44 protein-coding genes are annotated in these 55,479 nt (G+C 47.7%); 19 read left to right on the forward strand and 25 right to left on the reverse strand.

All coding sequences use genetic code 11. From position 1 onward, the window contains the following. The 9 genes from FTO70_RS14145 to cfbD all read right to left on the reverse strand — a co-directional run. Positions 1 to 1,316: Ig-like domain-containing protein (locus FTO70_RS14145; protein WP_255336446.1), on the reverse strand; the 1,316-nt coding region annotated here is incomplete at its 3' end. 493 nt (positions 1,317 to 1,809) lie between these two features. Then, the gene (locus tag FTO70_RS14150) at positions 1,810 to 2,271 is read right to left on the reverse strand and encodes an SRPBCC family protein (protein WP_369694375.1); all 462 of its coding nucleotides are present in this window, start codon (positions 2,269 to 2,271) and stop codon (positions 1,810 to 1,812) included. Positions 2,272 to 2,457: 186 nt separating this feature from the next. After that, positions 2,458 to 3,132 carry a PHP domain-containing protein gene (locus FTO70_RS14155; RefSeq protein WP_255336406.1) on the reverse strand — a complete coding sequence of 225 codons (675 nt, stop codon included), beginning with the start codon at positions 3,130 to 3,132 and terminating at the stop codon, positions 2,458 to 2,460. A gap of 995 nt (positions 3,133 to 4,127) precedes the next feature. Next, positions 4,128 to 5,369, reverse strand: coding sequence for a GTPase HflX (gene hflX / locus FTO70_RS14160; RefSeq protein ID WP_255336448.1), 1,242 nt, complete (start codon positions 5,367 to 5,369; stop codon positions 4,128 to 4,130). A gap of 50 nt (positions 5,370 to 5,419) precedes the next feature. Next, a complete protein-coding gene (locus FTO70_RS14165) occupies positions 5,420 to 5,815 on the reverse strand; it encodes a DUF2209 domain-containing protein (RefSeq protein ID WP_255336407.1) in 396 nt (131 codons plus the stop codon). Between the two features lie 228 nt (positions 5,816 to 6,043). Next, a complete protein-coding gene (gene endA / locus FTO70_RS14170; protein ID WP_255336408.1) occupies positions 6,044 to 7,096 on the reverse strand; it encodes a tRNA-intron lyase in 1,053 nt (350 codons plus the stop codon). A gap of 137 nt (positions 7,097 to 7,233) precedes the next feature. Then, entirely contained in the window at positions 7,234 to 8,799 is a 1,566-nt protein-coding gene (gene cfbB / locus FTO70_RS14175) for a Ni-sirohydrochlorin a,c-diamide synthase (protein WP_255336409.1), read from the reverse strand. Between the two features lie 112 nt (positions 8,800 to 8,911). Further along, positions 8,912 to 9,709 (reverse strand): Ni-sirohydrochlorin a,c-diamide reductive cyclase ATP-dependent reductase subunit, encoded by a 798-nt coding sequence (cfbC, locus tag FTO70_RS14180; protein WP_255336410.1) that lies wholly within the window; start codon positions 9,707 to 9,709, stop codon positions 8,912 to 8,914. 53 nt (positions 9,710 to 9,762) lie between these two features. Beyond that, the gene (cfbD, locus tag FTO70_RS14185) at positions 9,763 to 10,875 is read right to left on the reverse strand and encodes a Ni-sirohydrochlorin a,c-diamide reductive cyclase catalytic subunit (protein WP_255336411.1); all 1,113 of its coding nucleotides are present in this window, start codon (positions 10,873 to 10,875) and stop codon (positions 9,763 to 9,765) included. A 193-nt stretch (positions 10,876 to 11,068) separates the two neighbouring features. Here cfbD and FTO70_RS14190 point away from each other — a divergent pair, with 193 nt between their 5' ends. Then, the gene (locus FTO70_RS14190; protein WP_255336412.1) at positions 11,069 to 11,305 is read left to right on the forward strand and encodes a hypothetical protein; all 237 of its coding nucleotides are present in this window, start codon (positions 11,069 to 11,071) and stop codon (positions 11,303 to 11,305) included. A gap of 6 nt (positions 11,306 to 11,311) precedes the next feature. Here the strand turns inward: FTO70_RS14190 and cfbE are convergent, their stop codons facing one another. The 3 genes from cfbE to FTO70_RS14205 form a co-directional block, all read right to left on the reverse strand. Next, positions 11,312 to 12,754 carry a coenzyme F430 synthase gene (gene cfbE / locus FTO70_RS14195; RefSeq protein WP_255336413.1) on the reverse strand — a complete coding sequence of 481 codons (1,443 nt, stop codon included), beginning with the start codon at positions 12,752 to 12,754 and terminating at the stop codon, positions 11,312 to 11,314. Positions 12,755 to 12,817: 63 nt separating this feature from the next. Next, positions 12,818 to 13,210: a sirohydrochlorin nickelochelatase gene (gene cfbA / locus FTO70_RS14200; protein WP_255336414.1), complete on the reverse strand. Its 393-nt coding sequence runs from the start codon at positions 13,208 to 13,210 to the stop codon at positions 12,818 to 12,820. Between the two features lie 366 nt (positions 13,211 to 13,576). Then, positions 13,577 to 14,518, reverse strand: a complete 942-nt coding sequence (locus FTO70_RS14205; protein ID WP_255336415.1) for a transglutaminase-like domain-containing protein — start codon at positions 14,516 to 14,518, stop codon at positions 13,577 to 13,579. A 58-nt stretch (positions 14,519 to 14,576) separates the two neighbouring features. Here FTO70_RS14205 and FTO70_RS14210 point away from each other — a divergent pair, with 58 nt between their 5' ends. After that, positions 14,577 to 14,813 carry a hypothetical protein gene (locus FTO70_RS14210; protein WP_255336416.1) on the forward strand — a complete coding sequence of 79 codons (237 nt, stop codon included), beginning with the start codon at positions 14,577 to 14,579 and terminating at the stop codon, positions 14,811 to 14,813. 88 nt (positions 14,814 to 14,901) lie between these two features. After that, on the forward strand, positions 14,902 to 15,501 hold the full coding sequence (locus FTO70_RS14215; protein WP_255336417.1) for a class I SAM-dependent methyltransferase: 600 nt from the start codon (positions 14,902 to 14,904) through the stop codon (positions 15,499 to 15,501). A 44-nt stretch (positions 15,502 to 15,545) separates the two neighbouring features. Here the strand turns inward: FTO70_RS14215 and FTO70_RS14220 are convergent, their stop codons facing one another. Then, a complete protein-coding gene (locus FTO70_RS14220; RefSeq protein ID WP_255336418.1) occupies positions 15,546 to 16,481 on the reverse strand; it encodes a nucleoside recognition domain-containing protein in 936 nt (311 codons plus the stop codon). A 178-nt stretch (positions 16,482 to 16,659) separates the two neighbouring features. Between FTO70_RS14220 and FTO70_RS14225 the strand changes: the two genes are divergently transcribed. From FTO70_RS14225 to FTO70_RS14255, 7 genes are all read left to right on the forward strand, one after another. Beyond that, positions 16,660 to 18,312 (forward strand): AarF/ABC1/UbiB kinase family protein, encoded by a 1,653-nt coding sequence (locus FTO70_RS14225; RefSeq protein WP_255336419.1) that lies wholly within the window; start codon positions 16,660 to 16,662, stop codon positions 18,310 to 18,312. Positions 18,313 to 18,544: 232 nt separating this feature from the next. Beyond that, the gene (locus FTO70_RS14230; protein ID WP_255336420.1) at positions 18,545 to 18,748 is read left to right on the forward strand and encodes a heavy-metal-associated domain-containing protein; all 204 of its coding nucleotides are present in this window, start codon (positions 18,545 to 18,547) and stop codon (positions 18,746 to 18,748) included. Positions 18,749 to 19,068: 320 nt separating this feature from the next. Beyond that, positions 19,069 to 19,260 carry a heavy-metal-associated domain-containing protein gene (locus tag FTO70_RS14235; RefSeq protein WP_369694376.1) on the forward strand — a complete coding sequence of 64 codons (192 nt, stop codon included), beginning with the start codon at positions 19,069 to 19,071 and terminating at the stop codon, positions 19,258 to 19,260. A gap of 331 nt (positions 19,261 to 19,591) precedes the next feature. After that, complete coding sequence (locus tag FTO70_RS14240) at positions 19,592 to 19,831, forward strand: heavy-metal-associated domain-containing protein (protein ID WP_255336421.1); 240 nt, start codon at positions 19,592 to 19,594, stop codon at positions 19,829 to 19,831. An 89-nt stretch (positions 19,832 to 19,920) separates the two neighbouring features. Continuing rightward, entirely contained in the window at positions 19,921 to 22,830 is a 2,910-nt protein-coding gene (locus FTO70_RS14245) for a heavy metal translocating P-type ATPase (protein ID WP_255336422.1), read from the forward strand. Positions 22,831 to 22,925: 95 nt separating this feature from the next. Continuing rightward, positions 22,926 to 23,186, forward strand: a complete 261-nt coding sequence (locus FTO70_RS14250) for a hypothetical protein (protein WP_255336423.1) — start codon at positions 22,926 to 22,928, stop codon at positions 23,184 to 23,186. A gap of 69 nt (positions 23,187 to 23,255) precedes the next feature. Further along, on the forward strand, positions 23,256 to 23,582 hold the full coding sequence (locus FTO70_RS14255; RefSeq protein WP_255336424.1) for a phasin family protein: 327 nt from the start codon (positions 23,256 to 23,258) through the stop codon (positions 23,580 to 23,582). Between the two features lie 111 nt (positions 23,583 to 23,693). Here FTO70_RS14255 and FTO70_RS14260 read toward each other — a convergent pair whose 3' ends face one another. Next, positions 23,694 to 23,957, reverse strand: coding sequence for a hypothetical protein (locus tag FTO70_RS14260; protein ID WP_255336425.1), 264 nt, complete (start codon positions 23,955 to 23,957; stop codon positions 23,694 to 23,696). Between the two features lie 11 nt (positions 23,958 to 23,968). Further along, positions 23,969 to 25,174, reverse strand: a complete 1,206-nt coding sequence (locus tag FTO70_RS14265) for a chromosome segregation ATPase (protein WP_255336426.1) — start codon at positions 25,172 to 25,174, stop codon at positions 23,969 to 23,971. A 258-nt stretch (positions 25,175 to 25,432) separates the two neighbouring features. Between FTO70_RS14265 and FTO70_RS14270 the strand changes: the two genes are divergently transcribed. The 4 genes from FTO70_RS14270 (at position 25,433) to FTO70_RS14285 (ending at position 30,282) form a co-directional block, all read left to right on the forward strand. Then, entirely contained in the window at positions 25,433 to 26,596 is a 1,164-nt protein-coding gene (locus tag FTO70_RS14270; protein ID WP_255336427.1) for a winged helix-turn-helix transcriptional regulator, read from the forward strand. 395 nt (positions 26,597 to 26,991) lie between these two features. Next, on the forward strand, positions 26,992 to 27,483 hold the full coding sequence (locus FTO70_RS14275) for an amino acid-binding protein (protein WP_255336428.1): 492 nt from the start codon (positions 26,992 to 26,994) through the stop codon (positions 27,481 to 27,483). A 25-nt stretch (positions 27,484 to 27,508) separates the two neighbouring features. After that, the gene (locus tag FTO70_RS14280; protein WP_255336429.1) at positions 27,509 to 28,507 is read left to right on the forward strand and encodes a homoserine dehydrogenase; all 999 of its coding nucleotides are present in this window, start codon (positions 27,509 to 27,511) and stop codon (positions 28,505 to 28,507) included. Positions 28,508 to 28,578: 71 nt separating this feature from the next. Next, positions 28,579 to 30,282: an ATP-dependent DNA ligase gene (locus tag FTO70_RS14285; RefSeq protein ID WP_255336430.1), complete on the forward strand. Its 1,704-nt coding sequence runs from the start codon at positions 28,579 to 28,581 to the stop codon at positions 30,280 to 30,282. 58 nt (positions 30,283 to 30,340) lie between these two features. Here the strand turns inward: FTO70_RS14285 and engB are convergent, their stop codons facing one another. From engB to FTO70_RS14305, 4 genes are all read right to left on the reverse strand, one after another. Further along, on the reverse strand, positions 30,341 to 30,970 hold the full coding sequence (gene engB / locus FTO70_RS14290; protein WP_255336431.1) for a GTP-binding protein EngB: 630 nt from the start codon (positions 30,968 to 30,970) through the stop codon (positions 30,341 to 30,343). Between the two features lie 11 nt (positions 30,971 to 30,981). After that, entirely contained in the window at positions 30,982 to 31,956 is a 975-nt protein-coding gene (locus FTO70_RS14295) for a DHHA1 domain-containing protein (protein WP_255336432.1), read from the reverse strand. A gap of 479 nt (positions 31,957 to 32,435) precedes the next feature. Beyond that, positions 32,436 to 34,037 carry a BatD family protein gene (locus FTO70_RS14300; RefSeq protein WP_255336433.1) on the reverse strand — a complete coding sequence of 534 codons (1,602 nt, stop codon included), beginning with the start codon at positions 34,035 to 34,037 and terminating at the stop codon, positions 32,436 to 32,438. A 2-nt stretch (positions 34,038 to 34,039) separates the two neighbouring features. Beyond that, positions 34,040 to 34,261: a hypothetical protein gene (locus tag FTO70_RS14305; RefSeq protein ID WP_255336434.1), complete on the reverse strand. Its 222-nt coding sequence runs from the start codon at positions 34,259 to 34,261 to the stop codon at positions 34,040 to 34,042. 436 nt (positions 34,262 to 34,697) lie between these two features. On the opposite strand from FTO70_RS14305, the gene FTO70_RS14310 reads away from it, so the two are divergent. The 3 genes from FTO70_RS14310 (at position 34,698) to FTO70_RS14320 (ending at position 36,106) form a co-directional block, all read left to right on the forward strand. Further along, complete coding sequence (locus FTO70_RS14310; protein ID WP_255336435.1) at positions 34,698 to 35,447, forward strand: Nif3-like dinuclear metal center hexameric protein; 750 nt, start codon at positions 34,698 to 34,700, stop codon at positions 35,445 to 35,447. Positions 35,448 to 35,648: 201 nt separating this feature from the next. Next, positions 35,649 to 35,798 carry a hypothetical protein gene (locus tag FTO70_RS14315; RefSeq protein ID WP_255336436.1) on the forward strand — a complete coding sequence of 50 codons (150 nt, stop codon included), beginning with the start codon at positions 35,649 to 35,651 and terminating at the stop codon, positions 35,796 to 35,798. 176 nt (positions 35,799 to 35,974) lie between these two features. Further along, the gene (locus tag FTO70_RS14320; protein WP_255336437.1) at positions 35,975 to 36,106 is read left to right on the forward strand and encodes a hypothetical protein; all 132 of its coding nucleotides are present in this window, start codon (positions 35,975 to 35,977) and stop codon (positions 36,104 to 36,106) included. A 218-nt stretch (positions 36,107 to 36,324) separates the two neighbouring features. On the opposite strand, the gene FTO70_RS14325 is transcribed toward FTO70_RS14320, so the two are convergent. Then, complete coding sequence (locus FTO70_RS14325; protein ID WP_255336438.1) at positions 36,325 to 37,113, reverse strand: HD domain-containing protein; 789 nt, start codon at positions 37,111 to 37,113, stop codon at positions 36,325 to 36,327. 524 nt (positions 37,114 to 37,637) lie between these two features. On the opposite strand from FTO70_RS14325, the gene FTO70_RS14330 reads away from it, so the two are divergent. Further along, the gene (locus tag FTO70_RS14330; RefSeq protein WP_255336439.1) at positions 37,638 to 40,955 is read left to right on the forward strand and encodes a tetratricopeptide repeat protein; all 3,318 of its coding nucleotides are present in this window, start codon (positions 37,638 to 37,640) and stop codon (positions 40,953 to 40,955) included. A gap of 886 nt (positions 40,956 to 41,841) precedes the next feature. Here the strand turns inward: FTO70_RS14330 and FTO70_RS14335 are convergent. Next, entirely contained in the window at positions 41,842 to 42,012 is a 171-nt protein-coding gene (locus tag FTO70_RS14335; protein ID WP_255336440.1) for a hypothetical protein, read from the reverse strand. Between the two features lie 526 nt (positions 42,013 to 42,538). Between FTO70_RS14335 and thiI the strand changes: the two genes are divergently transcribed. After that, on the forward strand, positions 42,539 to 43,750 hold the full coding sequence (thiI, locus tag FTO70_RS14340) for a tRNA uracil 4-sulfurtransferase ThiI (protein ID WP_255336450.1): 1,212 nt from the start codon (positions 42,539 to 42,541) through the stop codon (positions 43,748 to 43,750). An 831-nt stretch (positions 43,751 to 44,581) separates the two neighbouring features. Here thiI and FTO70_RS14345 read toward each other — a convergent pair. The 4 genes from FTO70_RS14345 to FTO70_RS14360 all read right to left on the reverse strand — a co-directional run bounded on the left by FTO70_RS14345 (position 44,582) and on the right by FTO70_RS14360 (position 54,738). Continuing rightward, complete coding sequence (locus FTO70_RS14345; RefSeq protein WP_255336441.1) at positions 44,582 to 45,007, reverse strand: response regulator; 426 nt, start codon at positions 45,005 to 45,007, stop codon at positions 44,582 to 44,584. Between the two features lie 138 nt (positions 45,008 to 45,145). Continuing rightward, the gene (locus FTO70_RS14350) at positions 45,146 to 48,412 is read right to left on the reverse strand and encodes a PAS domain S-box protein (protein WP_255336443.1); all 3,267 of its coding nucleotides are present in this window, start codon (positions 48,410 to 48,412) and stop codon (positions 45,146 to 45,148) included. Positions 48,413 to 48,496: 84 nt separating this feature from the next. Then, positions 48,497 to 48,898: a response regulator gene (locus tag FTO70_RS14355; RefSeq protein WP_255336444.1), complete on the reverse strand. Its 402-nt coding sequence runs from the start codon at positions 48,896 to 48,898 to the stop codon at positions 48,497 to 48,499. A gap of 137 nt (positions 48,899 to 49,035) precedes the next feature. After that, positions 49,036 to 54,738 (reverse strand): PAS domain-containing protein, encoded by a 5,703-nt coding sequence (locus FTO70_RS14360; RefSeq protein ID WP_255336445.1) that lies wholly within the window; start codon positions 54,736 to 54,738, stop codon positions 49,036 to 49,038. Between the last annotated feature and the right edge of the window lie 741 nt (positions 54,739 to 55,479).

Consider the following 55,479-nt stretch of genomic DNA (forward strand, 5'->3'; position numbering starts at 1 on the left):
CCCTCCACCAGAGGCAAGTTAGTTGCAGAATAAGAATTCTCCTCATCGTTTACTGCCGCAGAGACACCATTAACAATTACTGAAGCAATGCCTGCCCCTTCTTCAACAAAAGTCCCGTTGATCAGGACGGCACTGGCCGGAGAGGGAACGGGGTCGATGGCAACTTCCGGTGCAATTGTATCCACGAGGAAGTCCAGAGTCCTTTCGCTGGTATTTCCTTCAGAGTCCATTGCATAAACCGTGATACTGTGCATTCCATCATCAAGATGCGGTAATGTAACGGTCAGGTTGTATGTGTTAGTTTGATTGGTTCCGTTATTCCCGTCAAGTACATACCAAGCCAGAGCCGCCGGGTTAAAAGATGCCGGGTTAAAAGTTGCATTCAGCAGAGGAGTGCTGTCATTTGTGATAGCCTGCGGAGAATGTATCTTCACCGGACAAAACCACAGAATAGTGTTATGAAGAATTGTCGGGTAATCTCCAGTCCACTGATAATTATCACCAGGGTATGAATTGACCCCGACTACCGATTCTTTTGTGGCAATAAATTCCTCACCGTCGTCCCATTCAGCTACAAGTTCGGCTCCCGTGGTAAGTACAACGCTGTCCCGGTAATAATCAGACATGGAATTCACACCTTTCATAATGGGGTGAGACGCATCATACGGGCCAAGAGATGCAGTTGAATAGTGATTGCTGTTATCCCCGTCCTGTACAAATGGGCTGTATCCTTCTGATATTATCCTTCCCTGAAGATTCCAGCTAGGTCCGTACCAGGAGAATACCTGAATGATCACGTATCCGCCGCTATCAACATAGTCAGCCAGCACATCACCGAGTGCTACTTTGTCGTTGTACTGGTAATTGCTCCATACTATTGCAACATCATACTGCTGGAGCTCGGCAAGAGTCGGAGTTCCGTAGGCAGTATTGAAGGAGTTCACATTCCCTATATCAGGGAAACCTGTCAGAATAGATGTAAGCGAATTAGCACCGTCTGCCCCTAAAAGTAATACATCCAGCTGTGAACCGGAGCTGCCGACAGAATCTATTTCCAGAGTCCGGGACCCAGGAGCTAACATTTCTGCAAACAAACCCGGATTATTTTCCGGCACCGAATTTACAGTACCGGCACCATAAGCCGTTGCCGTGGTAGCTACGCTCTGGAATTCATCATCAATTTCATCATCAGATACATTCATGCTTATAGCTGATACTGTATATGAAAATAAGGAGATTAACAAAAGTAATGTACAGCAAGTAGTTAGAGATTCATATCCTATTTTTTTAAAACTACTGATAGGGTTTTTACCCATGTTTTTCACCACCTACAGAGATTCTCATTTTTATCCCAACTTACATAAAAGTTTTTCTCAGTTTTCATGGGTTTGTTTATTTCATTGGGTTTTTGAGGAAAATAAGCCGGATAATTTGGGGATCAATTTTAACAGAGGACAGATTTTAATAAATTTTAAAACAGATATTAGAATGAATATAATATAATAGTAATAATATAACATTGGTATATAAAACTTATCAATATAATTAATGGACATTGAAAAATAAAGATATCATAGATATAAAAGATGAGATCATTTTAAGTTCTATGGAGTTGTATAGTATGAGCCCGGAGGATAGCGGAATTAATAGTAAATTTTGAAAAAATTTGAAAAAATGAAAAAACCCAGGGAAACTATTTATTGCAAACAACCGGGTTAAGGGTATAAAAATGAATAGTAAGTAAGAAGGGGATGTGAAAAGAGTTTAATTTTCGAATCCCTTTTATGCATTCAAAAAAGTCGAAAACCATTAAAATTTTTCTGCCTTTTTCTTAAGGGCACTGTTCATGTCCCCGAAACTTCGCATCGTGCCTTTCTCGATGGACCATGAAGCCGTGATAAAGGGGATGGAAATCCCGGAAAAGCTCTCTTTCTGGATAAAACGGATCCTCCTGCCGGAAATCTCTTCGAGGAGGAAACTGTGCTCTCCGTCAAGCAGCCCGGGGAAAAAGAAACTGCCCTTCCAGGTAAGCTCTTTTCTTGGCTCCAGGCGAGTAATCCTTGGGTTGAGGGTTACGCCCTTTTTTTCCCATTCGGGTTTCATGTAAACCTTCAGTTTACTTCCGACTTTTGCCTCTCCGCTGATCTCCTGGATGTAAGGGTTCCACTTCGGATATGCCGCAAAATCCATAAGGATTTCCCAGATTCGTTCGGCTGGAGCGAAGATTTCGATTTCGGTACTGATTTCCTTTTTAAACTGAACGATTGCAATCCCTCTTCCGCTTTTTCCTGCTTATCCTGCGCATTCGGCTTTCCTCTGCGCTTTCAGCTTTTTCCTGAGCTCTCAGCTATCTTATTGAAGGCAAACTTCTTAACCCTGTTTATTTTGACCGGCCGAAGGGGAGTTTAAGGAACAACCAGTCATCAAAAACAATTTCCCTGAAAGACCTTTTCCTGTTCAGGTTTTTCCCAGGAGTTTTTTTCTTATTTTACGCCGCACGCTCCCGGCCATTTGCCTGAGGATAACAGGGGTCGGAGTGTTTTTCCCTGCCGGGGAAACCTGTCCTTCCCGGATTGCCTGCAGCACGGCTTCCACCGTGTTTTCCGGGGCAGCAATTTCGGTGTACGCCTGCCCCACCATTTCCGGGATATGGGAGTCGCTTCCCGCAACCCCCGGGAGTCCGAGCCTCTTTGCCTCAAGGGCAGCTTTCCGGTTTGCGCCGCTGAAGAGGCAGCGGGAGTTGAAGACCTCCACAGCATCGATGTCAAGCCCCTCAAAACTTCCGATCCCGTGGGAACTGCTCTTGAAAGGGTGGGGGACAATCACCGTGCCTCCCAGGGTCCGGGCCCGCCGGATTGTCTCTTCGGGGCTCAGCCAGGGCTCGATGTCCTCTTCTATGCCCAGGACCAGAATGTGCCCTTTCGAACAGCTGACCTCTGTCCCGGGGATGACCGTAACCTCAATGCCGAGGTCCATGGCCCTTTCCGCGCAGGCAAGCCCTCCCTCAACGGTGTCGTGGTCACAGACCGCAAATCCGGCAAGCCCACGCTTCCGGGCAACATCAAGTATGGCGTCCAGGTCCGAATTGCTGTCCCTTGAATAACAGGAATGGACGTGAAGATCGAATTTCATTCAAGGCTAAAGATGCCGGATGAATTTATATAAATTTTGAAACGGACCCTGAAATGGGAATAAAGCACCTGAAAAAAAGAAAACATCCAGAAAGAGGGAGCAAAAAGAAAGAACGGAAATCAAAAAAAGAACGCAAATTTGAAAGTTCATCGGATAAATAGGTAGAAAAAATAGGTAGCGAACGGCTGGGATATGGGGATCTTGGGGATAGTTAATGGGGGTATTGGCTCCAAAAAGAAAAATCCGTCCGCATTTCTATTTAAGTCAGGATATAATAAATACCTTTCGCCAACTTACGAACAAGTTAAGTTTTCTGAGGGAATAGAGGATCCTTGTAGCGTTTTTTGAGAGGTGTTTCAAATCTTCTGGGACACAGCTGGTCCTATAGCGATAACTCAGGCTGCGTCATTTTAAACCAGGTCATATTAAACCAGGGACCTGAAGCAGGTTTAAGCTTAAAAGGCCGGAAAAGCTTCAGAAGCTGAGAACACAGGCGACAAACCGGATGATAGGCAGCCAAAGGCAGTGAAACAGCCCAAAAGCGGCAATAGAAGTAACAATGTAAGCAAAAAACAACAATAGGAGAATTCAAGGCAATTAAGATCTGGCAATTAAGATCTGGCAGTTAAACATTGACAGTTAAAATCTAACCCCCCGGAGAAAGTAAACGGGGGCAAACATGGTTGGAGAAATTGCGAACGGGTCAACAGAGAAAAAATTGGTGTAGGGGTAGTTTAGGATATTAGGAGGGTCTGATGTCATTCAGTAGACACCCGTTCGCAAATAAACAAACGACTTTGAGATATAAATGCCTTTCGTAGATATACGAACAATGTTCCGGGTATACAAAAAATTTCCCGAGAATAAAAATATTGAAAAAAGTAGGAGGAATATTCAGTTGGTTTTTATAAAATTAGAAAAACTTTATATTCTTCCGTCGGGAGAGAAAGTTCCAGGAGTGCCGTTCAGGAAACTTCTGAAGCCGGGAATACCACTCAGTCCCCAAGGGCCTGTTCCAGGGCTCGAGCCCTGTTAATAACCTCTGCTCTGGCTTCGTAGTCAACTAAAATCCTCTCTCCGTACTCCACCCCGTGCACGATCCCCTCTTCATACAGCCAGGAAAGAACCGACATCCCTTTTTCCGAATTGGGGAGGGAAAGGGAACAGGTCTCCCAGGGGGGCAGGTGTCCGATGATCCCGGCTTTCAGTTCAGCAATGCCTGCCCCGTCTTTTGCGGAAACCTGGATGGGATTTGGGGCCAGGTAGCCGATCTCTTCCAGGCGTGTCTCCAGCTCTTCGGGACTCAACAGGTCGGTCTTGTTAAGCACGGTTATTACCGGGACCCCCTGGATCTTATCCCAGAGGGTATCGTGGCAGGTGGTAAGCTTCTGCAGGATGGTTTCCGGATCTTCGCTTACGTCCACCACCAGTAGGATGAGGTCCGAGAGGAAAATCCCGTCCAGGGTAGACTTGAAGGCGTCGACCATCCAGTGGGGGAGTTCCTCGATAAAGCCCACGGTGTCGGTCAGAAGGGCTTTTCGCCCGCCAAGGTCAAGGGCCCGGGTCATGGGGACCAGGGTAGTAAAAAGCATGTTCCTGGCCTCGGTACTTTCGTCTACGAGGGTGTTGAAAAGGGTGCTTTTCCCAGCATTAGTGTACCCTGCAAGGGAAATGAGGGAAAAGCCCTGCCTGTGCCGGAAAGCCCTCAGGGCCTCGTCGTCCTTTTCCGCAGACGCAAGCTCGGTTTCAATCCTGGAGATCCTCTTTTTCAGGTCCTGCTCGTAGGAGTCCTCATAGTCCCCAAGCCCCATGAACCCTGCCCTTTCTTCCTTTTTCAGGAGAGAAACTACAGCCCTGGCCCTGGGGAGTTCGTACCTGAGCCTTGCCAGTTCAACCTGGAGCTTGGAACGGTAGGTTACGGCCCTTTTTGCAAAGATCTCAAGGATGAGCTGGAACCTGTCGATCACCTGGCAGCGGCAGAGTTCCGAGATATTGTAGAGCTGGGTGGTGGAAAGTTTGTTATAAAAAATTACCTTTTCTGCGCCCGTCCTTTCCACAAGTTCAGCCAGCTCCTCGATCTTTCCTCTCCCTAGCTGGTACTTCGAGTCCGGGAACCTTGTCTGGGTAAGTTCACCCACTGGACGGTAGCCTGCAGCTTTTGCAAGCTCATAAAGTTCCAGAAACAGGTTTTCACTGCGCTCGGGGTCTGAACGGGGAGCCGTTCTCTTAACAAGAATCACCCTGCTCTCGTGGCCGGGTTCTGGTTCTGTTTTTATTGCGGGAATTGTCAGGCCTCTATTTCAAGTTCTTTAATTAGTAAGTTGCGGGCGCTTAAAGATATGTGATGCACAAGTTCAATCGCCCTTCTTTCGGCAATGGACTCCTGGTACTTGAAGGGCCGGGAAAACATGCTTTCGGGCACCCACTTGGGTTCGTTGTACATGTCCCCTTTTTCCGTTACAACCATGCCCTCGAAGGACAGCTGGTCAGCCGTGTCCTCGATCAGTTGCACGACATCCAGCAGTTTGGGAGGATAATCAAGCCAGCGGGGCAGGATCTTTACCTGCTTGACCTTCTCGACATGGTCTGCGGAAACCGTAAGGGCTGCAGCCGCACAGACCATATAGTATCCGCCTTTGATCCTGTGCCTGCCCGAAATGTCCGCTGCAATGATGTCCCACATGTTCTACGCTGCCTCCCGGACTGTGGGCCCGGTTTCATGAATCCTTAAGGGATTTGATATGTGAAATTTTATGTACTCTTTTAGGAAGTATCAGTTCAAGGATACCAGTTCAAGGATACCAGTTCAAGGATACCAGTTCAAGGATACCAGTTCAAGGATACCAGTTTAGGGAATACCAGTTTAGGGAAGTATCGATTTACATATGATAAACAAGGGCAGGAGCCCGGTTTACATTTTGACCCTGCCAATATCCAGGTATTCGATTTTTCCTTCTGTCTCAACTGCAAAGAGCATCCTTTTTCGCACGCTGTTTGCAAGCCTCACGGCCCCGGAAAGGACCGGGAGCCTGAACTCGAAGTCCGAAGGGGTGACGTTCACAAGGTACTCGGAGTGGGGGATTTTTTCCACGGACTCGACCTTCCGGTAGACCCTGAAATGGGTCCCGAACTTAAAGCCGGTCTTCACAACGTGCCCGGAGTCCCTTAGGTCCTTATATGCGAGGTATTTCTGGAAAAACGAGCTCTGGAGTCCCGAGGCTTCCTCTACGAATTCCTCAAAGGACATCTCTTTTCCTTTCCTGTCCCTGACCTTTATGACCCCCTCCGAGAGGAGGTAGAGAGACTCCACAAGAGAGAGCTGCAACCTTTCGGAGTCAAGCATTTTCCCGTAAAAGCCCCTTGAGTAGAGTGTTTCGGAACCCGGGGCTTCCCAGGCAATGACCCTGTCTTCCAGGAAAGTCGCTTCGGTTTTGACGGCAGGGTGCGGCTCAGGCATTCCTCCCTTCGGGGCTATTGTTTTGACCTCGTAGAAAGTGATGTCGCTTTCCTCGTCCACAACAGCAAGGACAAGCTCCTTGTGCACGTTTTCTGCCGCAGCCACAGACTCCTGAATGAGCCTTACCGGGAGAGGGTGCCTTTCGGACTGGACGCGGACAAAAATTCTTGCCGCACTTTTCCCGGGGTGGCTGCCCCTGGGGTAGACCCTGAAGTCTTCGGCCGAAGGCTGGACATAGTAGCCCCGCTCTTTCAGGTCCTTGTAAACGATGTATTTCAGTTCGAAATTCGGCTGCCTCAGGGAAGCCTGTTCGAAAAAGGCCCTGAAATCCAGAGGTTTGCCGTCCATTTCGAGCTCAAGCTTTTCCCTGGACAGGAGATAAGCAGCTTCCACAAGCGCAAGTTCGAGCCCTTCGCCTTTTTGCCTCCCGAAATAACCGGTCTTGTACAGTTCGGCTACCGCTTCCTTCCCGGCAAGGACCCGGTCCCCTTTAAGTTTTGCTTTCAATAGGTTCACCTGAAAAGAAAATAAAATGAAAATAAGCTCGTTCGAAGTAATCTGGAAGTTTACCTGGATTAATCTAATCCGGAGTTTATCCGGAATTAATCTAATCCGGAGTTTATCCGGAATTAATGTAATATCGTTTATAGTTTTGCCCTGGCCCTGCTCTCCCGGAATTTCCGGGCAGCATCCACAAGGGAACCTGCAAGCTCCCTGTATGCAGCCCCATGGAGGTGGGCATAGGATCCCAGGGTATTGCTGACGGTAAGCCCGTCCAGGTTGCCCTTTATCCCGGTGCCCCTGGAAAGCGTTATGGAAAACTCCGCATCTTCAGGGATTTCCCGGATTTCGGAGTGATGGAACTCATGCCCCTTGAAGGTATTGCCTTCCTTCCCTATTACGCAGTCCCGGGCAAGGGTCCCGATGTTGTAGCTGACGACCCGGGTCTGCCCCATGATTGTGTGGCCCGGAAGCGCCCCGACCATAAGGTGGGTGGACTCGGGCATGGCGGCATCGTGATATGTGCCTTTTCCAGGGACTCCGGTGCTTATCTTTTCTGTCAGGTACATAAGGCCCCCGCACTCGGCGTAGATGGGCATTCCCGCAGCAGAAGCTTCTTTGATGTCCTGGCGCATGGACTCGTTGGCTTCCAGTTCGGCTGCAAAGAGTTCGGGGTATCCGCCTCCGATATAGAGCCCGTCCACTTCCGGGAGCCGGGTATCCGAAACAGGGCTGAAGTAGACGATTTCCGCTCCTGCCAGTTCCAGCAGGTCGATGTTGTCATGGTAGTAAAAGTTGAAAGCCTCGTCCAGAGCAACCCCGATCCTGGGCTTATCGGTTCCCATCCCGGCACCTGCACTGGCAGCGGAACATGTATTGGAATCAGAACCGGTATTGGAATCGGAACCGGCATTTGCAGCCGGAGAAAAGATGCTGTATCCCGGGGTCTTCAGCGGCTTTGCGCTCTCTGCAATTCCAAGGAATCGGTCCACATCAATCCCGGTGTTGATGATATTTTCAATCCCCTTAAGCCGGGCCTCAAAGCCCCCGTCCCCGAGCCTCCGTCTGCCTTCCAGAGCCGGCATGAGCCCCAGGTGGCGCATGGAGATCTGCATGGAGGGGTCCCGCGGTATGATTCCTATCACAGGGACGCCGGTATAATGTTCAATTGCTTCTTTTGCTTTTTCGGCGTGGCGTCGGCCTCCGATATTGTTTAAGATGACACCCGCAATCTCGACGTCAGGGTCGAAATTTTTGTACCCTCCGACAAGGGCCGCACTTGAACGGGTGATGCTCCGGGCGTTGATTACCAGGACCACGGGGCAGTTCAGGATTTTTGCGATCTGGGCGGTGCTCCCAAGGTCGCTTAAGCTCTCGAAACCTTCGTAAAGCCCCCTGACCCCTTCGATAACCGCAATGTCAGCCCCTCCCTCTGCCTCGCAGGCGTGGGCGTAGACTTCCAGGATCCCTGCTTCGTCCATCAGGTAACCGTCCAGGTTCCGGCAGAACCTGCCCGTGATTTCCGTGTGATAGCTGGGGTCGATATAGTCCAGGGCGACCTTAAAGGGCTGGACCTTATAGCCCCTGGAAGCAAGGGCTGCCATCAGGCCCATGGAAATGGTGGTTTTCCCGGAAGAAGAACGGTCTGCGGAAATCAGGACCCTCGGGATACTCCCTGCTCCTTTTCCGGATTTTTCGTGCTGAGACATGCTTTCAACGCCCTTGAGTTTACTTTGCCGAATTGTTTACTTTGCCAGGATAGTTCCTGTTTATGGCTTACTTTTTTACGGCTTACTTTTTTACAGCCTGCTTTTTTACGGCTTACCTTGTCAGTTCCCTGAGCCTCTCATCGCTCAGGTGGTCTGCCATGGCCTTCTTTTCGTTTCCCATAATCGCTTTTGCAAGCTTGCGGTAGACTTCGGCAATGTCGGAGTCAGGGGCTTTTTCCATTACGGAATAGCCGTCCCGCTCGCAGTCCTGGACGACCTGCCGCTTGGGGATGAAAGCCATAAGCTGGCTCCCGATTTCTTCGGCAAACTTCTGGACCAGTTCCTCTTCCCTGCTTGCGTTTCGGGAGTTGCAGATTACCCCGCTGAGCGGCATCCCTATCTTGGAAAGCCCTTTACATATGTTGTTTGCGGCGTAAAGGGGCATGTATTCTCCCGAGGTCAGGACATAAGCCTCATTTACGTACCCTTTCCTGACAGGGGCCACGAACCCTCCGCAGACAATATCGCCCGGCACGTCGTAAATGATCAGGTCCTGCTCTCTTAAGAGGTCCGCAGAAATGCTTTTTAATTTCTGGATTGCAACGATTATCCCGCGCCCGGCACAGCCGATCCCGGGTTCGGGACCTCCGGCTTCCACACATTTGACCCCGGCGTAACCTTCGAAAACCACGTCTTCTTCTTTTACTTCCACGCCCTCGCGGAGGAGGTCGAGAATGGTGGGAATCCGCCTGCCCCCGAGCAGGGTAATTGACGAGTCGCTTTTGGGGTCGCAGCCGATGATCATGACCTTATGCCCTGCTTCCGCACAGGCCGCTGCCATGTTAGAGGCGGTGCTGGACTTGCCTATGCCGCCTTTTCCGTAGATTGCAATGATCTTTTGTTTTTTCACAGGATCTTCCTCCCTTTCCTCAAGCTTATCCTTCTGGCCCGGCTTTTTCCGGCTCAGGCTTCCTTTAAAACTTCCCTTAATGTGGCCCCGAACTCGGATTCCACGATTCCGCTTACCCCCAGGGTCTTCGGGTGGAGGTCGATTTCAACCACAACGTATTCATGCCCCATTTCTTTCATGGGCAGGACCTGCCTCGGCCCGTTAGTAACGGAAATCAGTTCCATGTGCTTTATGTGTTCCATGGGAATTGCATGCGGGACGCCCGTGATTACCGCAAAATCATAGTCGCTGTATTTTTCCTGGATCAGCTGGCTTACCTTTTCCCCTGCTATCGGGTATTCGTCCATGCCCCCGATAATTTCTTGCACCTCTACACCGTGGGCTTTGAAGTCCCTCATGATATTTTCGGCATGCTGCCTGACTCTCGGGAGTCCAACGTTTTCGTCAATGTTTGCCATGTTGACAAGGTTTCCCTGTTTCCCGAGGGCAGCTGCGGCCTCATTGACCGCAAGGGTGATATCGGCAAACATGTAACCGGTCTCTTTCTTGGCGTTCATGATGGTCAGGCCCTTTTTGCCTTCCTTGAGGAGTTCAAGAACCCGCCTTGCGACCTTGTACTTGACGTCTCCCCTTGAAGGGGCAAGGTACTCCTTGCTTGCAGCCCCGAACCTTTTCTCGACTTCCGTTGCTTTTGCGAGGAGGTATTCCTGGCGCTCAAACTCCTTGTGGTCGATGATCCCGGCATCGAGAGCAGATTCCAGTGCAAAGAGCACGCCTTTGGTATTGTTATGGTAGCCTGCATGCACCTCGACTTCGATTACCGGGATGTCGGGGTTTGCTTCAAGCACGGCTTCGTGCATCTCTTCTCCTATGATCATACTGGCGCAGGTCCCGACCACGCCCAGGATTTTGGGGTTGAAGAGCTCGATTGACTTGTTGATAAGCTCCACAAGCCTGTCATGCCCTCCGAATACGAAACCGCTCTCGTCAAGGCCGGTTGTTACAACATGGATCCCGTCTTCCTCGAGCAGCCTTGCGTGCTTGAAAGAACAGCCCGGAGGCCCGTGCAGAATAGCGACATCGACGTTTAAGTCCCGGAGGGTATAAAGGGCCGCAACGATGGAACTCGGGCGGGGATGAATGATTGAGATCTCTTTTCCAGTCATGACAAATCCTCTTTTTCGGGTTATGGGGATGTGATAATGAATTTCCCTCTGGTGATTTTTTTTCTTCCGGTGAATTTCCCTATGAAGAATTTTTCCCCGGTGAATTTTTCCTCGGTGAATTTCCCTGAGGAACTCCCGGTCTCCCTTATGGATATGGGTCCCGGGCTGGGCGGGAAGAGGGAATTATAAGGGGTTGAATGTTAGGCTGAAAGCTGAACAGGTAATTTCAGATATTAATTCAGATATTAATTCAGATATTAATTCAGATATTAATTCAGATATTAATTTCAGACAGACAATTATAAACAATCAATGGAAACGAATACAGATTAGAAGACCCTGTATAAAATGGTATCATAAATATGCCGGCATAAATGTGCTGAGTAAACCGGAAGACCTTCCCGGGCTCAGACCTCAGGGCCTGAGTTAAGGGCTTTTAGCGGAAGCACTTCACAGAGGAGAGTATTATATCTTCGGGCCCTGCAAGCTCTGATGCCATCGAGAGCCCTTCCGGAAGGCTGGCAGCATACGAGGCGTTTTTAGCTTTTACTGCCTGCATCCGCTCTCCCACCAGGAAGATGTGCCTGCACTTCATGCCGTATTTTTCCACAAACCCCTGCACGTCCTCCGGGGGCAGCCCCTCACATACCTGGGCGGCTTCTTCCCCGAGCACCAGGAAAATCCCCCCCCTCTTTTCGTCCTTTTTTTTCAGGAGGGCATACTCCAGGGCTTTTTCGGCTGAGCGGATGTCCATGCCGGAATTGGAGTTGTCGATAAGGGGAATCCCTGCAAGTTCCTTTTCCTGCATCCTGCCGGCAAGCCCCCTGAACCCTTCGAGCCCCGCAACAACCGACTCAATCCCGGCCCCCAGCTCAAGAGCCGCAGCCGAAGCTGCAACAAAGGCAGTCCTGTAAGCCGAAATGCTGTACCCGGGGCGTAAGGAAGCGGAGAATATTTCCTGCCCCCTTCGAAGGAAACGCAGGCGGGCGCCTGAGGCTGCGGAAGGTCCGGGTGATGCAGAGGATTCCGTTTCGTTTTCCGTTTCCAGCACGAAGTCGGCGGGCTCAGGCTCTTTTCCGGCAGGGCTCGAAAGGAAGGGGTCCCTGAAGGTCAGGACGTTTGCAGGGCTCTCTTTTGCAGCCTCAAGAGCTTTTTTTGCACCGGCGTTGAGGAGAAGAGTGCTCCCGGTTTTTGCGTTCCTGACGAGCTGGAGCTTTGCCTCGCTTGCGAGGGAAGTGCTGTTTGCAATCCCGTAGTCCGGGGCAAGGGTGGTGAGAATTCCAAGGTCAGCGGTCCCCGTGCCCCCTATGGAGATTTCGAAGATGAAAAAGTCCGGCATGCAGCCTGCGGCAAAAGCCATGTCAACAGCGGAAAGGATGCTTCCGGGAGTGATGCTCAGGCCCCTCCGTATAAGGGAAGAGGCGCCTTCGTCCAAGGCCTCAAGCCCCCGGGAGGTGTGGAGCACAACCGCGTATTTGCGGGAGAGCATATCCGCAAGAAGGGATGCCGTACTGGTCTTGGCCTTTACCCCTGTTACCTCGACCGTCCTTATGCCGGCAAGCCTGGGGTCTCCTTTGAGGATTTCCCCGACAATTCCGTGGTGGGAAAGGATCTTTTTCCCCAGGGCCCGGGCCTCTGCCAGCATGGGAGAAGCCGGATCCAGGTGCACAGGGGCCACAATGAGGTCGAAGCCCCCGGCCGGCAGGGGGGTTTTTGAGCAGTGGACACCGTGCTTTTCCTCAAGCTCAAGGAGCATTTCCGGCGCCACGGTCCCGTAGACGTCCACCCCGAAAACCTCATTCCCGAGGCCTGAAAGCTTTTTTGCAATAGGGATTCCGCCGTGGGTCAGGTCGAGCACGGCGATTTTTTTCCGGTACATTTCCGGCACATTTTATGGCACCGGTCCGTAAAGGAAACCGGACCAGGGTATTTTTCAGGAAAATTAAAGGGCTTCCTCGACCCTCTTGAACACAAGGTCTGCGATAAGTTCGTCGGCCCCTAAGGGTTTTGCATAGCAGATGGGCACGTCCTTCCCGTCAATGGAAAGGCTTCCACACCCGTTTTCGTCAAGGTTGAGGATTTCGGGGATGTCCTTTGTGATGTGCACCCCTGAGGCCAGGAAGACCGGCACGGCTGCAACCTTTGTAACTCCTGTCCCTGCAAAGCCTGCAATAGCCTCTTCCAGGGAGGGCTCGCTGTTTTCCATAAATCCGGCCCTTACGACAACATCAGCGTGCTTCTGTGCAATGTAGTCAGCGATCTGTGTAACAACTTCCTTGTTGTAAGGCAGCTTGCTCCCGTGCCCGATGGCCAGGATCCCGAGTTTTTCCGTCATTTTTGAAACCTCATTTTGATTTTAAGATTAACACAATTGTTTAGAATTGTAACATCCTGAGAGTTTAACATACTAAGGATTGATGTAATATAACCTTTTTGAGAAAAGGAGAAGCAGAAGCAAAAAATTTGCAGGGAGATGCTGATAAATAAGAAAGGACTGCCGGAAAAATTAAGAAAAAACCGGAAAAAACCGGACCAGAGCAAAAACAAGAACAGATCAAGGGAAAAAGCAAGGGAAAAGAGCAAGGGAAAAGAGCAAGGGAAAAGCAAGAATAAAGCGAGGGAAAAAAGCAAGGGGGAAAAAGAAGGAGAAAAGGCCAGCCCTGAGACTGAAAAAAGCCCCGAAGACTTTTTTGACCCGGCTTCAGAACTCGATAAGCCCTCCCGGATAATACATGACCCGGGCTCCTTCCAGATAAGCTCCACCGGGGTGCATAAACCCGTTCGACCCGCTCCAGTCCAGGTTTAGCCAGTACTGTTTTTCCCCGTCTGCCAGCTCCCGCTCCGAGTACCAGATGCTTTCCGCGCCGGTATAACGCCCGTACACATAGTACAAAATTTTGTTTGCAGTTTCCTGGTCGTCCCCTATGTATATCTCAGGGTAAGCGTGCCCGTAAGTATCGGTCCTCACGACAACGATCCGGGTATTAAAGCCCATATTTTTCATAAGCGCAGACATGGCTATGGAGTAGTCGTCGCAGTCCCCTTCGTACCCGTCCCTTATGGTCTGGGACGCGCTGAAGAAAAACTCCGCATTTTTGTCATAGCGGTACTCCCAGTTCCGGTTCACGTAATCGAAAACCTTACAGACGTCTTCGGTGTTGTACCCCGAGTCTTTCCCGGTTATTCTGTAAATCTCCCCTGAGATCCCGGAGTCATTGAAATTGATCGCCCGCCTGAAATTAAGGGAAAGCACCCTGTAGTCTTTGGGGTAGACCGAATTTGAAACATTTTCGGAATACTTAGGAATCTCAGGGATTCCGGAGACCTGCCCTCCGTCAGCAGCAAGCTCCCCGCTCTCTTCACCCGAGCCGGAAGCTGAACTTGTATCTGCATTTGCATCTGAACCCGCTTCTGAACCGGGACCTTCATCCGAACCCGCGCCATCGGGCAGGAACTGCTCTACCCGTTCTTCCATAACTTTTTCAATATCGGAAACGGACATTTTGCCCCCGTCTACTGAATCGGCAGGGTCGCCTATACAACCTGCGGCAAAGAGTGGGAAGAGGCAGATAAAACAGATCAATAAAATATTAACAGGGTTTGTGCGGGACATGGAAGGGCGGAAAATGTGAGGACGGGACATGAGATGGAGACTCCTGAATACTCTGATATAAAACTTATAATCAGGAAATATTTGGCTTTTGTCCTCCGGCCCAAAAGGCAAATTCAGAAAAATTCAGCAGATCCAGGTACAAAAAAGCGTCGAGCCACCTGATAGCAAGATCCCGGTAAGGAAAAGGCCAGAGGAGATCCGGGCATCAGACGTGACCATCAGACCTGGTCTTCGGGTCTTGCTCTCGAGTGGTGTAACCGTATCCGTGAAATTCACCCTTTCGATGTTTTACCTCGGGAGGGGGGTCGGTTCGTTTTTCCGGTAAAAATCCTGCTGAAGCTTTTTCCTGACATTCATGATTTACTGAAGTTTCCCAAAAAAACTAATCATCAGGTAAAACATAAAATTAAGTAATGTCAGTAGCCTCAAAGTACGACGGGATCGCATACGTCTACGATTTGATGGATTGGCCCATGGAATTTCTCTTTTATAGCAGGTGGAGAAAAGAAGCGCTTTTAGGTCTCAAGGGAAGAGTCCTGGAAGTAGGGGTTGGGACCGGAAAAAACCTGGAATACTACCCTCAGGGCTGTTTGGTAACAGGGATCGATAACAGCGAAAGGATGCTTGAAAAAGCCCGGAAAAGGGCTGAAGGCATGAATAACGTTACCCTGCTCCTGATGGACGCCGAGCATCTGGAATTCCCGGACAACACTTTTGATTATGTGGTCACAACCTTTGTGCTCTGCTCGGTCCCTGACCCTGTAAAGGCCCTTAAGGAAATGAGGAGAGTCTTAAAGCCGGAAGGAGAAATGGTCAACCTGGAACATATGCGCAGCAGCAACCGCCTGCTTTCCTGGTACGAAGACCTTATCAATCCGCTAATAATTGCCGTAACCGGAATCCATGTTAACCGGAAAACCGTGGAAAACATCGAAATAGCGGGGTTCAGGGTCAAGGAAGTAAAGAACCTTCTTATTAAGGACGTTTTCAGGAAGGTCCGGTCAAAGCCGTGATTTCCTTTTCTTTTCTTTTCCTGCATATCTAAACGGTTCTCGTTTTATTTGACCAGGAAAATGACCCCTGTAATCCCCACCATGACAAACATCCTGAGGGCCTGGGAAATCAGCATGGTTCTCATGCCGAGCCTGGGTCCGAAGATCCCCACGTAATGAGGCACATAAATCCTTAAAGTCCCCAAACTGGTTATGATATTGCCCACGAGCAGGACAAGTATGACTTCAAGGCCGCTTAAAACTCCCTGCTCCATAAGGTTTGAGGCAAGGGTATAGGCTGCAAGGTGGCTTGCAAAAAGGGCTGCAATGACCGGAAGTCCCTCCACTGGTACGGGCAGGTATTCGGATACTGGCTGCAGGTATGTGCCAAGTAGATCAAACACTTCCAGGTCTGTCAGGATGAATACCAGGAGTGTTACCGGGACCATCACGCTGAAAATCCTGTAGATCGTTTTCTTAGCAGGCCCCAGACTTTCCCTAACGGCTTCTTTTAATCCGGGAGCCTCTTTTTTCTCAGTGTATTCGAAAGGGACCTCCTGTGCCTCAAGCAGGAAATGCCCTGCAATGAGCACGATCAGCGTCTTTAAAAGGCCCACGAGAGTTATCAGTCCCACATAGATGATCCCGGTTGTCCCGAGCAGGGGCACAAGCACCGGAAGCAAAGTCCTCCAGTGCATTACAATGGCAGGAAATGAGTTCAATACCGAAGCGATGACCATTTCATTTTCCTTTATCATCCCTCTGTCGTACATGCTTTTAAGCGAAGCATTGGCTGAAGATGTGGATGCAAAAGCCGTAAGGAAAGAAACTCCACATTCTTTTTTAAGATGCCCGAAGTTTGTGATTGGCCGCACCAGGAAGTCGAATTTATCGAACCAGCCGAGGCTTACAAGGATTTCGGCAAGGGCAACCCCAAGGATTATGAAAGGTCCTGTTCTGAGAAGATACTCAATTGAGTTAATTATAGGCGTGAGTAACATTAAATTTTATAAAAATATGAATCTTTAAAAACCTGTCGAAAATAAATTATAAAATTTTTTCTTCAATCAAATTTCGATCGAATCCGACAGGATTAATCCTGCTTAATGAACCTGAACCTTAAATCAAAATCTGTTTCCGAAGATACCATATTAAACGATAACAACTAATTATTTCAGGATGCTGGGGAAAACAAATCGTTACCTCGAAGTTATGCGGGTCCTTTTAAAACACAACCTGCTTCCCGAACTGTACAGGGACCTTCGTACCGATTACATTTCAAACCCCGAATGTACCTGTGCTTATGACCAGGAGAACCTGGAGACTGCAAAAAAGCTCAGGCAGGCGTTTGAGGAACTCGGGCCTACTTTTGTCAAGATGGGACAGACCATGAGCAAGCGGCCTGACCTGGTGCCCCAGCCTTATGTTATTGAGATGTCAAACCTTCAGGACAAGGTGCGTCCCCTGCCTTTCGAGGAGATGACGGATTCCCTGGACCTGGCCTGTATCTGCGAGTATGAGCCGTCGGGTTTAAGAAATAAGAAGAAAAGCCAGGAAGAGATTCTGGCTTCCAGGAAGAGGAAGGCTGAAGCCTTCTTTGAGATTTTTGACAGTTTCAATCCCGAGCCGATTGCAAGCGGTTCCATTGCCCAGGTCTACCGGGGAGTGCTTGACGGAAAACCGGTGGCAGTAAAGATCCTGCGCCCGAACCTTATCGACAGCATCAACACGGACCTTTCCATCCTGGACGACCTGAAGCCTATCGTGAAAAAGGTAGTCGGGCTCGGGAATAAATTTGATATTGACGCCTTTTTGCTCGAAATCCGGGAGATGCTGACCCGGGAGGTGGACCTCAGGATCGAGGCCGTGAACATGCGGCGCTTTGAGGACAACTTCAAGAGTGTTAAAAACGTAGCTGTGCCCAAAGTCTATTCTGACTACTGTTCTGCCAATGTGCTTACCATGGAATTCGTCGAAGGTGTCCAGGTCAAGGATGTTGTTGACATGCCTGTTCCCCAGAGCAAGAAGTCAGAATATACGCGGACAATCACAAAAAGTTACCTTAAGCAGGTCTATATTGACGGTTTTTACCATGCCGACCCCCACGGGGGGAACATGCTTGTCCGGGAGGACGACACTGTCACTTTCATTGATTTCGGGGCAGTGGGCAGCATTGATGACGAACTCAAGAGGAACATGCTGGAGTTCTACTACGCCATCAACAACCGGGACGTGGAGGGGGCAACCCAGGGCTTTCTCAAGATCGGGAGTGCAAAGGCCGGGGAGGTGGATATCCGCAGGCTCAGGAAAGATATGGACAGCCTTATCGCAAACCAGAACTATGGGCTTGAAGGCAGGCAGAGCGACAATTACGCAAAACTAGGCCTGAAATACGACATCAAGCTCCCCGGGGAGTTCTCCACCCTGCAGAGGGCGATCCTGCTTATCGAGGGGGTCTGCCTGGAACTGGATCCCCGGTATAACATTAAAACCATTGCAATCCCTGTCCTCACGGAGGCTTACAAGAAGCTGGGAGCCTCAAAGGGAGCTGGCCTCCATATCGAGTTCAACACCGAGGCTGTGGACGAAAAAGCCGAACTCAGGGCTGCAATCCGGCAGGTCGCCGATAAAATGGGGGAAATGGGGGACCGGCTTGTGGAAAATGAAGAGAAGAAAAAAAGCCGCGTTTTCTCAAAGGAGCTTTATCTTGCGGTCCTGCTTGTTGTCTCTACCTATATACTGCTTTCCGGAGGCACGTTTGCCTGGGTGGGGCTTGCCGGGTTTGCAGGAGCGCTTCTCATCGGCCTGATTGCAGTTCACAGGGCTGATTGAAGCAGCTTTCTGATTAATACTGATAATAGGGCTACCCGGGTATCCGGCAAAAACTCTAATAAAAAGGAATAATAAATAAATTAAATAGCAATTTGCAAAATTAAATTCATATTTAAATAGCAATTTGCAGAATTAAATTCATATAATTAATTTATAGAATATCTTAATTAATTTACTGAGTATCTTTGCAGAAAAAACATTAGAACCATCAAGCAGGAGGGGGAAAGTTCCTGTGCGGGAAACCATAAAAATTGAAGGTATCGCGTGTGAACACTGCGTCATGAGGGTTGGAAGAGCTATTGCTTCTGTGAAGGGAGTAAGGGAAGTGGATGTGAGCCTGGAAAATAAAGAAGCTGTGGTGGACTTCGAAGCAGAGAAAACAAATCTGGAAGAAATCAAGTCCGCGGTCCGGGAAGCCGGATATGAACCCATATGATTCCGTATGATTCTGAGTGCTTAAATGTTGTACTGCCAATGATTAATTGTACAGCCAATGATTAATTGTACAGCCAATGATTAAAAATTTTTACTATGAGGTGCAAATAAAGTAAATGTAATTTACCGGTTAAAACCTTCATTAGAAATGAGCATATTATAAAATTTTCATTATATATTGTGTATAATATTTCGGGATAAATTATCTGGATATTTTACGGAGTATCTACAAAATCAACGTAATATATTGACATAAACATAATATATTGACATAATACAGAGGGTCAATACGAGGAGGCAGAGAGCATAACCCAGGAAACAATAAAAATCGAAGGCATGTCCTGCAAACATTGTGTCATGGCAGTTAAAAAGGCAATCGAAGCCGTTGACGGTGTGCAGAAGGCTGAAGTGGACCTTGAGAAGAAGCAGGCTGTTGTGGAGTATGACGAAAATAAGGCAAAGCTGGAGGATCTCAGGGCTGCTGTTCGGGGAGCGGGGTACGAACCTGTATGATACTTTATGGGACTAACCTGGTTTGAAGGTTTAATCGTGTCTTATAGATTTAATTCGACTGTATAGAGTTAACCTGGCAGTACGGGGTAACTGCTTGCATAAGGTTTACCTGACCCGGGAGGTTAACCCTGCCGGATAAGGTTAACCATAATATTTGGGAATATCCTGAGTTATTGAGGCGGTTTGCAGGGGCAGAATGCCTTTTTACGCTTTTGTTTTTTTCTTTCTCAGGGTATTTTTCTTTCAATACTCGATTTATATAAAGATTCACCGGACAGAACCATTATATACCAAAAAATGTAGAATTTTATAATATAGGCAGCCCGCCTATATGCGTTCAAGCGTTGATGCTTTGGGGGTGGAACGAATCAGGAAGACTACACTTGTCGTGGATGACATGGTATGCAGGCACTGCAAGGACATGGTCACCAGGCTTGTTACCTCGATCAACGGGGTTTCTCGCGTTAACGTAAACGTTCCGGACAGGACAGTAAATGTGACTTATGACAGTGAGAAGACAGATGCATACGTCATAAAAATGACCCTGCTCGAAGCCGGCTACAAACTATAAATCTGGCAAGAGAAGTTTGTCGAATCAAAGTTTTTCCAGGCATTTAAACCGGATGGAAAGTTCAAGTTCCAAAACAGGCGGAATTTATAATGGAAATGTCAATCCAGGTTTATGGCATGACCTGCGGTCACTGCCAGAAAAGAGTAGCGGATGCCATTTCGTCCCTGCAGGGCGTGGAATCTGTTGAAGTCAGCCTTGAGGCTGAACAGGCCGCTGTTAGCTTTGACCCTGAAAAAGTAAGCCTTGAAGACATAAAGGAGGCTGTCCGGAAAGCAGGGTACTCAACCGAAAAAGAAGAAACCGGTGCTGAGGCTCCTGAAGTTTTGGAAACGATTGAAGAGGAAGCAACAGTCAAAGTTCCGGAAGTTTCCGGGGAGAAATTGGAGGCGGAAATAACGGAAAAAGTCCTGGAAACTGGGGCTGAGGTGAGGACTGTTGGTGAGGCAGGTGGCGGCGTTGAGGTGGATGCTGGCGTTAAGGCTGGAGCTGGCGCTGAGGCCGGGATAAAGGAAGCTCCAAAAGCCGCAAGGAAGGAAATCACCCTGAGGGTTTCGGGGATGACCTGTGCGGCCTGTGCGGGAAACATTGAGCGGGTATTAAAAAAGAAAGAAGGCGTGGACTCCGTTGCTGTCAGCCTGGAGCTGGAAAAGGCGAAAGTGAGCTTTGAGCCTTCAAGGGTCTCTCCAAAAGACATCGAAGAAGCTATCGAATCTATCGGGTACGGGGTGGAAAAAGACTCCGTAACTCTTAACCTCCAGGGTATGAGCTGTGCCTCCTGTGCGGCAAATATCGAGAGGGTCTTAAACAAAACCGAAGGAGTAATCTCGGCCTCCGTAAATTTCCCTCTCGGGAAAGCCGTCGTCGAGTTCGATTCTTCCCGGGTTTCGGTCCGGGAAATGATCGCGGCAATCGAGGGAATCGGGTATGGGGCTTCCGTACACGCAGAGACTGTGGAGTATGAGGACAGGGAACGGCAGTTCAGGGAAGCGGAGATCCGGAAGCAGAAAAACAACCTGATAATTGCCCTGGCGCTGGGAATTCCCATATTTTTCGGGAACATGAGGATGATGTTTCCCTTTTTCTCCTTCGTGCCCGCTTTCCTTTCAAATCCGGTCCTGCTTTTTATCCTGGCAACCCTTGTCCTCCTCTTTCCCGGAAGGCAGTTTTTTGTCGGGACCTACAAAGGCTTCACGCACGGCGTAACCGACATGAACCTGCTGATCGCTGCCGGGACGGGGTCTGCCTACCTGATAAGTGTGGCTGCGACTTTCCTTGACCTGGGGCCCGGGTACGACAGCACCTACTACGATACGGTTTCTTTCCTGATCATTTTCATTGTCCTTGGCAGGTACCTCGAGGCCAGGGCGAGGGGCAGGACCTCGGAAGCCATCCGGAAACTGATGGGGCTTCGGGCAAAGACCTCCCGGATCCTGGTGGACGGGGAGGAAAAGGAAGTCCCTGTGGAAGAGGTCGTAGTCGGAGACATTGTGGTGGTCCGCCCCGGGGAAAAGATCCCTGTGGACGGGGTCGTTGTTGAAGGCAACTCGGCGGTGGATGAGTCAATGCTGACCGGGGAGAGCATTCCTGTGGAAAAAAGCCAGGGAGACACGGTCATAGGGGCAACCCTTAACAAAACAGGAGCTTTCAGGTTCCGGGCCGAAAAGGTCGGAGCCGACACCGCCCTTGCCCAGATCATCAAGCTCGTGGAAGCCGCCCAGACCACAAAAGCCCCGATCCAGCGGGTTGCCGACGTATTTGCGGGCAACTTCATCGTATCCGTGCACATCATTGCTCTCTTTGCCTTTTTCTTCTGGTTCTTTATAGGCTACTGGCGCTACGGGGTGGGGGAATCCGAAGCCCTCTTAGGGATCAGCCCCTTCCTCTTCTCCCTCCTGATCGCAATAACCGTCCTTGTGATCTCCTGCCCCTGTGCCGTGGGGCTTGCAACCCCTGCTGCCATCATGGTCGGGACGGGAAAGGGTGCGGAAAACGGAATCCTTATAAAAGGCGGAGAAGCCCTTGAGAGGGCGCACAAACTCAATACCATCGTTTTCGACAAGACCGGGACCCTGACCGAAGGGACCCCGAAACTTACCGATGTGCTGGCAGCCCCGGGCAGGGAAGAAATGGAGGTTCTTTTCGTGGCGGCTACTGCAGAAAAGGGCTCAGAGCACCCTCTGGGGGAGGCCGTGGTAAAAGGTGCGGAAACCCGGGGCATCAGCCTCGGAGAGGCCAGGAACTTCCGCTCGATTCCGGGAAAAGGTGTGGAGGCGTACCTTGGAGGCAAAAGGGTGCTCCTGGGTACCCGTAAGTTGATGGAAGAAAACGGGATTCCCTTTGAAGGGCTGGAAGCTGAAATGCGGGAATTCGAAGAAAAAGGAAAGACTGCAATGCTTGTTGCCCGGGAGTCCGAAGCCCTGGGCCTTGTTGCCGTTGCCGACACCTTAAAAGAGCGCTCGAAAGAAGCAGTCGGGACTCTCAGGAAAATGGGAATCGAAGTTGTGATGATTACCGGGGACAATGCCATAACTGCCGGTGCCATTGCGGCAGAAGTAGGGATTCCCAGGGTGCTTGCCGAGGTGCTGCCTGAGGACAAGGCCAGCGAAATCAAGAAGCTTCAGGGCGAGGGCAAGCTTGTTGGAATGGTAGGTGACGGAATTAATGACGCCCCTGCCCTTATCCAGTCCGACGTGGGAATTGCAATGGGTGCGGGCACGGACGTTGCAATGGAGTCTGCCAAAATCGTCCTGATTAAAAATGATCCGCTGGACGTTGTTGCCGCCCTTCGCCTGAGCCGGCTTACCATCCGCAAGATCAAGCAGAACCTGCTCTGGGCTTTCGGGTACAATTCGCTCGGGATTCCCATTGCAGCGGGGATCCTTTATCCCTTCTTCGAGCGGATCCTGATCTCTCCTGAGCTTGCAGCCGCCTTCATGGCAATGAGCTCGGTGTCCGTAACCACAAATTCCCTGCTCATGAAAAGAAGTAAGATTAAATAAGTTCAGGGCAGATATTTTCGCGGCTTAATAATTTAAGGAAGAATTTGAGGAATTCCGGGATTTACTAAATTCTTGATGATGAGAGGTTTAGCTCCATGCTGAAATTCGGACCTAAGGACAAAAGGACAAGAGTCGTGCTCCTTTCAAGTTTAGCCACCTCACTCTTGTTAATTAACCTGTTTTTGCTCGGGGCGCTCGCAACTAACATGTTCCGGGGAGAAATGGCCTATACCCAGGTAGATATGGCCGCAGGGGCAATTTTCGTCTTTGTGATTACCATGATCATTTCAATGTCCCTCTGGCCAAAAATCATGGACAGGCTTGAGAGCAGGGAAGAAGGCAAAAAAGCCTCCTGATCTTTGGGACTTGCCCATTACCATGCAAATAATTATATCAAGATTAATGATTCCAATCCAGGTGTGAATATGAAAAAATCCATGCAAAAACTGGGGCTCATAGGGGCCGGCCTCTGGGCAATGACTGAAGATAAAATTAATGATCTTGTAAAGGATCTGGTCGAGAAAGGGGACATCAATAAAGAAGAAGGCAAGAAGCTGGTCTCCGAAATGCTCGATGAGAGCAAAAAACAGAAGGTTGACCTGGAAAAGAAAATTTCTGAAAAGATCCAGGAAGTCGTCTCAAAAACGGATGTCATTAGCAGAAAGGAAATGAAAGAGCTCGAGTCCAGAATAGAAACCCTGGAGGAAGAACTCCGGAAAATGAAAAACAAAGAAAAGATGTTTTTCAAGTGAAAACAATCTTTTCTTTTTTGGGTTAGTTTTTTCCCTGTATTGCTCTTTTTCTGTTTTTACATATTTGATTTTGCAGGCGAAATTTCCATTTTTGCAGGCGGGATTACTTTTTTAAAGCTCTTCAATAACTATTTCTTCTTCAAGGCTTGCATTTTCAAGCAGAGATTCAAGTTCTGCCATATCTGCTTCAAGTGCCTGGATTTCTGCTTCGTTAAGTTCCAGTTCTTCTGCGTACTGATCCTCTTCCATTAGCTCAGCAGCATTTGAGTCTATTTTAGATTCCTCTGCATCAGAAGCATCGTTCCCGACGCAGCCAGACCCTGCAAGCCAGACCATTAAAGCTGAGAGAATGAGCAGGTGAGTGAATTTGACCATTTTGTGCCTCCTTAAATCTCGGTTTCTTCACCATCAGACTCTTCTTCCTGCCCTTCTTCGTCAGCCATTTCTTGTTCTTGTTCTTGCTCCTGGGTCTGCAATTGTTCTTGCTCCTGCTCTTCTTCATCGGTCATTTCTTGTTTTTGTTCCTGCTCCTGTGTTTGCAATTGTTCCTGTTCTTCTTCAGTTTCAATTTCGTATTCTTTCAATTCCTCGAAGATTTCTTTTACAATCTGGTTTGCCTCATTGATGTCGCTCAGGGCATCACGCAGGTATTCGTTTGCTTCTTCCAGTTCTTCCGGCGTGGCATCCTCATCATCGTAAATTGCATCGGCCTTTTCCTTGTTTGTTTCGGCAGAGGCTATCAGTGCATTGTAATCGGCTATCTTTTCCTCAAGTTCCGTGGTATTAACATCACTTTCGTTTAGCTTCTCAATTTCAGCTTCAATCTTTTCTGAGAGAGTTTCAGATTTCTCGAGGAATTCGCCAATTCTCTCGCTGACAGTTTGCCCTGCCCCTGCCAGGCTGGCCTTCTGTGCATTATTCCAAGCCCCTCTCACTGAAGTGGTCGCAATTGAGAAGTCTTCAAGGGTGCTATTTTCGTCGAAACCTTCAATAAGTGCCTGCTCTCCCTTCAGCTGCTCGATCTGTTCATCAATGGCTTCAATTCTAGCTTCCGTACCGTTGCCGTTTGAGTTGTTCAGGTTGTACCGGACGTTTTCAAGGTGGGCTATCATGTAGCAGAGGCTTGCATTAAGGTATTCCCTGGTAGCTTCCCTCTCAGGGTCTTCAAATTGTCCTGCCCTGATTTGCTTCCTGACCAGCAGGAAGTTTCCTTTGGCATCCTGGTATATCCTTCTCTGGGACTGGACCTGTTCTCTAAGCTGTTCTCTGGTCAGCTTTCTCTCTTCTTTCATGTCCTGGGCTCTTTCTCTAAGGCGGTCCCTGTCCTGGAGGGGTCTTGAATCGTCATCCGAATCATCGTCCGAGTCATCATCCGAATCGTCCCCTGAATCCTCACCGTCGTCAACCTCGTCTCCACTGTCAGCTCCGTTATCATCTGAACCGGCGACATTTTCCCCTGTATATTTTTCCTGGTTTCCATTACCCTGCCCTGGTGCCCCTTTTGCAGCAAGGGCCCCTCCGGGCAGCACGCTGAGCAACATCAGTACTATGGTAAAATAAGCCAGATATCGCATTATTCTTGATTTTTCCATCTGACGCCTCCTTTTAATCTTCTTCTTTTAATTGATCCTTTAATTGATTATAATATTTTTTTCAGTTGTAATTACTGCCCTATTGGAAAGAGAAAATATAAGCATTCTTTCCGAAAAATGCCTCATGGATCGAAAAGTACGGATTTTAAAGCTTGATTGGGGCTTCTTTTCTTTGAAAAAACTTTATGGTGCCTTTAAATCTCAGGCCCCCTCTCAGGATAAGTAAAAGATTTATGTTAAAAACCCGTTTAAGCTTTCGTGAATTTTAATAAGTTCTGCGCTATCGGTTGTTTTTTCTTATTCCTCCTGCTTGCCCCGGGAGGTGCTCTTGCAGCTACAGTGCACGGGACCGTGTACGAGTGGTACAGTTTCGAGCCGCTTAATAATGCCGTGATTAAAGTAAACTCGACCCCGGAACAGTATTTCGTTGCCCCGGATGCGGTGTATTCTTTCAACCTGCCTCCGGGAAACTACCTGATAACGGCCAGCTACTTTGAAGGGGGTACCCTGGTTTATGCGGCTGAGGAGACTGTTAAGATTTCCGAGGACGGGGATTATGTGCTTGACATCCTCCTATTTCCCCCTTACGAAGAAGAGCTCCTGGACCAGAGTGAGCTTGAAGATATTGACCGGGATTTTAAAGAAGCAGAACTTGTAGCAGAAGAAGACTCCCAAAATACCACAGTCATATTTGTTTTCCTTGCCCTTTCCGCCCTGCTCCTTGTAGGTTATTTCTGGAAAGAGAGACAGGGAAAAACTTCTGATATCTCCCCCGGGCCTTTAAATGAGGCGGAAATGGTGAGCAAGCCGCGGCATGAAAATCCCGTAACGGAGGCCAAATCCCCTGAAGAAGTTGAAATAGAGTCCTGGAATTTTGTCGTACCGGAAGAAAGTCCGGAACCTCCTGCACCTGAGGCTCCCGAAGAAGGGGTTAGCGGACCTGTAGTCAGCTGGCCTGAACCTGCAGATGGAGCAGAGGCCCTTTATGGAGTTCGGGCAAAACCTTCCGGGGAAGAGCTTGAAGCCTCCGTAATTCCAACAACAGCCTGGGACCCGAAAGAACCGGTAAAAAAAGTTCCCTGTGACCTTCCTGATGGCCTCCCGGATGACCTGACCAACGATCTCGAAGTTCATCTTCGGGATGATCCCGAGGCTCACCTCCCTGATGATCTAAAAGAAGTTCTGGAACTTATCCGGGCAAGCGGGAACAGGATCACCCAGAGAGAGCTCAGGAAGAAGTCCCGATACTCCGAATCCAAGGTAAGCCTGATGCTTTCCGATCTGGAAGAAAGGGGGTTGATTGAAAAATTTAAGAAGGGAAGAGGAAATGTTCTCCGGATAACTGACGAACATATCCGAAAGCAGGCTGAATATGAGAATAAAAAGGAAGATTGTAAAAGGGAAGATGGTAAAAGGGAATGAGATGGTAAAATTACCTTAAAAAATCTCTTTTGAAAAACTGCAAATAGTAAAATATATAATTAAATTCATCTTCTAAACAGCAAAAAGGGTTAAAAATCTTTAAAATATTTTGATATGCATCGCCCTGCAAAGGGATCGTCTTTCAAACAAACTACCTAACTTATCAATACCCTTTTGCGTTTTCACATTATTGATACGAAATCATTCACTGAAAAGGCTTATAATAATAGTACGTCACCAGGGTGACAGGATTAAAAGAGACTGGTACGTTCGTTACAGAATTCAAGGAACTGCATACATTATGTAATGTGTATGCTATGTAAAAGGACTAGAGACTGGATATTATCGGATATATAATGCTACTTAATTTACTGAGGGACATTATGCGAGTTTCCATGGACATTGAATTAAAGGATGTGCCCGGGCAGATGCTTTTAGCCCTCCAGCCCCTTTCGGAATGCAGGGCTAACCTGATAACTGTTTTACATCACCACCAGAAGAGGACCCCCCGAAACACGGTGCCTGTGCAGCTGGTGCTTGAAATCAGGCCGGAAAGCATTGAAGCCATAAAGGCAAAGCTGGAAGAAAACGGGATCAGAGTTGTAAGGGTCGGAGAACACCGCTTCAGGGAAAGTATAAATGTGGTCCTCATAGGGCATGTGGTTCATACCGGGATTCAGGATACCATAGATGAGATCGACAAGACCGGGTTTGCTGAAGTTGTGGACATTTCCCTCTCCATGCCCGGTATAGACCTGCTTTCTTCAGCCCTCATCAAAATCGATGCAGTGGGAAAAGAGGATATGCAAAAGGCGCTCAACATCCTGAAAGAAGTCTCAGCAAAAAAAGACCTGCTTATGGTCCTGCCAATAGACGTCCAGGCCTGAAAAAGAGATTTAGAGGATTGAGAAAATGAAAACAGTACGCTGTTCTATTATCGGGTTCGGTGCAATCGGACAGGGTGTAGCCGAGGTTCTCCTTATGAAAAGGGAATACCTGGAAAGCATCGGGCTGGACGTGCGTGTAGTTGCAGTCGTTGACTCGAAGGGTGCGACAGTCAACCCTGATGGAGTTGACCTTGCCGACTGCCTGGCACGGAAGCGGGAAAAGGGCACGGTTGCCCTGGAAAAACTAACCGGGCTTGAAGTCATCAAATCCGTTGAGCATGAGCTGGTAATCGAAACAACCCCCACAAATATAAAGACCGGAGGGGCCGGTCTCCAGAACATGCTTGCAGCCTTCGAGATGGGCAGAGATGTGGTTACTTCCAATAAAGGGCCCCTTGCCATGAAGTACCGGGAACTTGTGGAAACCGCAAAGGCAGCCGGCTGCAGGTTCAGGTTTGAAGCCACTGTGGGCGGTTCCATGCCCGTCATCAACCTGGTAAATGAGGTACTTGCAGGGAATAACGTCAGGAGCATCAAAGGAATTCTTAACGGGACCTGCAACTACATCCTGAGCCGGATGATTGAAGAAAAGGCAAGTTACTCCGACATCCTTGCCGAGTCAATGGAACTCGGGATTGCCGAGACCGACCCCAGTTACGACGTGGAAGGGATCGATACCGCCTGCAAACTCGTAATCCTTGCAAACGCAATCTTCGGGTTGGATGCCACTTACCGGGATGTTGGGGTCACGGGAATTACGAAAATCACCCCGGAAGCCCTGGATATGGCTTACAAGAACGGGCATGTGATCAAACTCATCGGGGAAGTAAGCAGGGACAGGATCCATGTTGCCCCCAGGCTCGTGCCCATCAACCATCCCCTTGCTGTTGGGGGTACCCTCAATGTGGCTTCGGTGGACACCGAGCTTGCAGGGGAAATCACAGTTACCGGAAAGGGTGCGGGCTCCATCGAGACTGCAAGTGCAATCCTCAGCGACCTGGTCGCAATTTACAGGGACTGCTGAAAGGGGTAAATCCGGATTTTCAAAACCCCAAATCCGCAACAGAGCATAACATAAAAAAGGCTACTGGGACCATGACAAGCTTCAGGGAATTTGCAGAGACCTGCCAGGCTATCGAGAAGATTTCGAGTACCATCGAGACCACTAATAAGGTTTCTGAACTGCTTCGAAAGGTGGATGCAGAAGAACTGCCCCTGGCAACTCATTTCATCATGAGCGAAGTTTTTCCCGCCTGGAGCGGGGAACAGCTGGGAATAGGCACGAGCCTCCTCTACGCTGCCCTCTCCAGGGCCTCGGGGATGTCGATAAAGAGCATTGAAGCCCTGATCCGGACCACCGGCGACATTGGAGATGCTGCCCTCCTGGTCCTGAAGGAAAAGCGCAAGAACCAGGCCACTTTTTCTTCTTTTATGGAAGAAGAGCCCGAACTCTCAATTACGGAAGTCTACCAGCGCTTCAAGACCGCTTCCGAAGCCACCGGGAAAGGTTCGCAGGACGTGAAAATCAAAAACCTCCAGTTCCTCTTCAATTCCTCAAGCCCAAGGGAAGCTAAGTACATTTCCAGGCTTGCCTTAGAAGAGCTCCGCATAGGTGTAGGGGAAGGTGTCGTCAGGGACGCCATTGCAAAAGCCTTCTCTGTGCCTGCAGATGTGGTGGAGCATGCTTTCATGGTCACGAATGACCTCGGGATCGTGGCTGAGGCTGCTAAAAAAGGCGGCCTGGAAGCCCTTGAAACCCTGGGGATTGAGATCAACCGCCCCATCAAGATGATGCTCTCCCAGATCAGTCCGGACATCGATTCCGATATAAGGGATATGAAAGAAGCCGCAGTCGAATGGAAATTTGACGGGGCCAGGGTCCAGATCCATAAGGACGGAAATTCCGTTACCCTCTTTTCAAGGAAACTCGAAAACGTCACCAATTCCCTCCCCGACCTGGTGGAAATCGTCCGCAAGCACGTGAAGGCCGAGTCCGCAATCCTGGATGGGGAAGCCGTTGCCGTGGACGAAAAGGGAAAGCCCAGGGCCTTTCAGGAGATCCTGAAACGTTTCCGGCGAAAATATGATGTGGAGGAGAAAGCCGCAGGCATTCCCATCCAGCTAAACCTCTTCGACATCATGTACCTGAACGGGAAGACCCTGATCGACCTTCCCCTCCTGGAAAGGCGAAAAGCCCTTGAGTCCTGCGTGGAAAGCTCGGTGGAAGACTCAAAGTCCATTTCCGTGGACGAGCAGGTAATCACTGGCGACCTGGAACTTGTGGAAAAAATATACCGGGAAGCCTTAAAAGCCGGGCACGAAGGAATCATGGTCAAGAACCCGGGTTCCGTTTATTCCCCGGGCAAGCGCGGCAAGAACTGGCTCAAGAAAAAACCTCTAATGGAGACCCTGGACCTGGCGGTCGTGGGAGCCGAATGGGGCTTTGGCCGGCGGGCAAACCTGATAGGTTCCTATACCGTTGCCTGCTACGACCCTGAAACTTCCCGCTTCCTGCAGATCGGAAAAGTTGGCACCGGCCTGACTGACGAGCAGCTCCGGGAACTTACCGGGATGCTTACGGGGCTAATGGAAGGGGAATCAGGCGGGGTTTTTGCCGTAAGGCCTGAAGTGGTCCTGGAAGTCGCCTTTGAAGAAATCCAGAAAAGCCCCAACTATGCCTCAGGTTTTGCGCTGCGTTTCCCCCGCTTCATCCGTGTCCGGAACGATAAGGCCCCCGAAGAAGCCGATTCAATCCAGCGGATCGAGAGGGTATATGCCCAGCAGCTGAAAAGGCTCTAATACCCTTTTCTCGACCTGAAGCAACTTAATTTCCCTGAAGCATCTTAATTCATATCTTTCAGATATATTTGAACAGGTCGTCACGCTTCATTTCGTGCAACCTGTCCCGCAGAAGGCCCTTTAAGGCTTTCAGGTCTCCTTTTTTGGCGCTGATCGGGGCAACCAGGTGTTTCCAGTTCTCCCATGGGGGTTCAAGCCCCAGGCGGGCTGTGATTTCATCAAGGAGAGGGTCATACTCGCTTTCTTTTACTTTGTCCATCTTATTTACAGCTATCAGGGTATCGATCCCGATTTCCCTCAGGAAATCAAACATCTCTATGTCAATTGGGATCTGGTCCCTGGAATCCCAGCGGTCGACGATGTCCGGGAAGGAAGGACCGTCAACTACCAGGACCCCTATCTTTATCCTTTCGGCGTTCTTTTCGATGTAGCGCACGACCTGGTCTTTTACGATGTCCTGTTTCCTGTCCTTGACCCCGCTCATGAAGCCGAAACCCGGCATATCGGTAATGAGGAGGTCCGAGAGGTGGACGTGGATGGGGCGCAGGGTGACCCCCGGGCGCCTTCCGACTTTTACTTCTGCGCCGAAGAATTCTTTGATGAGAGAGGATTTGCCCACGTTGGAGCGTCCGACAAAGAGAATTTCAAGGTTTATGCCGCTTTCAGCCACGGTCTTGCTTGTTTTCATTTGTTTTTACCTCATTTTGCGTCCCCCAGCCTGGCGTCGAAGGCGCGCAGGAATGCCTCAAAGGAGTCATCGGGGATGCGTGCTCCTGCTGCGAGAGGGTGTCCGCCGCCGCTTCCGCCGAATTGCGGGGCGAGGGTCCGGAGGATCCGGTTAACGTCTACTTTTCCCCGGGAACGGATACTAAGGTCGTATATACCTTTTTTATCCCGGTGTTCGGCTGCAACGCCCACTTCCCTCTGGCCGTAGGAGGCTGCATAAATTGCTGCTTTGGAAATGGAGTTATTCGTATTTACAATATACGCGCAATTTTTCAAGACTTCCACATGTTCTTTTACAAAGAGCCGGATTTTCTCTTCATTTAAGGCAGCATCCCTTGCCAGTCCGAGGAGGTCAGGGATCCGTGAGGGAATCCTGTCCCTTGAGAGGGGTTCGAGGAGAGTCCTCTTGAAATCGTAGTCCTTTCCCTTGTGGAGCACTGCCTGGATCAGGGTCCCTGCCTGGAAATAGAGGCTCCTTTTGTCCCAGTCCCTTACCCAGTCCCTGATATGTGGCGTGTTGTCGCAGAAGTCCCCTATGGCCCCGTAGATTGCAATCCTGCGCATGTCCTGGCTAAGCAGGTCTTCAAAGAGCCGGTAGGTCAGTTCGGACGAACAGGCTGAAGGGTCGTGGTAATACCAGTCTTCATAAGTGCAGTTTTCCGGAAGGGGGTGGTGGTCGATATAGTAGAGGTTGCATTCTTCTGAAAGTTCCCTGAGCCGCGAGTAGATCTCAGGGCAGTGCTTTTCATTAATCGCGATATCGCAGATGATGAGAGTTTCAACGCTTTTTAAATCATTCAAATTATCAAGAAGGTTAACCGGGCTCGTAAAGTATACATATGCATCCGGGAAGGCGCTCTTTGCAATTGCACCCGAACAGATTCCGTCGGAATCGCCGTGGGTAAGGACAAGGGTTTTTGATATAAGATGGGTTTGCAGGTCGTTCATGCTGGGTTTCCTATTTTTTTAAGGGGGTCTGCTGATTTTTCCGGGTTTCTTTTTGGAGAGTTATGGAGAGTTTTCTTTTCTTGTTTTTAAATCTTTATCTATTATCCGGAAAGGAGACCCTTCAGGTCAAAGGGCAGGATGAAAAGCCACTGATTTTCGGGAAAATGGAAAACTGTAATGAACAATAGAATAAGAATGTAAACGGTGATTGAAGAGAAGCAGACATTAACAACAGAAGGCCGCTATTAAAAAAAAGCAGACAAATTAACCGCAGAAGGCAGCGATTAAAGAAAAGCAGACAATGATTGAAGAATTGCGGTTAACGATTGAAGAAGAGCAGATCGGCAGTGATTAAAGAAAAGCAGAAGGTAATTGAAGAATAAATGGCGATTGAAATGGGTAATGCTCCCAGGAAATCCGGGGCAGCACCTCTAAAGCCATTATTTCTTACCTTCTTTTAGACAATTTCTTTTCTGCTTTTAGACAATCCCTTTTTTGCGAAGCCCTGCAACTCCCAGAAGCCCCAGGGCTGTAAGCACCGGGCCAAAGCCCGGAGTATCTTCGTCTTCTTCGTCCCCGGTATTCACACTGGATGTGGGCTTTTTCTCTTCATTTGATTCTGTTGACCCCGAAGGGCCCTCACTGCTCCCTTCCAGGGACACGGGAGTGCCTACATAAACTACAGGCGGGGTGCTTGAATAGACTTCTCCTTTGTAATCTTCAAGGTCAAGGAACGTCGCTTTACAGGGAGGCAGCTGGATTTCCCCTTCGCTGTGCATCTGGATGACGTATTTAATGGTCTTTGCTCCGCCGCCGCTCTGGAGCACTCCCTTAAAGTCCTTTTCCCCGCTGATAAATTTTGCCTCCGGGGGCACTGTATCTGTTACCGTTACGCTTGAGTCAACGTTTCCGGTGTTTTTTGCGGTGAGAGTGACTGTCAGCTCGTCTCCGGGGTTGAGCTTGGTTTTGTCAAGGCTCTTGGTCAGGATTATGTTCGGCCCGTAAATTTTTGTTTTTTCCGAATTGTCCGAGTTGACCGTCTTACTCTGCCCGTTTGCAAGGGTGAAAGAGGCAGTGGTTTTCGGGAAGGTGAAATCCCCCGGTTTTTCGGGGATGAGGGTATACTTGAAGACTTCAGCTGCAGCTTCTCCTGCTTTTAAGGAGAGGGTTGTGCTCAGTTCCGTTTCTTTCTCAAGCCGCATGCCTGAGACAATGGAATCCGTAAGTTCTATGTTGTTAATATCACAGAGCCCTCCGTTCCGGACATTTACGGATACGTACACCGGCTCTCCCATATGGCGCTCTTTTGTTGCGCTTTTTGAAACCACGAGGTCCCATTTCTGCTTGATTTTCACGGTCTTGGAACCTTCGTTTTCATACTCCTCGTCTTTGATGTCCTGACATGTGGTCTTGGCGATAATTTTAAAATTGGTGTCTTCCCAGGGAGCGGGCACCTTCAAGGTAAGTGTAATCGGCTCTTTGCTTTCGCCTTTCAGGACTTCTGTATATGTGTACTTTGTTTTTCCGCTTATTACCTCAAGTCCCGCAGTGTCGATGGTAAGCACCACATTTTCGGCTTTTGCATCCCCATCATTCTTTACATTTATCGTTACATCGATCCTGCTGTCTGCTGCGTATTTGGGGTCGTAGGTGTCCTGCTCGGTATCAACGTCGATATCAAATTCTGGTTTTCCTCTTATGAGGACGTCAAGTTCCGCATAAGGGTTCCAGTTCCCGGTCCTGAATTCTATCCCGTCTTTTTTGATTGTTTCATAATTGGGGTCCACTTTCTGGGCATAGACTTTTATCTCATCGTCGTATTCGAGCTCCATCCCTGCGGTAAGAGGTCCGCTTTTAAGTTCTTCCCCATCTTTTGAGATGGTAATGAACACTGCCCCATCTTCATGAAAGTCTTCTGCTTTAATCACATACCCCGTAACTGTTACGGAATCTCCCCAGTAGAGTTTTTTCCCATCCAGTTTCTCTACCCACTCCACATCGTCTGCAGCGAGCGCGGCCGTAGAAAGGCTTGAGAAAATGAAAACAACAAGTAATGCTATCAGTACAATTTTTTTAGCCATGGTTACCTTTCCTGAAATTTTGACGCTGGTTTAATTGGGCCAGTGTGCACGGAAACATAATTTTGCGCTTTTGTGATGCTTGCAGCTGCTATAATATTTTTAATTTCATAGTTAAAAATTTCTTTAAACGATTCCCTTTTGATACCCTCTTCTTGAGAAAGTATTCTCTTCTTGCGCTGCATCGTTTTTGCCCCAGCACACCCAGTAATTTCGTCGTTTTTCATGCCTTTAATTTCTTTATCTTTTCTTTGTACTCCAATTCTTAGCTTCTTTTATATCTTTATTTTGTCGTTTTTCTTATACTTTTCCCAAAATTTCCTTTCTTTAAGTATCCCCATTTTCTTCTCAAAATATCTTTTATGAATATATTTTAAGTTTTGTGGGTGTTTTCAATAAAATTTTTATATTTGATGTTTTTCTGTCTTTTTGAAAGGATGCTGTTTTTCCATGAGGGCCTGGATGGAAAATATTAATGAATAACTGAAATGTTGAAGGAATAACTGAAATGTTGAAGGAATAACTGAAATATTGAAGGAATATCTTTAAGCAGGCTGAGTGCCGGTTTTTTCACCGGAAATTGGCATCAAATCTCGTGAGAGTTTAATGCAGGGTCTTGCTCTCTATAATTTTTATGTTTGCCTGCTCTCAGAGGGTTTTTCTATGGATCTTGAAAAAATAGTAGGATTTCTTGAGGAAATAGCACCTCCCTACCTTGCGGAGGACTTTGATGAAGGCAGGATCGGTTTGATCCTGAACCTGGAAAACGATGTGAAAAAAATTGCAGTTGCCCTGGATGCGAACGCTTATACCCTTGAACGAGCTGCAGAAGTGGGTGCCGACCTGCTGATAACTCACCATACCCTTATTTTCCAGCCAGTTACCATAATTTCGAAGCCACTGGCAGCTTCCCTGAGGCTTGCTCTGGAAAACAGGATTTCCCTCTACAGCATGCATACCAACTACGATCGGGCTAAAGGTGGGGTAAATGACGTACTTGCGGCGCGGCTCGGGCTCGGGAATGTAGAAGAGGCAGGGATGGGTAGAATCGGGGAAATTGATCCCTGTTCTTCGGCTGAGCTGGCAGCTCATGTTTCGAAGTGTTTGAGGGCCCCTGTCATGTATGCAGGAGAAAAGGAAGGGATCAGGCGTATCATGGTAATGGGGGGCAGTTGCTTCAGGAGCGAGTACCTTGAAGTTGCCCGCTTATGCAGTGTTGATGCTGTTATCTCTTCCGAGCTGAAACATGATATCCTCCGTTCCTACGGGGACCTCTGCCTTGTCGATGCGACTCACTATGCCACGGAAAACCCGGGGATGGAAGCTCTCTGCCCCAGGCTGCGTGAACTTCTCGGCCTGGATGTGGTATTTATCGAACAGCCTACGGGGCTTAAAGCAATCAACAGGGGTTGATTTCCTATCAACATAGGGAAGAATCCGACTGAATTGCAAACCACAGAATTCAAAGTAAAATGCCCCTCCCTAAAACCTTCGCCTGATAAAACTGGTTTTTGAGGGGGATGCTTCCAGCTTGCGGAGATAAGGCTTTGAAGTCCGAACATGATCCTGATGAATAGCAGAGGTTGAATACCTGGAATTTTGAGGTGCCGGGCTATGGACAAAAAAAGTTCTGCCGATAAAAAAGAAGAAAAAATTGATGACGATGCCCTGGAAAAGCTGCTTTGCGAACAATGTAATAAGCAGGTCCGCTCCGATTACAGGCGGAGCCTCGGAAACGAGCATCAAAGGCGATATACGGAATAAGCCTATGATGGAATAAGCCTATGTTTTCCAGTGCATGCCTTTTTGTGCAACTCTCGATTTCTCAATGTTTACACTGTTTTCTTATCAGTTCTTTGCTATGCTCTGGTTTTCTTTCCGCTTTTGTAGCTGGAATACTGATACCTAATACTTTTTTAGCTGCATACGATTGCAGTATTGTGCCTGAAAGCAAAACCAGCCATCCGACTGGAAACAGGATCAACAAAAGGCAGTATGCCGAAACCACAACTACAAGCGACTTTCCTGCAAAGCCTCTTACGCTCAACGCAGTCACCTCCGTGCGCTTGTAAAGGCTACTTTCGCAGTAGATCGTCCCCTGTAAGTCCGTGTCATTTCCCGAGTAGATTCTCTTGCCAGTACTCATCCAGTCGCGGGCTTACTAGCTACTTTTTTTCTTCAAGTTTCTGCCGTTATAGGACATGTAAATATCTGTTCAGGACATTATATCAATGTTTGCCAAATTTATAAATTTTCTTATACTATTCCTTCAAATCTCATAGTTTCCGATTTATTTATTATGTTTTTCCAAATAGTCCTCGAGGTGTCTCCTGACCCTTCGGACCTCTTCGGTCCCTGGCAAAGAGGAAATGATTATTTCCAGGTAACGGTGTTTTCTGAGGAGGGCAAAAGTCTCGGGGAAATTGATGTCAAAGACCCAGCTCAGGCGAAGGAGTTTTACATCGTTCTGGTTTAGGACGTCTCTTATTTTTGCCATTTTGTTGTTCATTATATCTTCTATCACGGGGCCGGAACATTCCGGAGTATCGGGCAAGTAAAGTTCGAGGGCAGGGTTTCGGGATTTTTCCCCTGATTCATAGTCTTTACAAATGAGCCTCAAGATGTCCAGTTTGTCGGCATCCCTAACCAGCTTTGAGTGGAAGAGCAGTTCCGGGGAGTTTTTTGCACTTTCGGGAATTTCCACGAGGTTGTGGTACTCCACGGCTTTCAAAATTAGATCCTGCTCTTTTTCGGAAAGGTGAGAAAGAACTCCGGCTTTTTTCAGGATTTTTACCCCGAGAACAGCATGGTTTTCGGAATCCGAATCTTTGAATGTTTTATATCTGGTGAACTGCTCAAAACGGCCCAGGTCGTGGAAGAGGGCGATTGTTTCGGCAAGCTGGCATTCTTCCTCTCCGAGTTTTCCGGTTTTTGCTAGTAAGAGTATGTTTTTGCAGACCCTTTTTGTGTGTTCGGTTTTAAGTTCAATGTTTTCCCGGACTAAAGGGTCAGGTGAAGAAAAGCCTCCCACGTAGTCCAGAAACCATTTTCGGAAAAAAGCCAGGTCTTCTTCGTGCATGCTTTCGAATAGGAAATTTCATAGTATATACTTTATGCAAATCTGCTGGAAAGCTCAAAGTGTTTTTTCCAGGAAGCAGGGATTTTCCTGGATGAATTCTTTTTTTCCTCCGGGTCCATGCTCCTTTTTCCTCTGGCACGTATCCCTTTTCCGGATTAAATATAATCCTTCTTTTTCCGAATACTTTTTTAAGTTTGAGTACCTTGATACTGGTATTGTGTCCTGTTAATTCAAGCTTGATGTTCTATATAAACTGTATAAATTATAGTCAATTTGAGCAAAAAGAATTTATCTTGTCACGTTTTATTCTCAGAATGTTCTAAATTTAAATGTTTCAGAATGCTATATTATATTATGAAGATGTATGTTATGTTCTGAATATTCTCATATACAGTTGCTTTGCATCTTTGGTAATGCACAGGATGCCACATTATGAATAATAAATGATTAATAATTGATAACCTGATTAGTATGTGTTGTAAAATTCTCCAAAAGGAACTCATTAGAAAATCTCGGGGTATTTAATGGGCTCGGAAAAAAAAGTTAATTCGATTGCTAATTCCTTCATTTTATTAAGCCTTATCTTAGTGGTAGTCTCGGCTGCAGGTCCTCTGCCTGCCGGGGCCATTTCAATCCAGGGACTGGTCACAGACGATACTCTGGAGGACGGTGGGGCCCCCCCAACTCTCGGGGAAGTACTTGCGCAGAATCCGACTTCTTTTGAAGGCCTGATAAGCAAGGGCAATACTTTGTATTCTCTAGGGGAATACAAGCTTTCCATCGAATGTTATGAAAAGGCCCTTGATATAAACCCTGATTCTTCCCTCGCCTGGTATTCCAGGGGGCGTTCTATGGAAGAGCTGGGAATGTACAGTGATTCTATTGACTGTTACACCTGGGCTCTTGAAACTTTTCCGGCTTCTTCTGAGAGCTGGTATGAAAGGGGAGATGAACTGTTAGGGTCTCTGAATTATCTTGAAGCGGTGAATTGTTACGAGAAGGGTCTTGCTACGGACTCCTATCTTGCCGAACTCTGGTTCCGAAAAGGCCAGGCGCTTGAAAAGATGGGTTCGGACCAGTCGGCTTTGCTCTCCTATGAAAAGTCAATTGAGTATGGTTCAAATTGTTCGAAAGCCCTCTATATGCAGGGGCAGGCCTATGCAGGGCTCGAAAAATATGATGAAGCAATGATATGCTTTGATAGGGCCCTGAATATCTCTCCTGGAGATTCCGCAATCTGGTATCAGAAGGGGCTGGTTTTCGATAAACTTCAAAATTACGAGGCTGCCGTAGATTGTTATGAGCAGGTTATTTCCATCAACCCGGACTCGGTTGAGGCCTGGTATAGCAAAGGTGAGGACCTTGAAAGGCTGGGGCTATATGGGGATGCGTTAACCTGTTATGACTTTGTGCTACTCTCGGAGCCGGATAACCTCGGAGCCCTTCAGAGGAAAGGTTCCGGGCTCGAGCAACTTGGCAGGTATGCTGATGCGCTTCAGTGTTACGATAAAATTCTTACGTATGATCCCGACAACTCCGATGCCTGGCACAGCAAAGGTTCCGTGCTTAACAAGATGGGGCAGTATGATGCTGCTATTGAGTGCTATGACAGGGCCCTTAACCCCGGTGTCGGAGTCGAGATAGAAGAGGCAGGAGATGCCCTGCTCAATAAATTGAACGCCTACGATGCTTCGCTGGCAAGTTACTCCGAAACACCAGATCTCAGGTCGGAGTCTGTTAAGATCTGGTACGACAAGGGCCTGGCTTTCGATAAGCTCGAAAACTACGAGACTGCTCTGGACTGTTACAGCAGGGTCCTTGAAGAAGAACCCGAGCATGCAGTGGTCTGGTACAGGAAAGCTCTGGACCTTGACGGGCTTGGGAGATACGGGGAGGCAGCTGAATGCTACGATAAAGCCCTGAAGCTGGATTCGGGTTATGCTAAAGTCTGGTTCAGGAAGGGCTTTGATTACGCAAGTCTCGGGAAATACAGGGAAGCGGTGAAAAGCTATGATAAAGCTCTTGCCCTGGATGAAAACTATACCCTTGCGTGGTACAGCAAAGGAGTCGCCCTGACAAAACTCGAAAATTACGAGGATTCAATTGAGTGTTATGACCAGGTCCTTGCCTTTGCCCCGGAGAGCGCAGAGATCTGGTACAATAAGGGCCTTGCCTTGGATCAGCTTGGAAGATATGAGGAAGCTGCAGAGTGCTACAACAGGGCTCTTCAGCTCAGACCAGGGTATGCCCCCGCAAGTTTCAAACTTAAGGAGGCCCTGAAGCTTTCAGATTCCGAAGTTTCAGTCCTCTTGAAAGGAGATAATGCCGGCGTCAATCCTAAAGGGGCGCTTGCTAGCGGGTTCTGGTCTTACCTTCTCAGCTATGAAAAATTGGACTCAAAAACGTATAACCCGGGTTTCAGCCCCAAAAGTATTGAACTCCTTAACCCTGGGTTCAGTTCTGACTCGGCCTGGTACGGGAAAGCTTCAGTCAGCAGAAAACTGGGAATGAATGCGGATGCTCTCAAAGCTTATGAAATGGTCCTCTTGATCAATCCGGAGCTTACGGAGGCATGGTATGAGAAAGGTTCCATTCTGGACAAGCTCGGCAGGAATGCGGAAGCCCTGGAGTCTTATAAGAAGGCGGTGGCTCTTGACCCGCAGTCCAGCATTGCCTGGTACGGAATGGCTTCGAGTGTCAACAACCTTGGGCGGTCCGAAGAGGCGGTAACTTACTTTAACAGGGTGCTTGAGCTCGATCCGCAAAATGCTGGAGCCCTTTACGGGAAAGGTCTGGCCCTTTCAACCCTGGGAAGGTCCGAAGAGGCGGTCTCCTGCTATGATCAGCTCCTGGAGCTTGAACCGACAAATCCGAAGGCTCTGAAAAACAGGGCTCTGGTCCTCGTAAAACTTGGAAGGCTCGAAGGGGCACTGGCTGATTATGATAATCTCCTGAAGGTCGAACCTGCAAATGCTGCAGTCCTGGCTGAAAAAGCCTCCATTCTTGAAGGGCTTGGCAGGTATGAAGAAGCTGTTGCAAGCTATGATGGCATCCTGAAGACCGCTCCAGGCAACAGGGAGGTCATCTACAGGAAAGGCAAGGCTCTGGAGAAACTCGGAGATTTCGAGGCAGCAATCGGCTGTTACGATAAGATTTTGGAGCTGGACCCGGCAAATATCGATTCCCAAAACAGCAAGGGCTTTGCCCTCTACAAGCTTAAGAAGTATCAGGAAGCCATTGCCTGTTATGATAAGACCCTGCAGTATGCTCCAAATAATGCCGCAGCCTGGTACTTCAAGGGGTGCGTTTACTATACGATAAGCAGCCACAACGCTGCTCTGGACTGCTTTACAAAGGCTAGCCAGTTAAAACCCACCAGCATCACTGCCTGGTATAACATGGGCTATATCTACAACGTAATGGGAGATGCCGAGACAGCTATAGAGTGCTATAACAGGGCTCTTACAATAAATCCCAACTCGGTTTCAGTCCTTTATAACAAGCGTTTTGCCCTCTATCTCACGAAGAAATTCGATGATGCGTCGGCGTGCAAGACAAAGCTGGATTCCCTTGATCCGGGCTTTGTGGATGCCCTTGAGGACAGGGGAACAAAGGTTTTCCTTCCCGACACTTACAGGGGTGACCTGGACTACACCCTCCCTACCAGGTGGTATGGGGGTCCAGAAAATCAAACTGGGAACCCTGGTGAGAATGAGGCAGCAGGCTCCCAGCAGTCCGGGAACATTCCAGAACCTCTTGATAGGGAAGTTCGCGACACCGGGTACATCCCCGAGCCCGATGAAGATGTGAATGACGAATGGTACATCCCCGAAGCTCAATGAGGACATTTCCAGCAATGGGTAATTCTCAAAGCTGAACCCTTAAAGAGCCCGGTGAAAGCTGAAATAAATGGGTTTGCCGGATGCCCTCTTTACTGAGGCATCCGGTGAAAATTTTCTTTTTTCGTACGGTTTTTTTCTCTTTTACCTATTTGGACCTTGAACTGGGAGTTTCTTTTCGGTTCTCTTCAAGTATTTTCTTACAATTTTTGCTGCTCCTCTTCTTCCTCTTCTTCTTCTTCTTCTTTTTACAATTCAGCTTTTATAGGGGTTTTCTGCAGCTTGGAGGGGCCAAAGACCGGAAGGGCACGTAAAGGAACTTGACGGAAAAGAACTGGAAGGCTCCATTGAATTCGCTCATTTAAAGTTCACGCTGTCGCACTTTAATAAAATAAAAACGAAAATTAATTAAAAGGAAAAATAGAATATAACTGATATAAATACGAGATAAACAATACACAGTAAAAAAGGCATGTGTATGTGCAGTAAAAAGAAATGCCAAAACTGAAGAAATAATTACAAAGTGTAGTTAAAAGAAAATAAAATGCCCACGTAAAATGATAGAATAAAAAAAAGTGGGTTGCCTGAATGTTGCCAGAAACCGCGGTCTCCTGTTTGCTTTTTCCAGCCCTCGCCTGAACCCGCCTCTTGATTCAGTGGACTTTCCAAATTATTGTCTGGAAACAGCTGTTTCCTTGTTGGTTTCTGACACCCGCTTGAAACCAGTTTCAGATTACAAGAGGGTGGTGCGAATGTTTGCCAGAAGCCTTGCGAACTTCCTTGTTTTTTTCGACACCGGTGCTGGGAGACGAGAATGTTGGCCAGAAACCATTCGCAGGTTTCCTTGTTTGTTTCCGACACCCCTGCCTTTTCTCTCGAGGTTTCAGACTTAAATGTCTGCCCCAAGGATTCTCGCTTCTACACTTTTTTCGGTACTCGGCTTCGCGATTGCGGTCCCGAGCAAGACGATCCAGCCCACAGGAAACAAAACCAGCAGCAAACTGTAAACTGCAATAGCTGTGATTATCGATTTTCCTGCAAGCCTTTTTAGAGTCTCCATTGGTACTCCACCCCTGGCGTGGTTGTCTTTATTTGCTTGCGTCGTTCCGATAGTGGGCAATTTACCCAGTCTTACCCAATGTCTTCGATATTGTGCGTAATATACAATATCATACAATACTACGCAGTCCTAACTTATATAGATTTTCCAATATAGTCAACAGTTTCTATATATCTAAGATCAGATAATAATTGCAGTTCCCCGGGCCTGTTTTGTTTTCCTTTTTTGTATTATACTTCCTATTTTTTAATAAATTGTTGAGTATGATAGCTCTTATGCTTTTCGGTATACTCCTTGAAAATTCTCTCTCCATATGTATCCTAGTTTCCCATTTTTACAAAAGCAAAACGGAAGTACTAATGAGTAAGAAATAATTTTTCCCTGAAAGCTTTAAACCACATGCCACCCTAACCCGTTAGTATCCATGAAAGACATTTCTAATGATATTGAATCCGGGCTTAAGCCCGGCACTGATACCGGGGGCGCAAGCGAGACTGAGAATATGGCTGAAAATAAAGCTTCAGGAATGGATTTCGGTTCTAACCCCGCTCCGGCGGGACTTGAAGTTCCTCTGGACGTTATCATTGTCCGTTATGGGGAACTTGCTCTGAAAAGTCAGGGGGTACGGAACTGGTATGAAAGAGTCCTTGTGACGAATATTGCGGCAATGCTGGATTCCAGGGGAATCGAGTATTCCCGGATAAGGCGGGAATGGGGAAGGATCTTTATTGAGACCACTGATGCCCGTGCGGCCGGGGCAGCAGCCGATGTGTTTGGAGTAGTTTCGACTTCTCCTGCGGTGACTGCAGAACCTGTCCTTGAGAGTGCCGCCGGGGTTTGCGCGGCCCTGGGGCTGCGCCTTATCAGGGAAGGAGATTCATTTGCTATCCGTGCAAGGAGGAGCGGGAACCATCCTTTTTCTTCTGCGGAGATAGGGAAAACCTGCGGGGATGCGGTCTGGAATGCCCTGGAAAAAGAGGGAAAGAAGCCCAGGGTTGACCTTAGTTCTCCTGATAAGGAAATCTTTGTCGAGATGCGTCAGAAGCTGGCTTACGTTTACCTGGAAACAGTTCCCGGCGTAGGTGGGCTTCCTCTCGGGACTCAGGGAAGCATGGTAGTGCTCATGTCTGGGGGTCTCGATTCTCCTGTCGCGGCCTGGCTTATGATGAAGCGTGGGGTCATGATCATTCCGGTTTACTGCGATGGTTCCCCTTATGCCGAAGATGCTGCAAGAGAGCGTGCCTTTGACTGCGTCCGCCAGCTCCAAACCTGGGCGCCCGGGCACCAGTTCACGACTTATGATCTCCCCCACGGCTCGAACCTCAGGGCTTTCATAGACACCTGTGACCGGAAAAATACCTGCCTTCTCTGCAAGCGCATGATGTACAGGGAGGCCTACGAGGTCATGAAAAAAGAAGGTGCAAGCGGAGTAATTACCGGCTCATCCCTCGGGCAGGTTGCTTCCCAGACAGCCGCCAATATGTATGCAGAGATCTATCAGCTTGCTGTTCCTGTTTACCATCCCCTTATCGCCTTTGACAAGAGCGAGATAGTGGACATTGCCCGCAGGATCGGAACCTATGATATCTCGACGCGGCCTGCAGGCAGCTGTGCCGCGGTCCCCGAGCACCCGGAAGTAAAGGCTAAATACGACCTTATCCTGCTTGAGGAAAAAAAGCTTGATATCGAAACCATGGTTCAGAAGGCGTTCAGTGCCGCAAAGATTTATCATCTCTGAAGAAGCAGAGGCCTATCATCTCTGAAGAAGCAGAGGTTTTGGAAAGGCAATGGCTCCGAACTTTTGAATGCCCTTTCCGGATTTCCCGGGTTCCTAATTTTTTGCCGGGAATATGCGGGTATCATCCTTTTCAGTACCCTCTTCTTTTTTTGCTTTCATCCTCTCTAAGCAAAATGCTTATTTTTTACTTTTATACCTGGAAAATCGGATACTTACTCTAAATATTTTTGCTGGATAAATTTCAATTTTAAATACATTTCTATTTTATACTTCTATAATTATATATCATTGAAATACTTTATATAATATATATTTTGATTAATATTCAGGGCGTTATACTTTTCATGGAGATTCTCAACCAACCTCCAGTTCAATCCACAAGTTCAATCCACAGGTTCAATCCACAATCACAACTTTTCAAGAATTGTTAACGCCCGCCTTTTCTTTATTGCTTTAATCTTTCCGGTTTTTACTTCATACTTTTTATCAGCATGTGTGTAATTCGGGTTTTACTTCCGGATAATTTAAAAAATTATTTATTTTTTCATGTTGATTTTCTTTTATGAACAGCTTTCCCCGCCCGGACCCGAAGACTTCCAAAACAAGATTGATCTTTCTTTTTTTCACGGTAGGGAGTTTTCTGATAATGACCGCCGGCTCCCTGTACATTGAAATGTATCCCGAGGACCCCTACACCGGTGAGTTTCTAATTAGCACTGCAGGACCTGTTTTCTGGGTCTGCTGCTTCTTATGGATATCCTATAACGTATTAACGATTATATATTCAAGGCGCTGATTACCTTTCTTCTGCCGTGATTCTTTTTCCCGGATTTAGCCTGTTTTTTCCTGGGCGTTTTCCTTACCTTCTTCTCCCTCTTTTCTTGCCCTGTTTTTATGCAGGGCCATCTCGATGTTGCTGTGCAGGTCTTCTTCCTTGAAGGGTTTTGAGATATAGCCTGAAGGTTCGGTCATTTTTGCCCTTTCCAGGGTTTCGCTGTCCGTATAGGCGGTGAGATACAGGACCGGAATTCCGAAGCGGGATTTTATCTCACGGGCTGCTTCGATCCCGTCCATATCGCCTTTCAGCATGATGTCCATCAAAACCAGGTCCGAGCCCGTAAGTTCTGTTTTCCTTATAGCTTCCTCCCCTGAAGCTGCGGTGCTCGGGACGGTATACCCGAGATTCATTAACTTATTTCTTATATTCAGGGCTACTATGTTCTGGTCCTCCACGACCAGAATCTTTGCTTTTTCCATTTTGTTACCCCCGTTTTCTTTTTTCTTTTGACTTTATTTTTTATTTTCAGTTAAATACTTTAAATTTTTTCCATTTTTTCCTTGCTTTTTTCCATTTGTTATTTCAGTTATCGCTTTTCTTTACCGGTTTACTTTTCATTAGATGCTTTCCCTGAACCGTATCACAAATCTGGTACCTGGTTTTTTCTCAAGCTCAATATACCCTTCAATCTGTTCAACCAGGGTATTTACAAGCTGCAGGCCCAGTGAGGCCGTATTCTTGAAATCTATGCTTTCCGGAAAACCCAACCCGTTATCCGATACAACCAGTGAAAACTGAGCTGCTTTATTACGATCCTCATTTTTATTAATTTTTCTGCTGTCAGCCCTATTTTCCTCCCCTACCTGCCCCGTCTTGCGGAGTTCTATACGGATTTCTCCTCCCCCATCAGGGAAAGCATGTTTCAGGGAATTGGAAATAAGCTCGTTGACTATAATTCCCAGGGGGATTGCGGTGTCCATCCCCAGGTGGGCCGCCTCAAGGTCCAGTTCCAGGCTTACCTCCTCATTCGCCACCGGGTACGACCTGAGAAGTTCTGAGGTCAGTTTCCGCAGGTAGGCCGCAAAATCCAGGGTATCGATTTCGCTACCTTTGTAGAGTTCCTCGTGGATGAGGGCCATGGATATAACGCGGTTCTGGCTTTCCTGGAAAGCCTCGAGCACGTCCCTGTCCACGAACGTTTCCGCCTGGAGGCTCAGCAGTGACGAGATCACCTGCAGGTTGTTCTTGATCCTGTGGTGGATTTCCTTTTTGCGGATTTTCTCGGTCCTTTCCAGGGCTTCTTCGGCTACTTTTCGCTCTGTGATATCGTGAATCGAACCCTGAAAATACGTGGGTCTGGCAGAGGGGTCCGGGACGTTCTGGATAACTTCCCTTACCCACCTTATCTCGCCGTCCTTTCTGCGTATCCGGTACTCCAGTTCGGTAAAGAGCTCCGGGTCGGACTTAAGTTTCCTCCTTTTCTCAAGAATCAGCGGGAGGTCTTCAGGATTCACAAGATCGGTCCATTCCAGGTTTCCGGAAAGGAATTCTTCCCTGGAATATCCTGTGATTTCTTCCGCAGCTCCGTGCATAAATCTCGGTACGAAGTCCCCGTCAAGCTGGAATCCGATTCCCCGGAAGTTTTGCATGAATGAATGGAGACATTCTTCGCTCCTCTGCACTTTTTCCACGGCAAGTTTCCGCTCGGTTATATCTTTTTTCACTCCCAGTATCCTGTGGATGCGCCCTTGCTCAGCCTTAAATGCGATTGCGTTATCTTCCAGATATATGTAGTCCCCGTTATTCTTTATAAAGCGGTACACTTCATGGAATTCCTTTCCTTTTTTGAAGGTTTCTTCCATTGCGGATCTCACTCTTTCCCTGTCTTCGGGATGCACGTATTCGTACCAGCTGTCCAGGTTTAATTTCTGGAATTCAAGTATGTGGGCAATGTCTTCCCTGCGAATTCCTGCCCAGTCAATAGTATCCGCGTCCAGGTCATAATCAAAGACCATCTGGCCGGTCTGCTCTGCAACCAGGCGATAGCGCTCTTCGCTTTTTCTCACGGTTTCCTGGGCCCGCTTGTGTTCCGTAATATCAAACATTACCCCTAAGATTCCTTTTTTGTTCCCATTCACGTCTGTATACGGGGCTTTGTTGACGAGAAAGTCCCTGGTCCCCTGGGTGGCGCATTTCAATTTGGCTTCATAACGCTGGGTCTTTTCCTGTCTCAGCAGTTTCAGGTCGTATTCTTCGTGAACGCGGATCAGCTCTTCAGGCATCTCTTTAAAAAGCTCATTAAGGGTTTGTCCGACTATCTGTTCTTTCGGAACCCCGACAATCTCCCTGGAGAACTCTTCGTTGCATATCCTGTATTTGCTTTCGCCGTCCTTGTAAAAAACGGGGGTTGGTATGGCATCGAGCAGTTTTTCCAGGAAATACAGGTTATCCCTTAGCTTTTTTTCTGCCTGTTTGAGTCCGCTTATGTCCTGCATGACGCAGAGCAGTCCGGTAATCTCACCGTTACTGTCTCCGAATGTTGATTTATTTATAAGGAAGTCTCGGGTTTTTCCATCGGCACAGATGTGTCTGCGTTCAAAAATGCGGGTTTCCCCTTTCATGAGCATTTCCTGCTCTTCCCTATGGATTTTCCTGGAATTTTCAAGGAGAAACTCCATGTTGTATTCGGGGCACTTTTTGAGAATTTCAGGGGCAGCCCTTTCCGTAACTTCCTGGGATGTAAAGCCCAGGATGTCTCCTTTTGGAAGTCCCACAATCTGTTTGAAAAAATGTTCGTTACAGTCTTTAAAGACCCCATTTTTATCTTTGTAATATATGGGATTGGGCATCGAATTGAGCAGCTTTTTCAACAATTCTAAGTTACCTTGCAGTGTTTTCTCTGCATTTTTTCTTTCGGCAATTTCCTGGAAAAGCCTTTCATTTGTTGCAGTAAGTTCCCTGGTCCTTTCCTCTACCAGTTTCTCCATCCACCTATCATGGAGCCTCAGTTCCTCTTCGGCTTTTCGGCGTTCAATCGTTTCCCCAATTAAAAAAGCCACGGAGCTCAGGAAAAATACGTCTTCTTCAGAAAAGTCCTTCTTCTTTGTGGAGTGCGCCCCGATCACCCCGAAGGTTTTTTCCCTGCCTCCTATGCTGACACTCATCCCGCTGACAGGGGGGTGATCCGTGACGAAGCCGGTTTTTTTGAAACGTTTTTCCGTTCTCATGTCTTCTACAACGACAGGTTTCCCGCAAAGCACTGTATACCCTGCCTGGGAGTCCGCTCCCCCTTCTGCGACTCCCTTTCCTACAAGCCCTTCATCCGGGCCGAACGCTGCCCTGAGCAGGAAATTTCCATCGGGCAGGAATTCCAGGATTTTGCAGGACTCGACTTCCATAGTCCGGGCAACCAGCCGCATGCTTTCATTCATCAGCGCCTGGAGGCTTTTGCATGAAAGGGTAATTTCTCCCAGCCTTTTGAGAACAGTATACTGTTTTTCCCTTACAAGCAGACGTTTTTCGAGCTCTTTTCGGCTGCTTATGTCATATCCGTAGATGTTTACGCAGCCTTCCTCAGGCAGGGGATACATTGTGGCCAGGTACGTTCTGCCTTCGGCTTCCAGCTCAAGTTCTTCACTATACCCCAGAATTAACGCTTTTTGAACCTGGTTTTCAATATCTAACGGGACTTTTTCCCCTTCCGGGAGCTTCCATTTCTCAAGTAAAGGATAAGCGGCGCTGTTTGCATAGAGCAACTTCCCATCTTTCCCCACACTGAGTACGGGATTCGGGTTCTTTGAGGGAAAAAACTCCAGAAATCTTTCTTCCCCCTGCTTTCCATCGCCCTCAATGGCTTCTGGTTCTGAAATCCCAGCCAGGTCCACCTGACCACCCCTTAAATTTTTATTTTTAACCGCCCCTGAAGCTTCCTCATTTATTTCAGCCGAATTTTAGAAAATCTGAAAGATTTACTCAATTTCGTCTTCTTCTCTTTCAGCCCTGTATTTGTGCAGTGCCATCTCGATGTTGCTGTGCAGGTCTTCCTCTTTGAAGGGTTTGGAGATATAGCCTGCGGGTTCGGTCATTTTCGCCCTCTCCAGGGTTTCATCGTCCGTGTAAGCGGTGAGGTAAAGGATTGGGGTCCCAAAACGGGCTTTAATCTCTTTTGCGGCTTCTATCCCGTCTATGTCCCCTTTCAACATGATATCCATCAAAACAAGGTCCGCACCAGTCAGCTCTGCTTTCCTTATGGCTTCTTCTCCGGTGGATGCGGTAGCCGGTACGGTATAGCCTAGGTTTTTCAGTTTATTTCTGATATTAAGAGCTACAATGTTCTGGTCCTCAACAACCAGAATTTTTGCTTTTTTCATTTTATTTCCCCTTTTATTGTTTCTTTTCCCCTTTTATTTTTATTTTATATCTTTTACTTTTTATACTCTACTTTACAATCCTCTTTCACATTTTATAATCATACCTCACTTTTTGTTTGTACTGAGTTCAGAGTTCCTTATTCGGTTTCCGTGAAACTGATCCTGAATACAGTTCCTCCGTTTCTCTCCATTTCGATTGTAGCCTCCAGCTGTTCCACAAGGGTATTTACGAGCTGCAGGCCCAGAGAATCGGTATTCTTGAAGTTGATGTTTTCAGGAAAACCCAACCCATTGTCTGAAACGACCAGTGTATAAAGGTAACTTTTGTTAATTAAACTCCCTTTATCCTTATTACTTGTGATCTTACTTATATTTTTATTTTCACTGATCTCCTCCCTGCAGAGTTTTATCTGGATTTCCCCTTTCCTGCTTGCAGGGAAAGCGTGCTTAAGGGAATTGGAGACAAGCTCGTTGATAATGATCCCTAACGGGATTGCCGTATCCATTCCCAGGAATGTCTCTTCCAGCTCCAGGTTCAGCTTTACGTCCTCTTTCCTGACCGTATAAGAGCGGAGAAGGTCCGAAGTCAGTTTCCGGAGATAAGCTGAAAAATCAAGAGTCTCGGTGTCTCCTGCCCTGTACAGTTCTTCGTGGATAATTGCCATGGACGCCACGCGGTTCTGGCTTTCCCTGAATGCCTCTACCACCTTTTCCTCTCTGAACTGGTCAGCTTGCAGTTCAAGGAGGCTGGATATTACCTGGAGGTTGTTTTTTATCCGGTGGTGTATCTCTTTCTTGCGGATCTCCTCGGTCCTTGCAAGGGCTTCTTCTGCTTCCTTTCTTTCGGTGATGTCATAGATTGAGCCCTGCACAAACAAGGGTTTTCCGGAAGAATCGGAAATGTTCTGTATGATCTCATTGACCCATCGAAGCTTTCCGTCCCTGTGCCTTATCCGGTATTCCCGGTTAATGATTGTTCCAGGGATGTTTTTAAGTTTCTCGGCGTCTTCAAGGATACGCGGCCTGTACTCTTCATCCACAATCCTGTCCCAGCGCACTTTTCCGGAAAGAAATTCTTCTTCGCAGTACCCGGTTATTTCTTTTAGGAGGCCCTGCGCAAAAATCGGATCAAAGTCCGTAGTCTCCTGGAATGCAATTCCTTTGAAGTTTTGTATAAATGAACGGTACTTCTCTTCGCTTTCCCTTACTTTTTCAAGGGAGTGTTTGATCTGTGTAATGTCTCTATTTGCCCCGAGCATCCTGTGTATGCAGCCCTTTTCATCCTTCAGGAATACTCCCCTGTTTTCCACATAAATATAGTTCCCGTCCTTCCTTTTGATCCTGTATTCTTCACAGTACCTTTCTCCTGTCTCCAGGCACTTTTGATATGACTCGGTTGTTCTTTTGCGGTCATCCGGGTGTAAGAGCTCTTTCCAGTCCTCCAGACTGCTTATATTTTTAAATTCTTCTTCCCCGTAATTCGTAAGCTCTTTGATAGCTCCTGCCCAGCCTATTTTATCTTCCAGAACGTCATAGTCGTATACCAGTTGCCCTGTCTGCTCGGCAACGATGCGGAAACGTTCTTCGCTTATCTGCAATTCTTCCGTTCCTCTCTTTCTCTCGGTGATATCTTTTATCACTCCGATCAGCCGGTATACTCTGCTCTTTTTATCTCTCAAATAAGTCCCGCAGTCTTCCACGTAAATGTAGTTTCCGGACTTTCTTTTGAACCTGTATTCCTGGCAGTAACTTCCCCCGTTCTTAAGGGCATTTCCAAAATATGTTATCGCTTTTTTATAGTCTTCAGGGTGGATGTGCTCTTTCCAGAGCTCACCGGTCGTAAGCTTATGGATTTCCTCATGAGTGTAACCGGTAATATCCTCAATGGCCCCTGCCCATTTCACATGGTCCGAACCGATGTTAAAATCGTATACTAGCTGGCCGGTCTTCTCTGCCGCTATGCGGAACCTTTCTTCGCTTTCCTGAAGTTTTTCCGCGGCAAGCTTTATGGGAGTGATGTCTTTTATTACCCCTACGGCCTTGCGGATCTTCCCCTCTCCGTTTCTCAGGTATATCCCGCTGTCTTCTACCTGGAAATAGTTCCCGCCCTTTCTCCTGAACCTGTATTCCACACGGAAGTGGCTGTCTTTTTCCCGGGATTTTTTGAGTTCTGCAAGAGTCTTTTCCCGGTCTTCGGGGTGGACATGCTCAATCCACATTTTGCTGTCGAATTCCCGGAATTCTTCAACGCTGTAACCGGTAATTTCGGTGATAGCTCCTGACCAGGTAAGCACGTTATTCACGTGGTCGTGTTCAAAGACAATCTGGCCTGTCTGCTCGGCAGCGACCCTGAAGCGTTCCTCGCTTTCCGCAAGTTTCTTCTGGGCAAGCTTCTTCTCTACAATGTCTTTGATAACTCCAAGTGCCTTGCATACTTTTCCGTTTTCGTCTTTAAGGTAGACTCCCTCATCTTCCACGATGAGATAGCTTCCGTCTGCCTTTTTGAGTCTGTACTCTTCGAAGAAATCTCCCCCGTCTTTTCTGCAGCGTTCATGTGATGCCGTCACCCTTTCCTGGTCTTCGGGATGGATCAACCCAAGCCAGCCATTGGCGGTGATTTTCTGGAATTCTTCTAAGCCGTATCCGGTAATTTCGGGGATTGCTCCCGCCCACCCAATTGTCCCGCTCTTATAGTCATCATGATACAGGACCTGTCCGGTATGTTCTGCTATCAGGCGGTACCTTTCTTCACTTTTTTCAAGTTTTTCCCGGGCAAGTTTCTGTTCCGTTATATCCTTTATAACCCCAAGCATCCTGTATATGCGGGCCTGTTCGTCTTTGAGGAAAATCCCTCTGTCTTCCACGTAGAAGTAAGTCCCGTCTTTTCTCCTGAGCCTGTATTCTTCATGGTACTTTTTCTCTTCTTCCAGGGCTCTGTAGTGGGCCTCTACCGCTCTCTTCCGGTCCTCAGGATGGATATGTTCGGTCCAGCATTCTAAATTGAAGTCTTCTAACTCTTCCCTACCGTATCCCGTAAGTTCCTCTATGGCTCCCGCCCAGTCGTTTCGGTTTGCCTCGATATCATAATCGTATACCATCTGCCCGGTCTGCTCGGCGGCAAGCCTGTACCTCTCTTCGCTTTTCTCTATTTTCTCCTGGGCCGTTTTTCTCTCCGTGATATCTTTCATCACCCCTAGGGCTCTATACACCTGCCCGTTTTCATTCTGAAGACAGACCCCGCTGTCTTCTACGTAAAAATAGCTCCCGTCTTTCCTGCGGAACCTGAACTCCTCTTTAAACCTTCCCCCTCTCTTCAAATACTCCTTTATATTTTTGACTACAGACTCACGATTTTCGGGATGTATGTGTTCTGCCCAGGTATCGGGGCTGAATTTCCGGAACTCCTCATAACTGTACCCTGTAAGTTCCTTAATGGCTCCTGCCCAGTTAACTTCTCTTTTTTCCGGGCCATAATCATAAACAATCTGCCCTGTCTGTTCTGCGGCGACGCGATACCTTTCTTCACTTTTTTCAAGTTTTTCCAGGGCAAGTTTACGCTCCGTTATATCTTTTTTTACGCCAACGACCCTGTAAGGGCGTCCACTTTCGTCTTTCAGGACTTTTCCGCTGTCTTCCACGTAGAAATATCTGCCGTCTTTCCTTCTGAACCTGAATATTTCGTGAATCTCATCCCCTGTCTCCAGGGACTTTGCTATACTTTCGACAACTTGTGGTCTTTCTTCGGGATGTATGTGTGAAATCCATTCATCTCTTCTGAATTTCTGGAATTCTTCTTTGCCGTATCCCGTAATCTCTTCAATAGCTCCGGCCCAGTCGGTTATTCCGGTCTCGATTTCATAATCATAAACAATCTGCCCTGTTTGTTCGGCGGCGATACTGTACCTTTCTTCACTTTTCTCAATTTTGTCCCGGGCAAGCTTTTTTTCAGTAATGTCTTTTATTGCGCCTAGCATCCGGTATACCCGGCCTTTTTCATCTTTCAGAAAAACTCCGGTGCTTTCCACATTAACGTATCTTCCGTCCTTTCTCAGCACCCGGTACTCCTGCTGGTACTTCTCTCCCTCTTTAAAGGCATGTTTATAATACTCGATTGCCCTTTTCTTGTCTTCTGGATGGATAAGGGCTTCCCAGGTCCCCCTGGAAGAAATACTGGGGTCTCCATCTCCGTACCCTATGATCCCTTCAATTGCCCCTACCCAGGAAAGCCTGTCCCTTGCGACATCATAGTCATAGACCCCATGCCCGGTCTGTTCAGCAGTAAGGCGGAAGCGCTCCTCACTTTCTTTTATTTTTTCCATTGAAAGCTTTCTTTCGCTTATATCTTTTATTACTCCGGCAGTCCTGTAGACCTTCCCATCCTTATCTTTTATGTAAAATCCGTTGTCCTCTGCGTAGAAATAGCTGCCGTCTTTTCTTCTGAACCTGTACTCTTTATGGAAGTCTTCCCCTGCCTCCAGGCATTTTTTATAGGTTTCAACAGCCCTCTGGCGGTCCTCCGGATGGAGGTGTTCAGCCCAGACCTCAGGGGTAAATCCCTGGAACTCCCCATAACTGTATCCAGTCAGTTCTTCAATGGCACCTTCCCAGGAACTCTGTTTTGTCTTCAAATCATAATCATAAACAAGCTTGCCGGTCCTTTCTGCAACTGCCCGGAATCTTTCTTCACTTTTCTCCAGGATTTCCCTGGCTATTTTCCTTTCGCTTATATCTTTTATTACACCAATAATCCGGTTCATCTGACCTTTTTCATTTCGAAGGTACACGCTGCTGTCTTCCACATGGAAATAGTTCCCGTCCTTTCTCCTGAACCGGTATTCTTCAAGGTATTTCTCCCCTGTTCTCGTGCACCTTTCATGGGCTTCCCAGGCCCTTTCCCTGTCTTCGGGATGGATATGACCCCTCCAGCCTTCCAGGTCTACCTGCCTGAACTCTCCAGGGCTGTATCCGGTAAGCTCTTTGATTGCTCCCGCCCAGTCAATCTGTTTTGATTCTATGTCATAATCATATACAAGCTGCCCTGTCTGCTCTGCAGCAATGCGGTACCTTTCCTCGCTTTTCCGGAATATTTCTTCTGCTTTCTTGCGCTGGGTTATGTCCAGCATCACGCCTGCAATCCAGTTCACGTTTCCGGAACAGTCTTTATACGTGGCTTTGTGGAGAAGGAAGTCTCTTTTTACGCCATCTGCACAGACCACCTTAATCTCGCAGTAGTGGCTTCCTCCCTGCTTGAGAAGCTCCCGGTCATGCAGCTGGTATATTTCTGCGAGTTCTTCCGGGATCTTTTTCTGAAACTCTGCAAAAGATCCTCCGATTACCTTTTCCTTCGGAAGTCCCATAATCTGGCTGGCAAAGGTCTTGTTACAGTTCAGGTAAATCCCGTTTTTGTCTCTCTGGAATACCGGGCTCGGGATGTCGTCAATCAGCGTTTCCAGAAAACTTACGGTATTTCGAAGGGATTCTTCCGTTCTCTTGCTCCGGGTTATGTCAAACCCGTAGAAGTTTACGCATCCTTCCTCGGGAAGTGGGTGGATTGTTGCGGAGTAAATCCTTTTTCCTGCCGTAAGCTCCAGGTATTCAGGATTTTTTTGGGCAAGTACTCTCAGGAAGCTGTGCCTCAGGGCTTGAGGGAGTTTTTCCTTTTCCCGGACTCCCCAGTGTTCCAGCAAAGGAAAAGCCGCCCTATTGGCATAGATGATCGTACCATCCTTTTCCACTCTCAGGATCGGATTCGGATTATCGGAAGGAAACTGTCCAATTGATTCTTCATTTCCCTCCTTTTCGAGCTCTCTGCTGTCTTCGAAGTTTTTCGAGTCCCCCATTTTTCCTCACTTTTCTGCTTTTGTCCCTTTTCTTTGTGGAAACGAGCCCTTTTGCCCTCTGCCCAGAATCTTCGGCTAAAATTAGTTTATACAGGATTGCTTCATTTCACCGTTAATATCATTTGTTTGATACTCCCGGAAACCCTTCATTTAAAAATGTACACATTTGCCCGTTATGCATCCATCATTTAAAAAAGTATATGATGTGTATCGAATTTTTATATAATTTCTGGATATTACTGTTCAAGCCAGGGGGAGTGGTTTATTAACTCTTCATTCGTTTCTCATAGTTGGCCTTAAAAGCTGAGCTCCATTTTTTAAATCTCATGTTCTTCCAAAAAAGGATTCGAGCTAATTATGTGAGACAAGCCTAAGTTAGTCCAATGTTACACGGTTGGTGTTTTGAGTAGAAAAAAATAATGGCCGGTTCGAAATCTTGAATTTTGCCCCATACAACCGTAATTATTCATATCGCCTCGTTTTAAATTCCACCTTCGTACGTTTTGGAATACACTATCAGCTGACTTATAAGAAACCATTCTGCCTCAATAAAAAGAAACAATATTCAACAAAGAATATAGCAGATAAATTAGGGAAAAGAAAACTTAGTGATTAGAAAACTTAGTGATTAGAAAACTTAGTGATTAGAAAACTTAGTGATTAGAAAACTTAGTGATTAGAAAACTTAGTGATTAGAAAACTTAGTGATTAGAAAACTTAGTGATTAGAAAACTTAGTGAT

The sequence above is a fragment of the Methanosarcina sp. KYL-1 genome, assembly GCF_024372725.1.
Taxonomy (GTDB): Archaea; Halobacteriota; Methanosarcinia; order Methanosarcinales; family Methanosarcinaceae; genus Methanosarcina.

Excerpts from the sequence above, each read along its gene's own strand:
- FTO70_RS14155 (WP_255336406.1), bottom strand. The coding sequence starts at position 3,132 with ATGAAATTCGATCTTCACGTCCATTCCTGTTATTCAAGGGACAGCAAT.
- FTO70_RS14165 (WP_255336407.1), bottom strand. The coding sequence starts at position 5,815 with ATGTGGGACATCATTGCAGCGGACATTTCGGGCAGGCACAGGATCAAA.
- cfbB (WP_255336409.1), bottom strand. The coding sequence starts at position 8,799 with ATGTCTCAGCACGAAAAATCCGGAAAAGGAGCAGGGAGTATCCCGAGG.
- cfbD (WP_255336411.1), bottom strand. The coding sequence starts at position 10,875 with ATGACTGGAAAAGAGATCTCAATCATTCATCCCCGCCCGAGTTCCATC.
- cfbE (WP_255336413.1), bottom strand. The coding sequence starts at position 12,754 with ATGTACCGGAAAAAAATCGCCGTGCTCGACCTGACCCACGGCGGAATC.
- cfbA (WP_255336414.1), bottom strand. The coding sequence starts at position 13,210 with ATGACGGAAAAACTCGGGATCCTGGCCATCGGGCACGGGAGCAAGCTG.
- FTO70_RS14205 (WP_255336415.1), bottom strand. The coding sequence starts at position 14,518 with ATGTCCCGTCCTCACATTTTCCGCCCTTCCATGTCCCGCACAAACCCT.
- FTO70_RS14215 (WP_255336417.1), top strand. The coding sequence starts at position 14,902 with ATGTCAGTAGCCTCAAAGTACGACGGGATCGCATACGTCTACGATTTG.
- FTO70_RS14220 (WP_255336418.1), bottom strand. The coding sequence starts at position 16,481 with ATGTTACTCACGCCTATAATTAACTCAATTGAGTATCTTCTCAGAACA.
- FTO70_RS14225 (WP_255336419.1), top strand. The coding sequence starts at position 16,660 with ATGCTGGGGAAAACAAATCGTTACCTCGAAGTTATGCGGGTCCTTTTA.
- FTO70_RS14240 (WP_255336421.1), top strand. The coding sequence starts at position 19,592 with ATGCGTTCAAGCGTTGATGCTTTGGGGGTGGAACGAATCAGGAAGACT.
- FTO70_RS14245 (WP_255336422.1), top strand. The coding sequence starts at position 19,921 with ATGGAAATGTCAATCCAGGTTTATGGCATGACCTGCGGTCACTGCCAG.
- FTO70_RS14250 (WP_255336423.1), top strand. The coding sequence starts at position 22,926 with ATGCTGAAATTCGGACCTAAGGACAAAAGGACAAGAGTCGTGCTCCTT.
- FTO70_RS14255 (WP_255336424.1), top strand. The coding sequence starts at position 23,256 with ATGAAAAAATCCATGCAAAAACTGGGGCTCATAGGGGCCGGCCTCTGG.
- FTO70_RS14260 (WP_255336425.1), bottom strand. The coding sequence starts at position 23,957 with ATGGTCAAATTCACTCACCTGCTCATTCTCTCAGCTTTAATGGTCTGG.
- FTO70_RS14265 (WP_255336426.1), bottom strand. The coding sequence starts at position 25,174 with ATGGAAAAATCAAGAATAATGCGATATCTGGCTTATTTTACCATAGTA.
- FTO70_RS14275 (WP_255336428.1), top strand. The coding sequence starts at position 26,992 with ATGGACATTGAATTAAAGGATGTGCCCGGGCAGATGCTTTTAGCCCTC.
- FTO70_RS14280 (WP_255336429.1), top strand. The coding sequence starts at position 27,509 with ATGAAAACAGTACGCTGTTCTATTATCGGGTTCGGTGCAATCGGACAG.
- FTO70_RS14285 (WP_255336430.1), top strand. The coding sequence starts at position 28,579 with ATGACAAGCTTCAGGGAATTTGCAGAGACCTGCCAGGCTATCGAGAAG.
- engB (WP_255336431.1), bottom strand. The coding sequence starts at position 30,970 with ATGAAAACAAGCAAGACCGTGGCTGAAAGCGGCATAAACCTTGAAATT.
- FTO70_RS14295 (WP_255336432.1), bottom strand. The coding sequence starts at position 31,956 with ATGAACGACCTGCAAACCCATCTTATATCAAAAACCCTTGTCCTTACC.
- FTO70_RS14300 (WP_255336433.1), bottom strand. The coding sequence starts at position 34,037 with ATGGCTAAAAAAATTGTACTGATAGCATTACTTGTTGTTTTCATTTTC.
- FTO70_RS14305 (WP_255336434.1), bottom strand. The coding sequence starts at position 34,261 with ATGAAAAACGACGAAATTACTGGGTGTGCTGGGGCAAAAACGATGCAG.
- FTO70_RS14310 (WP_255336435.1), top strand. The coding sequence starts at position 34,698 with ATGGATCTTGAAAAAATAGTAGGATTTCTTGAGGAAATAGCACCTCCC.
- FTO70_RS14315 (WP_255336436.1), top strand. The coding sequence starts at position 35,649 with ATGGACAAAAAAAGTTCTGCCGATAAAAAAGAAGAAAAAATTGATGAC.
- FTO70_RS14325 (WP_255336438.1), bottom strand. The coding sequence starts at position 37,113 with ATGCACGAAGAAGACCTGGCTTTTTTCCGAAAATGGTTTCTGGACTAC.
- FTO70_RS14330 (WP_255336439.1), top strand. The coding sequence starts at position 37,638 with ATGGGCTCGGAAAAAAAAGTTAATTCGATTGCTAATTCCTTCATTTTA.
- FTO70_RS14335 (WP_255336440.1), bottom strand. The coding sequence starts at position 42,012 with ATGGAGACTCTAAAAAGGCTTGCAGGAAAATCGATAATCACAGCTATT.
- thiI (WP_255336450.1), top strand. The coding sequence starts at position 42,539 with ATGGATTTCGGTTCTAACCCCGCTCCGGCGGGACTTGAAGTTCCTCTG.
- FTO70_RS14345 (WP_255336441.1), bottom strand. The coding sequence starts at position 45,007 with ATGGAAAAAGCAAAGATTCTGGTCGTGGAGGACCAGAACATAGTAGCC.
- FTO70_RS14355 (WP_255336444.1), bottom strand. The coding sequence starts at position 48,898 with ATGAAAAAAGCAAAAATTCTGGTTGTTGAGGACCAGAACATTGTAGCT.
- FTO70_RS14360 (WP_255336445.1), bottom strand. The coding sequence starts at position 54,738 with ATGGGGGACTCGAAAAACTTCGAAGACAGCAGAGAGCTCGAAAAGGAG.